The sequence below is a fragment of the Agromyces sp. NPDC056389 genome (assembly GCF_042262385.1).
Taxonomy (GTDB): domain Bacteria; phylum Actinomycetota; class Actinomycetes; order Actinomycetales; family Microbacteriaceae; genus Agromyces.
Genome location: NZ_JBHJPN010000002.1, coordinates 111,883 through 166,886, shown reverse-complemented (window position 1 = coordinate 166,886; position 55,004 = coordinate 111,883). Strand labels below are relative to the sequence as shown.

Annotated in this window: 55 protein-coding genes (2 of these 55 only partly in view); 34 read left to right on the top strand and 21 right to left on the bottom strand. The window is 70.4% G+C overall.

Going from position 1 to position 55,004, the window contains the following annotated elements; translation table 11 throughout:
• The 5 genes from ACFCVM_RS13745 to ACFCVM_RS13725 form a co-directional block, all read left to right on the top strand.
• On the top strand, nucleotides 1-852 hold the 3' portion of the coding sequence (locus tag ACFCVM_RS13745; RefSeq protein ID WP_375837014.1) for an aldehyde dehydrogenase family protein. It extends 9 nt beyond the left edge of the window; 852 of the gene's 861 nt are visible here — the last part of the coding sequence; the start codon falls outside the window, past its left edge; its stop codon occupies nucleotides 850-852.
• Nucleotides 853-859: 7 nt separating this feature from the next.
• Nucleotides 860-1,099 (top strand): hypothetical protein, encoded by a 240-nt coding sequence (locus ACFCVM_RS13740; protein ID WP_375837013.1) that lies wholly within the window; start codon nucleotides 860-862, stop codon nucleotides 1,097-1,099.
• 30 nt (nucleotides 1,100-1,129) lie between these two features.
• Nucleotides 1,130-2,611, top strand: coding sequence for an SDR family oxidoreductase (locus ACFCVM_RS13735; protein ID WP_375837012.1), 1,482 nt, complete (start codon nucleotides 1,130-1,132; stop codon nucleotides 2,609-2,611).
• A 148-nt stretch (nucleotides 2,612-2,759) separates the two neighbouring features.
• The gene (locus ACFCVM_RS13730; protein WP_375837011.1) at nucleotides 2,760-3,920 is read left to right on the top strand and encodes a N(5)-(carboxyethyl)ornithine synthase; all 1,161 of its coding nucleotides are present in this window, start codon (nucleotides 2,760-2,762) and stop codon (nucleotides 3,918-3,920) included.
• A 112-nt stretch (nucleotides 3,921-4,032) separates the two neighbouring features.
• A complete protein-coding gene (locus ACFCVM_RS13725) occupies nucleotides 4,033-5,025 on the top strand; it encodes a glycerophosphodiester phosphodiesterase (RefSeq protein ID WP_375837010.1) in 993 nt (330 codons plus the stop codon).
• Between the two features lie 10 nt (nucleotides 5,026-5,035).
• Here the strand turns inward: ACFCVM_RS13725 and ACFCVM_RS13720 are convergent, their stop codons facing one another.
• Both ACFCVM_RS13720 and ACFCVM_RS13715 read right to left on the bottom strand, forming a co-directional pair.
• Nucleotides 5,036-5,584: an O-acetyl-ADP-ribose deacetylase gene (locus ACFCVM_RS13720; RefSeq protein ID WP_375837009.1), complete on the bottom strand. Its 549-nt coding sequence runs from the start codon at nucleotides 5,582-5,584 to the stop codon at nucleotides 5,036-5,038.
• 8 nt (nucleotides 5,585-5,592) lie between these two features.
• Nucleotides 5,593-5,871 (bottom strand): metal-sensitive transcriptional regulator, encoded by a 279-nt coding sequence (locus ACFCVM_RS13715; RefSeq protein ID WP_179549725.1) that lies wholly within the window; start codon nucleotides 5,869-5,871, stop codon nucleotides 5,593-5,595.
• A gap of 78 nt (nucleotides 5,872-5,949) precedes the next feature.
• On the opposite strand from ACFCVM_RS13715, the gene ACFCVM_RS13710 reads away from it, so the two are divergent.
• On the top strand, nucleotides 5,950-8,259 hold the full coding sequence (locus ACFCVM_RS13710) for a heavy metal translocating P-type ATPase (protein WP_375837007.1): 2,310 nt from the start codon (nucleotides 5,950-5,952) through the stop codon (nucleotides 8,257-8,259).
• 66 nt (nucleotides 8,260-8,325) lie between these two features.
• On the top strand, nucleotides 8,326-10,269 hold the full coding sequence (locus ACFCVM_RS13705; protein ID WP_375837006.1) for a DUF2207 domain-containing protein: 1,944 nt from the start codon (nucleotides 8,326-8,328) through the stop codon (nucleotides 10,267-10,269).
• A gap of 32 nt (nucleotides 10,270-10,301) precedes the next feature.
• Here the strand turns inward: ACFCVM_RS13705 and ACFCVM_RS13700 are convergent, their stop codons facing one another.
• Nucleotides 10,302-10,508: a hypothetical protein gene (locus ACFCVM_RS13700; RefSeq protein ID WP_375837005.1), complete on the bottom strand. Its 207-nt coding sequence runs from the start codon at nucleotides 10,506-10,508 to the stop codon at nucleotides 10,302-10,304.
• A 243-nt stretch (nucleotides 10,509-10,751) separates the two neighbouring features.
• On the opposite strand from ACFCVM_RS13700, the gene ACFCVM_RS13695 reads away from it, so the two are divergent.
• The 6 genes from ACFCVM_RS13695 (at nucleotide 10,752) to ACFCVM_RS13670 (ending at nucleotide 17,730) form a co-directional block, all read left to right on the top strand.
• Nucleotides 10,752-12,875 (top strand): DEAD/DEAH box helicase, encoded by a 2,124-nt coding sequence (locus ACFCVM_RS13695; protein WP_375837004.1) that lies wholly within the window; start codon nucleotides 10,752-10,754, stop codon nucleotides 12,873-12,875.
• A 162-nt stretch (nucleotides 12,876-13,037) separates the two neighbouring features.
• The gene (locus tag ACFCVM_RS13690; protein WP_375837003.1) at nucleotides 13,038-14,069 is read left to right on the top strand and encodes a 6-phosphofructokinase; all 1,032 of its coding nucleotides are present in this window, start codon (nucleotides 13,038-13,040) and stop codon (nucleotides 14,067-14,069) included.
• Between the two features lie 2 nt (nucleotides 14,070-14,071).
• Nucleotides 14,072-14,554 (top strand): 8-oxo-dGTP diphosphatase, encoded by a 483-nt coding sequence (locus ACFCVM_RS13685; protein WP_375837002.1) that lies wholly within the window; start codon nucleotides 14,072-14,074, stop codon nucleotides 14,552-14,554.
• 122 nt (nucleotides 14,555-14,676) lie between these two features.
• Entirely contained in the window at nucleotides 14,677-15,855 is a 1,179-nt protein-coding gene (locus ACFCVM_RS13680; protein ID WP_375837001.1) for an anion permease, read from the top strand.
• A complete protein-coding gene (locus ACFCVM_RS13675; protein ID WP_375836999.1) occupies nucleotides 15,852-16,196 on the top strand; it encodes a peptidase in 345 nt (114 codons plus the stop codon). Before ACFCVM_RS13680 ends, ACFCVM_RS13675 begins: the two co-directional genes overlap by 4 nt.
• A gap of 58 nt (nucleotides 16,197-16,254) precedes the next feature.
• Nucleotides 16,255-17,730: an NCS2 family permease gene (locus ACFCVM_RS13670; protein WP_375836998.1), complete on the top strand. Its 1,476-nt coding sequence runs from the start codon at nucleotides 16,255-16,257 to the stop codon at nucleotides 17,728-17,730.
• An 84-nt stretch (nucleotides 17,731-17,814) separates the two neighbouring features.
• Here the strand turns inward: ACFCVM_RS13670 and ACFCVM_RS13665 are convergent, their stop codons facing one another.
• Nucleotides 17,815-19,101: a uracil-xanthine permease family protein gene (locus ACFCVM_RS13665; protein ID WP_375836997.1), complete on the bottom strand. Its 1,287-nt coding sequence runs from the start codon at nucleotides 19,099-19,101 to the stop codon at nucleotides 17,815-17,817.
• A 138-nt stretch (nucleotides 19,102-19,239) separates the two neighbouring features.
• Between ACFCVM_RS13665 and ACFCVM_RS13660 the strand changes: the two genes are divergently transcribed.
• The gene (locus ACFCVM_RS13660) at nucleotides 19,240-19,557 is read left to right on the top strand and encodes a DUF4190 domain-containing protein (RefSeq protein ID WP_375836995.1); all 318 of its coding nucleotides are present in this window, start codon (nucleotides 19,240-19,242) and stop codon (nucleotides 19,555-19,557) included.
• 70 nt (nucleotides 19,558-19,627) lie between these two features.
• On the opposite strand, the gene ACFCVM_RS13655 is transcribed toward ACFCVM_RS13660, so the two are convergent.
• From ACFCVM_RS13655 to ACFCVM_RS13635, 5 genes are read right to left on the bottom strand one after another with little or no spacing between them, the layout of a single operon-like run.
• Entirely contained in the window at nucleotides 19,628-20,419 is a 792-nt protein-coding gene (locus ACFCVM_RS13655) for a FadR/GntR family transcriptional regulator (protein ID WP_375836993.1), read from the bottom strand.
• 9 nt (nucleotides 20,420-20,428) lie between these two features.
• Nucleotides 20,429-21,220, bottom strand: coding sequence for a 3-oxoacyl-ACP reductase (locus ACFCVM_RS13650; protein ID WP_375836991.1), 792 nt, complete (start codon nucleotides 21,218-21,220; stop codon nucleotides 20,429-20,431).
• Between the two features lie 27 nt (nucleotides 21,221-21,247).
• Complete coding sequence (locus ACFCVM_RS13645) at nucleotides 21,248-22,603, bottom strand: aldehyde dehydrogenase family protein (protein WP_375836989.1); 1,356 nt, start codon at nucleotides 22,601-22,603, stop codon at nucleotides 21,248-21,250.
• Nucleotides 22,600-23,391, bottom strand: coding sequence for a gamma-glutamyl-gamma-aminobutyrate hydrolase family protein (locus ACFCVM_RS13640; RefSeq protein WP_375836987.1), 792 nt, complete (start codon nucleotides 23,389-23,391; stop codon nucleotides 22,600-22,602). The genes ACFCVM_RS13645 and ACFCVM_RS13640 overlap by 4 nt, the downstream gene beginning before the upstream one ends.
• Nucleotides 23,372-24,739 carry a glutamine synthetase family protein gene (locus ACFCVM_RS13635; RefSeq protein WP_375836986.1) on the bottom strand — a complete coding sequence of 456 codons (1,368 nt, stop codon included), beginning with the start codon at nucleotides 24,737-24,739 and terminating at the stop codon, nucleotides 23,372-23,374. The genes ACFCVM_RS13640 and ACFCVM_RS13635 overlap by 20 nt, the downstream gene beginning before the upstream one ends.
• 225 nt (nucleotides 24,740-24,964) lie before the next feature.
• Between ACFCVM_RS13635 and ACFCVM_RS13630 the strand changes: the two genes are divergently transcribed.
• Together ACFCVM_RS13630 and ACFCVM_RS13625 are read left to right on the top strand one after the other, a co-directional pair.
• Nucleotides 24,965-26,527, top strand: a complete 1,563-nt coding sequence (locus tag ACFCVM_RS13630) for an amino acid permease (RefSeq protein ID WP_375836984.1) — start codon at nucleotides 24,965-24,967, stop codon at nucleotides 26,525-26,527.
• 185 nt (nucleotides 26,528-26,712) lie between these two features.
• Complete coding sequence (locus ACFCVM_RS13625) at nucleotides 26,713-28,221, top strand: aspartate ammonia-lyase (RefSeq protein WP_375836982.1); 1,509 nt, start codon at nucleotides 26,713-26,715, stop codon at nucleotides 28,219-28,221.
• 48 nt (nucleotides 28,222-28,269) lie between these two features.
• On the opposite strand, the gene ACFCVM_RS13620 is transcribed toward ACFCVM_RS13625, so the two are convergent.
• The 3 genes from ACFCVM_RS13620 to ACFCVM_RS13610 all read right to left on the bottom strand — a co-directional run bounded on the left by ACFCVM_RS13620 (nucleotide 28,270) and on the right by ACFCVM_RS13610 (nucleotide 30,885).
• Nucleotides 28,270-29,145: a fumarylacetoacetate hydrolase family protein gene (locus ACFCVM_RS13620; RefSeq protein ID WP_375836980.1), complete on the bottom strand. Its 876-nt coding sequence runs from the start codon at nucleotides 29,143-29,145 to the stop codon at nucleotides 28,270-28,272.
• A gap of 100 nt (nucleotides 29,146-29,245) precedes the next feature.
• A complete protein-coding gene (locus ACFCVM_RS13615; RefSeq protein ID WP_375836978.1) occupies nucleotides 29,246-30,004 on the bottom strand; it encodes an SDR family NAD(P)-dependent oxidoreductase in 759 nt (252 codons plus the stop codon).
• 32 nt (nucleotides 30,005-30,036) lie between these two features.
• Nucleotides 30,037-30,885, bottom strand: coding sequence for a fumarylacetoacetate hydrolase family protein (locus ACFCVM_RS13610; RefSeq protein ID WP_375836976.1), 849 nt, complete (start codon nucleotides 30,883-30,885; stop codon nucleotides 30,037-30,039).
• A 145-nt stretch (nucleotides 30,886-31,030) separates the two neighbouring features.
• On the opposite strand from ACFCVM_RS13610, the gene ACFCVM_RS13605 reads away from it, so the two are divergent.
• The 7 genes from ACFCVM_RS13605 to ACFCVM_RS13575 all read left to right on the top strand — a co-directional run bounded on the left by ACFCVM_RS13605 (nucleotide 31,031) and on the right by ACFCVM_RS13575 (nucleotide 38,315).
• A complete protein-coding gene (locus ACFCVM_RS13605) occupies nucleotides 31,031-32,338 on the top strand; it encodes an L-fuconate dehydratase (protein WP_375836974.1) in 1,308 nt (435 codons plus the stop codon).
• Nucleotides 32,335-33,306 (top strand): aldo/keto reductase, encoded by a 972-nt coding sequence (locus ACFCVM_RS13600; protein WP_375836973.1) that lies wholly within the window; start codon nucleotides 32,335-32,337, stop codon nucleotides 33,304-33,306. Before ACFCVM_RS13605 ends, ACFCVM_RS13600 begins: the two co-directional genes overlap by 4 nt.
• Nucleotides 33,303-34,154: an amidohydrolase family protein gene (locus tag ACFCVM_RS13595; RefSeq protein WP_375836971.1), complete on the top strand. Its 852-nt coding sequence runs from the start codon at nucleotides 33,303-33,305 to the stop codon at nucleotides 34,152-34,154. The genes ACFCVM_RS13600 and ACFCVM_RS13595 overlap by 4 nt, the downstream gene beginning before the upstream one ends.
• Nucleotides 34,155-34,260: 106 nt before the next feature.
• Nucleotides 34,261-34,701 carry an RbsD/FucU family protein gene (locus ACFCVM_RS13590; RefSeq protein WP_375836969.1) on the top strand — a complete coding sequence of 147 codons (441 nt, stop codon included), beginning with the start codon at nucleotides 34,261-34,263 and terminating at the stop codon, nucleotides 34,699-34,701.
• Nucleotides 34,698-36,233: a sugar ABC transporter ATP-binding protein gene (locus tag ACFCVM_RS13585; protein ID WP_375836968.1), complete on the top strand. Its 1,536-nt coding sequence runs from the start codon at nucleotides 34,698-34,700 to the stop codon at nucleotides 36,231-36,233. The genes ACFCVM_RS13590 and ACFCVM_RS13585 overlap by 4 nt, the downstream gene beginning before the upstream one ends.
• Nucleotides 36,230-37,261, top strand: a complete 1,032-nt coding sequence (locus ACFCVM_RS13580; protein WP_375836966.1) for an ABC transporter permease — start codon at nucleotides 36,230-36,232, stop codon at nucleotides 37,259-37,261. Before ACFCVM_RS13585 ends, ACFCVM_RS13580 begins: the two co-directional genes overlap by 4 nt.
• A gap of 67 nt (nucleotides 37,262-37,328) precedes the next feature.
• Entirely contained in the window at nucleotides 37,329-38,315 is a 987-nt protein-coding gene (locus ACFCVM_RS13575) for an ABC transporter substrate-binding protein (protein ID WP_375836964.1), read from the top strand.
• Between the two features lie 118 nt (nucleotides 38,316-38,433).
• Here ACFCVM_RS13575 and ACFCVM_RS13570 read toward each other — a convergent pair whose 3' ends face one another.
• Both ACFCVM_RS13570 and ACFCVM_RS13565 read right to left on the bottom strand, forming a co-directional pair.
• The gene (locus ACFCVM_RS13570) at nucleotides 38,434-39,105 is read right to left on the bottom strand and encodes a FadR/GntR family transcriptional regulator (protein WP_375836962.1); all 672 of its coding nucleotides are present in this window, start codon (nucleotides 39,103-39,105) and stop codon (nucleotides 38,434-38,436) included.
• Between the two features lie 30 nt (nucleotides 39,106-39,135).
• Nucleotides 39,136-40,710 carry a DNA-3-methyladenine glycosylase 2 family protein gene (locus ACFCVM_RS13565; RefSeq protein WP_375836960.1) on the bottom strand — a complete coding sequence of 525 codons (1,575 nt, stop codon included), beginning with the start codon at nucleotides 40,708-40,710 and terminating at the stop codon, nucleotides 39,136-39,138.
• 76 nt (nucleotides 40,711-40,786) lie between these two features.
• Here ACFCVM_RS13565 and ACFCVM_RS13560 point away from each other — a divergent pair, with 76 nt between their 5' ends.
• The 3 genes from ACFCVM_RS13560 to ACFCVM_RS13550 all read left to right on the top strand — a co-directional run bounded on the left by ACFCVM_RS13560 (nucleotide 40,787) and on the right by ACFCVM_RS13550 (nucleotide 43,942).
• Nucleotides 40,787-42,211 carry an FAD-binding oxidoreductase gene (locus tag ACFCVM_RS13560; protein WP_375836958.1) on the top strand — a complete coding sequence of 475 codons (1,425 nt, stop codon included), beginning with the start codon at nucleotides 40,787-40,789 and terminating at the stop codon, nucleotides 42,209-42,211.
• 9 nt (nucleotides 42,212-42,220) lie between these two features.
• Nucleotides 42,221-43,390, top strand: coding sequence for a PrsW family intramembrane metalloprotease (locus ACFCVM_RS13555; protein WP_375836955.1), 1,170 nt, complete (start codon nucleotides 42,221-42,223; stop codon nucleotides 43,388-43,390).
• Between the two features lie 180 nt (nucleotides 43,391-43,570).
• Nucleotides 43,571-43,942 carry an FKBP-type peptidyl-prolyl cis-trans isomerase gene (locus ACFCVM_RS13550; protein ID WP_056658140.1) on the top strand — a complete coding sequence of 124 codons (372 nt, stop codon included), beginning with the start codon at nucleotides 43,571-43,573 and terminating at the stop codon, nucleotides 43,940-43,942.
• A 4-nt stretch (nucleotides 43,943-43,946) separates the two neighbouring features.
• Here the strand turns inward: ACFCVM_RS13550 and ACFCVM_RS13545 are convergent, their stop codons facing one another.
• A complete protein-coding gene (locus tag ACFCVM_RS13545) occupies nucleotides 43,947-44,972 on the bottom strand; it encodes a hypothetical protein (protein WP_375836952.1) in 1,026 nt (341 codons plus the stop codon).
• A gap of 55 nt (nucleotides 44,973-45,027) precedes the next feature.
• Here ACFCVM_RS13545 and ACFCVM_RS13540 point away from each other — a divergent pair, with 55 nt between their 5' ends.
• Complete coding sequence (locus tag ACFCVM_RS13540; RefSeq protein WP_375836949.1) at nucleotides 45,028-45,738, top strand: lysoplasmalogenase; 711 nt, start codon at nucleotides 45,028-45,030, stop codon at nucleotides 45,736-45,738.
• Here ACFCVM_RS13540 and ACFCVM_RS13535 read toward each other — a convergent pair.
• Nucleotides 45,638-45,949 carry a protealysin inhibitor emfourin gene (locus tag ACFCVM_RS13535; RefSeq protein WP_375836947.1) on the bottom strand — a complete coding sequence of 104 codons (312 nt, stop codon included), beginning with the start codon at nucleotides 45,947-45,949 and terminating at the stop codon, nucleotides 45,638-45,640. The two genes, ACFCVM_RS13540 and ACFCVM_RS13535, sit on opposite strands and share 101 nt — an antisense overlap.
• A 56-nt stretch (nucleotides 45,950-46,005) precedes the next feature.
• Nucleotides 46,006-47,052, bottom strand: a complete 1,047-nt coding sequence (locus tag ACFCVM_RS13530; RefSeq protein ID WP_375836944.1) for a M4 family metallopeptidase — start codon at nucleotides 47,050-47,052, stop codon at nucleotides 46,006-46,008.
• Between the two features lie 114 nt (nucleotides 47,053-47,166).
• Between ACFCVM_RS13530 and ACFCVM_RS13525 the strand changes: the two genes are divergently transcribed.
• Nucleotides 47,167-48,057 (top strand): hypothetical protein, encoded by an 891-nt coding sequence (locus ACFCVM_RS13525; RefSeq protein WP_375836941.1) that lies wholly within the window; start codon nucleotides 47,167-47,169, stop codon nucleotides 48,055-48,057.
• Between the two features lie 11 nt (nucleotides 48,058-48,068).
• A complete protein-coding gene (locus tag ACFCVM_RS13520) occupies nucleotides 48,069-48,920 on the top strand; it encodes a CPBP family intramembrane glutamic endopeptidase (RefSeq protein ID WP_375836939.1) in 852 nt (283 codons plus the stop codon).
• Nucleotides 48,921-48,961: 41 nt separating this feature from the next.
• On the opposite strand, the gene ACFCVM_RS13515 is transcribed toward ACFCVM_RS13520, so the two are convergent.
• Entirely contained in the window at nucleotides 48,962-49,327 is a 366-nt protein-coding gene (locus tag ACFCVM_RS13515; RefSeq protein ID WP_375836937.1) for a DUF488 domain-containing protein, read from the bottom strand.
• Nucleotides 49,328-49,399: 72 nt separating this feature from the next.
• Nucleotides 49,400-49,594: a hypothetical protein gene (locus tag ACFCVM_RS13510; protein ID WP_375836936.1), complete on the bottom strand. Its 195-nt coding sequence runs from the start codon at nucleotides 49,592-49,594 to the stop codon at nucleotides 49,400-49,402.
• A 107-nt stretch (nucleotides 49,595-49,701) separates the two neighbouring features.
• Between ACFCVM_RS13510 and ACFCVM_RS13505 the strand changes: the two genes are divergently transcribed.
• Nucleotides 49,702-50,712, top strand: coding sequence for an NAD(P)-dependent alcohol dehydrogenase (locus ACFCVM_RS13505; RefSeq protein WP_375836934.1), 1,011 nt, complete (start codon nucleotides 49,702-49,704; stop codon nucleotides 50,710-50,712).
• A 43-nt stretch (nucleotides 50,713-50,755) separates the two neighbouring features.
• Here ACFCVM_RS13505 and ACFCVM_RS13500 read toward each other — a convergent pair whose 3' ends face one another.
• Complete coding sequence (locus ACFCVM_RS13500) at nucleotides 50,756-51,010, bottom strand: SHOCT domain-containing protein (RefSeq protein ID WP_375836932.1); 255 nt, start codon at nucleotides 51,008-51,010, stop codon at nucleotides 50,756-50,758.
• A 221-nt stretch (nucleotides 51,011-51,231) separates the two neighbouring features.
• Here ACFCVM_RS13500 and rpsO point away from each other — a divergent pair, with 221 nt between their 5' ends.
• Entirely contained in the window at nucleotides 51,232-51,501 is a 270-nt protein-coding gene (rpsO, locus tag ACFCVM_RS13495; RefSeq protein ID WP_056658110.1) for a 30S ribosomal protein S15, read from the top strand.
• Nucleotides 51,502-51,625: 124 nt separating this feature from the next.
• On the opposite strand, the gene ACFCVM_RS13490 is transcribed toward rpsO, so the two are convergent.
• On the bottom strand, nucleotides 51,626-52,171 hold the full coding sequence (locus ACFCVM_RS13490; RefSeq protein WP_375836929.1) for a CGNR zinc finger domain-containing protein: 546 nt from the start codon (nucleotides 52,169-52,171) through the stop codon (nucleotides 51,626-51,628).
• A 127-nt stretch (nucleotides 52,172-52,298) separates the two neighbouring features.
• Here ACFCVM_RS13490 and ACFCVM_RS13485 point away from each other — a divergent pair, with 127 nt between their 5' ends.
• The 3 genes from ACFCVM_RS13485 to ACFCVM_RS13475 all read left to right on the top strand — a co-directional run.
• Nucleotides 52,299-53,264 carry a DMT family transporter gene (locus tag ACFCVM_RS13485; protein ID WP_375836927.1) on the top strand — a complete coding sequence of 322 codons (966 nt, stop codon included), beginning with the start codon at nucleotides 52,299-52,301 and terminating at the stop codon, nucleotides 53,262-53,264.
• 68 nt (nucleotides 53,265-53,332) lie between these two features.
• Nucleotides 53,333-54,535 carry a trans-sulfuration enzyme family protein gene (locus tag ACFCVM_RS13480; protein WP_375836925.1) on the top strand — a complete coding sequence of 401 codons (1,203 nt, stop codon included), beginning with the start codon at nucleotides 53,333-53,335 and terminating at the stop codon, nucleotides 54,533-54,535.
• A 30-nt stretch (nucleotides 54,536-54,565) separates the two neighbouring features.
• A protein-coding gene (locus tag ACFCVM_RS13475) for an LLM class flavin-dependent oxidoreductase (protein WP_375836923.1) crosses the window boundary here: on the top strand, nucleotides 54,566-55,004 show its beginning. Its footprint extends 449 nt past the window's final position; only the first 439 of its 888 coding nucleotides appear in the window; it begins with the start codon at nucleotides 54,566-54,568; the stop codon falls past the right edge of the window.

Below are 55,004 nucleotides of genomic sequence, written 5' to 3'. Positions count from 1 at the left end.
CTCGCCGTGCCGAAGACGTACAAGCTCTACATCGGCGGAGCCTTCCCCCGCAGCGAGTCGGGCCGCACCTACGAGGTGCTCGCCGCCGACGGCTCGTTCCTCGCGAACGCCGCGCTGGCCTCTCGCAAGGACGCCCGTGATGCGGTCGTCGCCGCGCGCGGCGCCGTCTCGGGCTGGTCGGGGGCGACCGCGTACAACCGCGGTCAGGTGCTCTACCGCATCGCCGAACTCCTCGAGGGACGCCGGGCGCAGTTCGTCGCCGAGATCGAGGAGGCCGAGGGGGTCACGCGCGCCGTGGCATCCGCTCAGGTCGACGAGGCGATCGACCGCTGGGTCTGGTACGCGGGCTGGGCCGACAAGTTCGCCCAGGTCGTCGGCAACGCGAACCCCGTCGCCGGGCCGTACTTCAACATCTCGGTGCCCGAGCCCACGGGCGTCGTGGCGATCGTCGTGCCGCAGGACTCGTCGCTCCTCGGCTTCGTCTCCGCCGTCGCGCCCGCGCTCGTGGCGGGCAACTCGGTCGTCGCGGTCGCGAGCGAGCGGTTCCCGCTCTCGGCGATCAGCCTCTCCGAGGTGCTCGCGACGAGCGACGTGCCGAAGGGCGTCGTCAACGTGCTCACCGGTTCGCCCGCCGAGATCGCGCCGTGGCTCGCGAGCCACGCCGACGTCAACGCGCTCGACCTCGTGGGCGCAGGTGCGCTCGACTGGGTCTCGCTCGAGATCGACGCGGCCGACACCCTGAAGCGGGTGCTGCGACCGGAGTCGGGCGCGGATGCCGCGGCGCCGGCGCTCGGCCGCATCGCCGCGTTCACCGAGACCAAGACGGTCTGGCACACGAAGAGCCTGCGATAGGAGCGAGATGTCCGGACGCAACGGCGCGTCAGACGAGCGGGGCCGGCTCGCGACCGACCCCTTCGAGTACCGCATCACGAAGCAGGGCGGGGTGATCGTCTCGCGGGGCGGCCAGGCGGTGATGACCGTCGGCGGGCGCGATGCCGCACGACTCGTGGCATCGTTGCAGCGCGCCGACGATGCGCACGCGCAGCACCTGCTCGCCCGGGCGAGCGGCAACTATCGTCGAGGCAACGAACGCTCGTAGTCCCGTTCGTCGGCCTGGGGGAGGTGGCGTGTGCGTGTGCTCGTGACCGGGGCGACCGGCTACATCGGCGGACGGCTCGTGCCGAGGCTCATGGCCGCAGGGCACGAGGTCCGCGTGCTCGCCCGCCGGCCCGAGCGTCTGCGCGACGTGCCGTGGCGAGCGGAGGTCGACGTCGTCGCGGGGGATCTCGTCGATCGGGAGTCCGTCGACGCCGCGATGGCGGGTGTCGACGTCGTCTACTACCTGGTGCACTCGATGGGCGGCCGGGACGACTTCGAGGCGACCGAGCAGCGCATCGCCGAGAACGTCGCGAGAGCTGCGCGCGAGCACGGCGTGTCCCGGCTCGTGTACCTCGGCGGCCTGCACCCCGACCGCGTGCGCCTGTCGCGGCACCTGCGCTCGCGCACGCAGGTCGGGGAGATCCTGCTCGCCTCCGGTGTGCCGACGATCGTGTTGCAGGCCGGGGTGATCATCGGGTCGGGGTCGACGTCGTTCGAGATGATCCGCCACCTCACCGAGGTGCTCCCGTACATGCCGGCACCGCGCTGGGTTCGCAGCTTCATCCAGCCCATCGCGGTGCGCGACGTGCTCTACTACCTGGTCGCCGCGGCCGAGGTGCCGCTCCCGGCGAGCCGTTCGCTCGACATCGGCGGCCCCGACATCCTCCGCTACGGGCAGCTCATGAACGGCTATGCGGTCGAGGCCGGGCTGCCGCAACGACCGATCGCAGCCCTCCCCGTGTTGACGCCGTGGCTCGCGGGGCAATGGGTCAATCTCGTGACACCGATCCCGCGTCGCATCGCCGTGCCGATCATCGAGTCGCTCCAGTTCGACTGCGTGATGGGCGATCACGACATCGACCACGTGATTCCGCCCCCTGCAGAGGGGCTGCTGCCCTATCGGGTCGCGGTGCGGTTGGCGCTCGAGCGCGAGCGAGCCGGCGAGGTCGAGACGAGCTGGCGCAACGCCGAGGTCGCCGGCGCGCCGAGCGATCCGTTGCCGAGCGATCCCGACTGGGCGGGGCACACGGTCTACCTGGATGAACGGGAGCGTCGCACCTCGGCGCCCGCGAGCGAGCTCTGGCGCGTCGTCGAAGGCGTCGGCGGCGAGAACGGCTGGTACTCCTTCCCGCTCGCCTGGGCCGCACGCGGGTGGGTCGACAAGCTCACCGGCGGCGTCGGCCTTCGACGAGGGCGGCGCGACCCCGAGACGCTGCACGTGGGCGACGCCGTCGACTTCTGGCGAGTGGAGGCGATCGACCGCGGGAGCTTCCTTCGTCTCCGCGCCGAGATGCGGGTGCCGGGGCGGGCCTGGTTGGAGCTCGCGGTGCGGCCGGCGGAGGGCGGTGCCGAGTACCGCCAGCGAGCGGTCTTCTTCCCCAAGGGACTCTCGGGCCGTCTCTACTGGTGGGCGATCCTCCCGTTCCACGGCATCATCTTCGCCGGCATGGCGAACCGGATCACTGCCGAGGCCGAGGCGCTGCGCGGCGATGAGCCTGACGCCGCACACTGACAGTGCCGGTGGCGGCAGCGACGGCATGGCGTAGCCTCAGGACAGGCCGTCGATCGCGCGGCCGGTGATTCGACGGCGACCAGTTCCTCGCGGATTCCTCTGAGAGAATCCGTCGCGCACGCACCGGCGGGAGACAGGACGTCCCGAAATGGCCAGCACGACCGCTCAACTCCTCGTTCTCGGGGTGCTCGCGCATTCGCGCAAGCCCGACGAGAAGCGACTGCCGCTGCATCCGTCGCATCTGGAGCGCATCGATCCCGATCTTCGGGAGCGCATGATCCTCGAGCGCGGCTACGGTGAGCGCTTCGGGATCTCCGATGACCAACTCCAGCCGTTCGTCGGTGCGCTCGGCACCCGCGAGGAGGTCGTCGCGCAGAGCGATGTGGTGCTCCTGCCCAAGCCGCAGGCCGCCGACCTCGAAGAGCTCCGCGACGGCCAGGTGCTGTGGGGCTGGCCGCACTGCGTGCAGGACCGCGAGCTGACCCAGCTCGCCATCGACAAGCGACTCACGCTCATCGCCTGGGAGGCGATGAACCACTGGACCGCCGGCGGGGGCTTCGGCCTGCACGTGTTCCACAAGAACAACGAACTCGCCGGGTACTGCTCGGTGCTGCACGCGTTGCAGTTGTGCGGATCGACGGGCGACTACGGGCGACGCCTGAGCGCGGTCGTGATCGGCTTCGGGGCGACCGCGCGGGGCGCAGTGACGGCGTTGAACGCACACGGCATCCACGATGTCCGAGTGCTCACCAACCGCGATACCGCCGCGGTGAGCTCGCCGATCCCGTCGGTCGACATCATCCAGTTCGAGCACAACCCCGAGGCTCCCTACGAGAGCACGGTGAACACCGACGATGGGCCGGTCGCGCTGGCGCCGTTCCTCGCCGAGCGGGACATCGTGGTGAACTGCACCCTCCAGGATCCGAATTCGCCGCTGACCTACCTGCGTACCGAGGACCTCGGGCACTTCCGGCCGGGCAGCCTCATCGTCGACGTGTCGGTCGACACCGGAATGGGTTTCGGCTGGGCCCGCCCGACCTCGTTCGAGGACCCGATGTTCACCGTCGGGGAGTCGACGAACTACTACGCCGTCGATCACAGTCCGTCCTACCTCTGGAACTCCGCCACGTGGGAGATCAGCGAGGCCCTGATGCCGTTCCTGCGTTCGGTCATGGAAGGACCTGAGGCGTGGGCGGCGTCTGAGACGATCGATCGCGCCACCGAGATCGCCGGCGGCCGCATCCGCAACCCGGCCATCCTCGAGTTCCAGCGTCGATCGGCCGAGTACCCGCACACCTCGCTCGGATGAGAGGATCGCTGCGGATGCCCCACGAATGGGAGATAACGAAACGGTAACGGTGTTGCTAGAGTGACCTGCACCGATCGCGCAACGGCGCGCGACGGTGGAAAGGCCCGAACCCGTGTTCCACCCCCTCGACACGGTCGCCTCGGCGACCCGGCGTCGTCGGCCCACCCGAGCCGACCGTGCCACCCGAACGCCCGAACCCGCCGGCACCGCCCGCCACCCGCACCCGCTGACCCCGCCGCCACGCGGGGTGCGGATCACCCTCGCGACCCTCGCCGCCGCGGTGCTCGCCGGCGTGCTGCTCTTCGCGCAGGTACCCCCGACCGTCTACGCGATCGACGTCTTCGGCGCGCTCCGCGAACCGGGGGAGCCGGCCTTCACCGTCGGCCATCGCGGTGACCGTGCCGCGGCGCCCGAGAACACGATGCCCTCGCTCGAGCGCGCGATGGACGAACTCGCGTTCGTCGAAACCGACGTGCAGCTGACGAGCGACGGGGTGCCCGTGCTGTTCCACGACTCGACGCTCGAGCGGATCACGGGCGACACCCGGTCGATCGGCGAGCTCGATGCTGCCGCCGTCGGCCGACTCGATGCCGGTGCCTGGTACGGCGAGGAGTTCGCCGGAACGCGCATCCCGACGCTCGACGCCTTTCTCGAGGCGCTCGCGGATCGCGGCGATGCGCGGGCGCTCATCGAGCTGAAGGCCGACTGGCGCGCCGAGGGCATTCGCACCGTGACCGGGCTCATCGAACGGCACGGGCTTCGCGGACGCGTCGTGCTGCAGAGCTTCAGCCTCGAGACGCTCTTCGCCCTGCAGCGCGTCGCGCCGACGATTCCCCGCATCATGCTCGCCCGGGAGCTCCCTGCGAACCCCGTGCCCATGGCCGAGCGGCTCGGGGTCATCGGGATCGGCACCACCGCGGCATCCGTCACCGCCCAGCCGGGCGCTCTCGTCGCCCTGCACGACGCCGGCATCGCCGTGCTCTGCTACACGCTGAACAGCCATGAGCACTGGGAAGAGGTGAGCGCCCTCGGCGTCGACGGCATCATCACCGACGAACCGAGCGAGCTCGACGACTGGCTGGCGGTCACCGCACCGGGCACCTGAGCGACGGGATTCAGCCGGCGGACTCCACTGCGATGCCGAGCGCGGTCGCCGCATCGGCGAAGACGTCGTGCATGGCGGGGGAGAAGAGCACGAACCGGATGAGCTCGGGCGAGGCTGCTTCGGCCGCAGTCGAGAGGGCCACGCGCGCGGCATCGGGAGCCGGCCAGCCGTACACTCCGGCCGAGACGGCGGGGAGGGCGACGGATGCCGCTCCGAGCGACTCGGCGAGGCCGAGCGAGTTGCGGTAGGCGGCGGCGAGCAACCGGCGCCTGGTGTCGGCCTCGGGTCCTTCGCCCGGCCACACCGGCCCCACGGTGTGGATGACCCAGCGTGCGGGAAGACGGCCCGCGGTCGTCGCGACGGCCTCGCCCGCCGGCAGCCCGTCGGGCAGGGCGGTCGCGCGAAGACGACGGCACTCCGCGAGGATCTCGGGCCCCCCGGCCGCGTGGATCGCGCCGTCGACGCCCCCGCCGCCGAGCAGCGAGGAGTTGGCCGCGTTCACGATGGCATCGACGTGCTGCACGGTGATATCGCCCGTGACCAGCTCGATGCGCGGCATCCGCTCGCCTACCCCCGGTTGTTGGAGAGCTCGAAGATGCGCACGAGCTCGGCCACGGCGGCCTCGCGCTGCTCGCCGCCCGCGTCGTACATCTCGGTCACGTGCGTACGCAGGTGATTCTCGACGAGGAGCTTGTTGAGGGAGCCGAGCGACTTCTGCACGGCGAGCGAGAGCGTGATGATGTCGACGCAGTAGTCGTCGTTGTCGATCATCTTCTCGATGCCGCGCAATTGGCCCTCGATGATCTTCGTGCGGTGCAGTGCGCGCTTCTTGATGTCCTCGATCACCTGAACAGGATACCCCGTTTGCGCCAGATACCCCTGGGGGGTACTGTTGGGACTCCGCAATCAACCAAGGAGAGACGGATGACACTGCAGCGCGAGACCCGCACGATCGACCTCGGCATCGAGGGCATGACGTGTGCGAGCTGCGTCTCGAGGGTCGAGAAACGCCTCGGAAAGCTGGAGGGCGTCGAGGCCGAGGTGAACCTCGCGACCGAGAAGGCTCGCGTGTCGTTCCCGTCGACCACGTCGATCGACGAGCTCGTCGAGGCGGTGCGGGCCGCCGGCTACACGGCACACGTGCCCGAGGCGCCGGCCGAGCACGGACTCGGAGACGCGGGCGCGCACGCCGAGACCGCCTCCACCGCACACGTCGCACCCGACCGAGCACCCGACGTCCTCTCCGCAACGGCATCCGACCCGCTCATGACCCGGCTCGTGATCTCGGCCGCCCTCACCGTGCCGGTCGTCGTGATCGCCATGGTGCCGGCGCTGCAGTTCACCTACTGGCAGTGGTTCTCGCTCGTACTCGCGGCACCGGTCGTGGTCTGGGGCGGCTGGCCGTTCCACCGCGCAGCGGCGGTGAACCTGCGTCATGGCTCGCTCACGATGGACACGCTGGTCTCCCTCGGAACGCTCACCGCGTTCGCCTGGTCGCTCTGGGCGCTCTTCTTCGGGCACGCGGGCATGCCGGGCATGACCCACGAGTGGACCTTCGGCGTGCGGGGCACGCCCGGCGGGGACATCTACCTCGAGGTCGCCGCAGGGGTCATCACGATCCTGCTGCTCGGGCGAGTGCTCGAGCAGCGTTCGAAGCGCCGAGCAGGCCAGTCGTTGCGCACGCTGCTCGAACTCGCGCCGCGCGAGGTCTCGGTGCTTCGCGGCGACGGCGAAGAGGAGCGCGAGGAGCGGGTGCGCATCGAGGCACTGCGCCCCGGCGACCGGTTCGTCGTGCGCCCCGGTGAGCGCGTCGCGGCCGACGGGATCGTCGTGCGCGGCGAGGCCGGAGTCGACGAGAGCATGCTGACCGGCGAACCGGCACCCGTCGACGTGGCGCCCGGAACCGCGGTGACCGCGGCGACCATCGTGCACGGCGGCAGCCTCGTGGTCGCGGCAGAGCGGGTCGGGGCCGACACCCGACTCGCGCAGATCGCACGTCTCGTGGAGGATGCGCAGCTCGGCAAGTCGCGAGCGCAACGCCTCGCCGACCGCATCTCGGCGGTGTTCGTGCCGATCGTCATCGCGCTCGCCGCGGCGACCGCGATCGTCTGGGTCGCCACGGGCAGCCCCGTCGAGCAGGCCATCACCGCTGCGGTCGCCGTGCTCGTCATCGCCTGCCCCTGTGCGCTCGGCCTCGCGACGCCGATGGCGATCCTCGTCGGCACCGGCCGGGGTGCCGAACGCGGCATCCTCATCACCGGGCCCGACGCGCTCGACCGCGCCGGCGACGTCGACACCATCCTCCTCGACAAGACGGGCACGCTGACCACCGGTCGGATGAGTCTCACCGGCGTCACGACCGCCGACGGTTCCGGTGCCGACAGCGTCGGCGGTGGTGCGGCGCTCGACATCGCAGCGGCGCTCGAGCGCGGGTCCGAGCACCCGGTCGCGCGGGCGATCGTCGACGGGGCGGATGCCTCGGCGTCTACGTGGCGCGGCGTGCACGTCAGCGGATTCCGCGCCCACGCGGGCCTCGGCGTGACGGGCGTCGTCGACGGCGTGCCCGCCGCGGCCGGACGACCGGCCTTCCTCGTCGAGCTCGGCTACCGCATGCCGGCGACCCTCGAAGCACGCGCCGCCGCCTCCGACCACACCCTCGTCGCCGTCGGAACAGCCGGGGAGGTCGAGGCGCTCATCGAGGTCGGCGACCGGGTACGGGACGGCGCTCGCGAGGCGGTCGACCGGCTCCGCGGTCTCGGCCTCCGCCCGGCGCTCGTGACCGGCGACGCCGAGCGCCCGGCGGCGCGCGTGGCCGCCGCACTCGGCATCGACGAGGTGCACGCGGGGGTGAGCCCCGAGGGCAAGCTCGAGATCGTGCGCCGCGAGCAGGCCGAGGGGCGCAGGGTCGCGATGGTCGGCGACGGCGTGAACGACGCCGCAGCACTCGCGGCGGCCGACCTCGGCATCGCGATGGGCGGGGGCACGGATGCCGCGGCCTCGGCGAGCGACCTCGCACTCACGCGCGACGAGCCGGGGGCGATCGCCGACGCGATCTCACTCGCGCGGGCGACGCTCCGCACGATCAAGGGCAACCTGTTCTGGGCCTTCGCCTACAACGTCGCGGCGATCCCGCTCGCGGCGGCGGGCTTCCTGAACCCGATGATCGCGGGCGCCGCGATGGCGTTCTCGAGCGTCTTCGTCGTGCTGAACAGCCTCCGGCTGCGCCGGGCATGAGGTGCTCGCGCGGGCCCCGATCGGTGATCGCCGACCGGGGCCCGCGCCCGCGCTAGCGTAGGGGGCATGCGCCGCTCCCGAACCGCACTCATCGGCACCGCTGCTGCGATCGTCGGCCTCGTCGCCGCGCTGACCGCGGCGCTGCCGGCTGCGGCGGCGGTGACCGTCGGACCGAGTGCTGCGGCCACGTCGTCGCCGGCACTCGCCGTGCCCGCGGCATCCGTCATCGGGGCGGCGAGCGGCACCGATGACTTCACCTTCGATTCGTTCGACGCCGTCTACGAACTCTCGCGCGATGACGGCGGACGCTCGGTGCTCGACGCGACCGAGACGCTCGTCGCCCGGTTCCCCGAGTTCGACCAGAACCACGGTATCCGGCGCGCGCTCCCACGGTCGTATCGCGGGCACCCCACCGACATCGAGCACATCACGGTGACCGACGGCACCGGCGCGCCCCGCTCGTTCGAGGTCGAGGAGGACGAGGACGACGACGGCTTCGTCCTCGTCACGATCCGCGGCGACGACTTCGTTCACGGCGAGCAGACCTACGTCATCAGCTACCGGCAGCACAATGTCACCCTGCAACCCCGCGATGCCGACGTCGACGAGTTCTACTGGGATGTGAACGGCACCGGGTGGGCCCAGCCCTTCGGGCGGGTCAGCGCCGAGCTGCGATTGAGCGACGACGTCGCCGCGGCGGCGACCGGCGCCGTCGCCTGCTATCGCGGTTCCGAGAACTCGGGCACGCCGTGCGAGTCGCTGGAGCAGGAGCCCGAACCGCCCGTCATCACGGCCGAGGCCCTCGACCTGCAGCCGTTCGAGACCCTTTCCATCGCTGCGGCATTCACCGAGGGCACCTTCGTTCCGCGCGACGAGTCGTTCGGCTCCTCGCCCGCGGCCATCGGCGGTGCCATCGCGGCCGTGATCGCCGTGCTCGTCGCCGCGGCGGCGCTGATCCTGCGCATCTCGCGCTGGCGCAGCCATCCCGGGCGCGGCACGATCATCGCCCAGTACGAGCCGCCCGCCGGTGTCTCGACGCTGCTCGCGGCCGATCTCGTCGGTGCATCGGCCAAGGGCGTGACGGCGACGATCCTCGAACGAGCGGTCGCCGGTCAGTTGCGCATCGTCGAGTCCGGCAAGAAGAAGTACGCCGTCGAGTACGTGGGGGCGGGCGAACCAGCCGACCCCGACGCCGACGCGGTCGTCTCTGCGCTCTTCGGAGACCGCCGCGCGGGAGAGCGGCGAGAGCTTGCGAACGACACGGCGCTCGGCAAGCGCCTGTACGAGATCAACCAGGCGGTCGGCAAGAACGCGGTCTCGGCCGGGCTGCGGCGGCGGCCCGCCGTCGGGCTCCGGGTCCTGCTCCTCGTGGTCGCCGCCGTCGCCGCGACCCTCTCGTTCGTGCTCGGCGTCATCGCGCTCGACAACCAGATGGGCGGGTTCTGGCCGGCGATCTGCTTCGTCGTCGCGATCCTCGCGGCGGTCGCGACGCTCTTCACGATCGCCGGGGTGCGCCCGTTCACCGAGCAGGGCCGCGCACTGCACGATCACCTCGAGGGCCTGCGCCTCTACATCCGCCTCGCCGAGGCCGATCGGCTCCGCGTGCTGCAGAGTCCGAGCGGGGCGCTGCGGGTGGAGCGGTCGGCGGCATCCGACGCCGGTGCGACCCCGACGGATGCCGCGGGCGCGCCGGTCGCGACCGTCGAGCTCGACCCCGTCGCCATGCTGAAGCTCAACGAGCGACTGCTGCCCTACGCCGTGCTGTTCGGCCTCGAGCGCGAATGGGCCGAGGTGCTCTCCGCGCTGCACGAACAGGTCGGCACGGAACCCACGTGGTACGCCGGGTCGAGCGGCTTCAACGCCGGGCTGCTCGCGTCGGGCATCTCGTCGTTCTCATCGGCCTCGAGCTCGTCGTGGTCGGGGTCGGGGTCGAGCTCCGGGTCGAGCGGCTCGGGCGGCGGCGGCTCCGCGGGCGGCGGCGGCGGCGGCGGCGGCGGCGGCGGGGTCTGACCAAACCGCCCGCGGCCGTGGGGGCCCGGCGACTACTCCTCTGCGGCGGGGCCGCGGTCGTCGGCGAGATCGACGCGGCGCTCGGCGTCCACGCCGGGCACCTCGTCGTCGAGGCTGTCGTCGATCGGGCGCTCGTCGTCGTCGGCGACATCGTCGGGTTCGTCGAACTCCGTATCCTGCGACACCGTGAAATCGTCATCGGGCGTGACGCCGTCGCCCGCCCCTGCGAGACCGTCCATGAGGCAAGGGTAGGCCTGTCGCGCCGATCCTGCACGGGGTTGACGCTAGACTGGTCCTGCGCACGACGAATCCGTTCTTCGTCCGACCGCGCGAGCTGGGTGTGAATGAACCTGAGCTCGCGCGCTGCTCGGTTCGGGATTCGCGCACCGCGGGCCACCGACCAGTTCGGTGCCGCCGAGCGGTCTCGAACATCTCACGATGTCGAGGGGGGTGCCGGATTCGGCCCAGACACTGGAGGACCATTGGCCCAGACGAGGCAGCGGCAGCGAACGCGTTCGCGCGACGATGACGCACCGATCATCCCGATCCTCGCGCGCAAGGTGCGCGAGGTGGAGCAGAAGGCGCAGAAGGGCAAGCTCGGCCCGACGAATCGCACGAAGTTCCAGGTGATCGCACTCCTCATGCGCGAAGAGCGCGCGCGGGTCAAGGCCGACACCGAGATCACGGATGCCGCGCGCTCCGAGCTCCTCAAGCGACTCGACGGCATCGCGCAGATCCTCGCGAAGACCGCCGCCCGCGACACGAGCCTCATCGCCCTGCTCGAGCCCGACGCCTCGATCTCCACGGTCGCGCAGCGGTTCCGTCGCGACTGGCTGCTCGAGTCGGGAGCGGAGCTCTCGCCCGACGAGCTCATCATCACCCGTGAAGCCGAGGTGAAGCCCGCGCTCAGCGAGAACCAGGTGATCCCGGCATCCGTTCGCTCGCGACAGCTCGCGAACCCGTTCCTCCCGCCCGACTTCTCGAAGCAGGCCGCTCCGGTGGTGCCGGTGCGCCGGCTCGCCAACTGGGAGCTCCTCGGCCCGCTGTTCAAGTCCTTCGAGGTCGGCTCCGGGGGTCAGGCCGCCACGATGGAGCTGCCCGAAGCGCCGAAGGTCGACCGGCTCGCGCCGCGCGGCCTCGAGCTCATGAAGCACCAGGCGCGCTTCATCGAGAGCGCCCGCCTCGGGCACCGCACGTTCCTGCTCGCCGACGAGCCGGGTCTCGGCAAGACGGCGCAGTCGGTGCTCGCGGCATCCGTCGCCGGCGCCTACCCGTTGCTCGCCGTCGTGCCGAACGTCGTGAAGATGAACTGGGCGCGCGAGGTCGAGCGGTGGACCCCGCATCGCCGTGCGACCGTCATCCACGGCGACGGCGACACGCTCGACGCCTTCGCCGACGTCGTGGTCGTCAACTACGACGTGCTCGACCGGCACATGGCGTGGCTGTCGACCCTCGGCTTCAAGGGCATGGTCGTCGACGAGGCGCACTTCATCAAGAACCTGCAGTCGCAGCGCTCGAAGAACGTGCTCGCCCTCGCCGACCGCATCCGTCGTACCGCGCCGGGCGGTGACCCCCTGCTGCTCGCCCTCACCGGCACGCCGCTCATCAACGACGTCGACGACTTCCGTGCGATCTGGAAGTTCCTCGGCTGGATCGAGGGCGACAAGCCCTCGCCCGAACTGCTCGGCAAGCTCGAGGAGACAGGTCTCACGCCGGCGGAGCCCGGCTTCTACAGCGCGGCCCGCCGTGCCGTGATCGACCTCGGCATCGTGCGCCGGCGCAAGGTCGACGTCGCCGCCGACCTGCCCGCCAAGCGCATCGCCGACCTGCCCGTCGAACTCGATGACGAACTCGGCCGCTCCGTTCGTGCCGCCGAGCGAGAGCTCGGCAACCGTCTCGCAGGGCGCTTCCGGGCGCTCGTCGAGGCGCGGCACCTGCGCGTCGGCGACCTCGACGACGATCAGCGCGACCAGTTCATCCGTGCCGTCGCGAGCGCGGAGCTCGAGGAGTCGAAGGCGACGAAGTCGGGCGAGAACGTCTTCACGATGGTGCGCCGCATCGGTCAGGCCAAGGCCGGTCTCGCCGCCGACTACGCCGCCCAGCTCGCCCGCTCGGTCGGCAAGGTCGTGTTCTTCGCCAAGCACATCGATGTCATGGACCAGGCCGAGGCGGCGTTCGCCGCACGGGAGCTGCGCACCGTGTCGCTTCGCGGCGACCAGACCGCCCTGCAGCGCCAGGCCGCGATCGACGCGTTCAACAACGACCCCGAGGTCGCCGTCGCCGTCTGCTCGCTCACGGCCGCAGGCGTCGGAGTGAACCTGCAGGCCGCATCGAACGTCGTGCTCGCCGAGCTCAGCTGGACCGCGGCCGAGCAGACGCAGGCGATCGACCGCGTGCACCGCATCGGCCAGGACGAGCCCGTCACCGCATGGCGCATCATCGCCGCGCACACGATCGACGCGCGCATCGCCGAACTCATCGACTCGAAGCAGGGGCTCGCAGCGCGTGCGCTCGACGGCAGCGACGTCGAGCCGGGCTCGGCGGACTCGGTGCAGCTGGACGCCCTGCAGCACCTGCTGCGGCAGGCGCTCGACGGCGCCCTGTAGGCGGGGGACCGCCGGGCGGTCGGCCCGGCCGGCGACCACCGCGCGGGGGCGCCTCGTCGGCGTCGTTCGGGGAAGTCGAGGTTCGCTAGACTTCCCGGAGTCGTGCCCCGATGAAGCGGCTCCGGCGACGCATCCCCCTGAGCAACAAGGAGTCCCACGAGCATGAAGATCGGCATCCTCACATCGGGCGGCGACTGCCCCGGCCTCAACGCGGTCATCCGCGGATCCGTGCTGAAGGGCGTCATCTCGTACGACACCGAGTTCGTCGGCTTCCGCAACGGCTGGCGCGGCGTCGTCGAAGAGGACATCATGCCCATCGTGCGCCACGACGTGCGCGGCCTCGCCAAGCAGGGCGGCACGATCCTCGGCTCGAGCCGAACCAACCCGTTCGAAGGCGAGGGCGGCGGCCCCGAGAACATCCAGCGCATGCTCGACCGCAACGGCATCGACGCGATCGTCGCGATCGGCGGCGAGGGCACGCTCACCGCAGCCCGCCGCCTCTACGACGAGGGCGGCATCAAGGTCATCGGCGTGCCGAAGACGATCGACAACGACCTCGCGGCGACCGACTACTCGTTCGGCTTCGACACGGCCGTGCAGATCGCGACCGAGGCCATCGATCGCCTGCGCACCACGGCCGACTCGCACGGGCGCTGCATGGTGCTCGAGGTCATGGGCCGCCACGTCGGCTGGATCGCCCTGCACTCCGGCATGGCCGGCGGCGCGCACGCGATCCTCATCCCCGAGCAGCCGCAGTCGATCGAGCAGATCGCCGAGTGGGTCGAGTCGGTGCGCGACCGCGGCCGTGCGCCGCTCGTCGTCGTGGCCGAGGGCTTCAAGTTCGACGACATGGCCGAGGCGCACTCGCACAAGGGCCTCGACGCGTTCAACCGGCCGCGCCTCGGCGGCATCGCCGAGCTCATCGCGCCCATGATCGAGGAGCGCACGGGCATCGAGTCCCGCGCCACGGTGCTCGGCCACATCCAGCGCGGCGGCGAGCCGACCGCATTCGACCGCGTGCTCGCGACGCGCCTCGGCATGGCCGTGGTCGACGCGGTCTACGACGGCGCATGGGGCTCGATGGTCACGCTTCGCGGCACCGACATCGAAACCGTCTCGATCGCCGACGCGGTCGGCACCCTCAACCGGGTGCCGCAGTCGCGGTACGACGAGGCGAAGATCCTCTTCGGCTGAGCGTGTCAGTGCCCCAGGTGTGCGTCTGCTACCTCCTGCGTGAGCACGGAGGGCGCGTCGAGGTGCTCCTGGGGCGCAAGAAGCACGGGCTCGGCATGGGCAATTTCGTGGCTCCCGGCGGCAAGCTCGAACCGGGCGAGTCGGCGACGGATGCCGCGGTGCGCGAGATCTTCGAGGAGTCGGGTCTCGTCGTGGCCGCCGACGACCTCGAGCCGCGCGGCATCCTGAGCTACGTGTTCCCGCACAAGGAGGCCTGGAGCCAGGAATCCAACGTCTTCGTGTGCCGTAACTGGACGGGGGAGCCCGTGCCCTCCGACGAACTCGATCCCGAGTGGTTCGACGTGCGCGAGATCCCGCTCGACGAGATGTGGGACGACGCGCGCCGGTGGTTGCCCGACGTGCTCGCCGGCGGCACCGTGCAGCGCACCTTCGTGTTCGGTGCCGACCTCGCTACGGTGGTGGAGGAGCCTGGTTCCGTCACGTAGTATCTATGGGTGCACGGCGGACTTTGCTTCTGCAAGGCACATCCCCTGAACATCTGGTGAAATCCCTCCCAGGGCGCGGGCTTCACCGATCCCAGAGGCTGTATTAGCTACGAAAGGCGCCGGTGGATCTCACCCTCATCGTCGTGCTGGTCATCGCACTGGCGCTCTTCTTCGACTTCACCAACGGGTTCCATGACACGGCCAACGCGATGGCCACCCCCATCGCCACGGGCGCGCTGAAGCCCAAGGTCGCGGTCGGCCTCGCCGCCATCCTGAACCTCGTCGGCGCCTTCCTCTCGACCGAGGTGGCCAAGACCATCTCCGGCGGCATCATCAAAGAGGGTGACGGCGGTGTGCTCATCACACCCGAGCTCATCTTCGCGGGCCTCATCGGCGCGATCGTGTGGAACATGATCACCTGGCTGCTCGGCCTGCCGTCGTCGTCGAGCCATGCGCTGTTCGGCGGCCTGATCGGCGCGGCCCTCGTCGGGTTCGGCGTCGGCGCGATCGATTTCGCGGTCGTGCTGTCGAAGGTCATCCTGCCCGCGCTGCTCGCTCCGCTCACTGCGGGGCTCATCGCCTACACCGCGACGAAGCTCGCCTACGCCATCACGCGTCGCTACGACGGCAAGCCCGACGGGCGCGACCGGTTCCGCCACGCGCAGATCTTCTCCTCCTCGCTCGTCGCCCTGGCGCACGGCACCAACGACGCCCAGAAGACGATGGGCGTCATCACCCTGACGCTCGTCGCCGCGGGCCTGCAGCCCGCGGGCGCCGAGGTGCAGCTCTGGGTCATCGTCACGTGCGCCATCGCGATCGCCCTCGGCACGTACATGGGCGGCTGGCGCATCATCAAGACGCTCGGCACCGGCCTCACCGACGTGAAGCCGGCGCAGGGCTTCGCCGCCGAGACGGCCACCGCGGCGACGATCCTCGCCTCGAGCCACGTCGGCTTCGCGCTGTCGACCACGCAGGTCGCCTCGGGCTCGGTCATCGGCTCCGGCCTCGGTCGCCGCGGGTCGAAGGTGCGCTGGCGCACCGCCGGCCGCATCGGCGTCGGCTGGCTCCTGACGCTGCCCGCCGCGGGTGGCGTGGGCGCTCTCGCCGCGGTCGTCGCCCACCTCGGCGTCGTCGGCATCGTCATCGACACGATCGTCGGCGTCTCCGTGATCGTCGGCATCTTCCTCTGGTCGCGCCGCAACGAGGTCTCCCACCACAACGTGGTGAGCGAGGTCGCCCACTCGGGCCGTGCGGTGAAGATCAAGCGCAACCCCAAGCCGAAGAAGAAGGTGACGTCGTGATCGACTGGTTCGCGTTCCTCCTCGTCTTCGTCACCGCGATGATCGGCACCGTCGTCGTCGTCTCCGCATACTCGCTCGGCGTCCGGCTCCTCACGATCTCGGGGCGAACGCCCATCGTGACGCCCGCCGAGTTCACCGACGCGATCACCGTGGTGACGCCCGCCGAGATCCGTCAGGCTGAGAAGCGGGCGGCCAAGGCGGCGAAGAAGAGCCCGCTGAGCGAGGGGCAGAAACGCGCCGCGCTCGTCGGCGCCTGGACCTGCTTCATCGTGAGCGGTCTCGCGGTGATCTTCGGTCTCTACCTGATCGTGGGCGAGCACATCATCAAGCTGTTCAGCTGAGCAGCTCCAGTCCACCCGTCGCGCCGCTCCCGGCGCGTCCCTCATCGAAGGTTCCCGGATGACCACTGAGACGACCCCCGAAACGACCCCAGACACGGCGGAGCAGAGCGCGAAGCCGTCGCATCCCGTCGATCGATTCTTCGAGATCACCAAGCGCGGCTCCACCGTCGGCACCGAGGTGCGCGGCGGCATCGTCACCTTCGTGACGATGGCGTACATCGTGATCCTCAACCCGATCATCCTGTCGGCCGGCGTCGACGTCGACGGCAACCAGCTCGGGTTCGCCCAGGTCTCCGCCGTCACCGGCCTGACGGCCGGTGTCATGACGATCCTGTTCGGCCTCGTCGCCCGCCTGCCCTTCGGCTTCGCCGCGGGCCTCGGCATCAACTCGTTCCTCGCGGTCTCCGTCGTCGGCCAGGTGACCTGGCCCGAGGCGATGGGCCTCGTGGTCATCAACGGCCTCATCATCGTGCTGCTCGCGGCGACCGGCCTCCGCCGTCTCATCTTCGACGCGGTGCCGATCCAGCTGAAGCTCGCGATCACGGTCGGCATCGGCCTCTTCATCGCCTTCATCGGATTCGTGAACGCCGGGTTCGTCACCGCGACCGGCGCCTCGTCGCCGCCCGTCGGCCTCGGCATCGCCGGTTCCGTCGCAACCGTGCCGACCCTCGTCTTCATCTTCACCCTCCTGCTCACGGGCATCCTCGTGGCTCGCAAGGTCAAGGGCGGCATCCTCATCGGCCTCGTCTCGGGCACCGTGCTCGCGGTCGTCGTCGAGGCGATCTGGAACCTCGGCCCGATGTTCGCCGGCGACGAGTTCAACGCGGGCGGCTGGAGCCTCTCGGTGCCCGAGCTCACGGGCTCGATCGTCGGCCTGCCCGACCTCTCGCTCGTCGGACAGGTCTCGTTCGGCAGCTTCGAGCGCATCGGCGTGCTCGCCGCCGTCATGCTCGTCTTCACGCTCGTCTTCACGAACTTCTTCGACGCCATGGGCACGATGACGGGTCTGTCCAAGGAAGCGCAGCTCGCCGACGCGAAGGGCGACTTCCCGCGCCTGAAGTCCGCGCTGATCGTCGAGGGCGTCGGCGCCGTCGCGGGCGGCTACGCCTCCGCGTCGTCGAACACGGTCTTCATCGAGTCGGGCGCCGGCATCGGCGAGGGCGCGCGCACGGGCCTCGCGAACATCGTGACGGGCCTGCTCTTCCTCGCGGCGATGTTCTTCAGCCCGCTCGTCTCGATCGTTCCGACCGAGGTCGCCTCGGCGGCGCTCGTCATCGTGGGTGCGCTCATGATGGCGCAGATCAAGCACATCGACTTCTCGGAGTTCTCGGTGCTGCTGCCGGTGTTCCTCGCCGTCACGGTCATGCCGCTCACCTACTCGATCGCCAACGGCATCGGCGCGGGCTTCATCGCCTGGGTCGTCGTGCGTTCGCTGTCGGGCAAGGCCCGCGAGATCAGCCCGCTGCTCTGGATCGTCGCGGCCGGCTTCCTCGTCTACTTCGCCCGTGGTCCGGTCGAGGCGCTCTTCGCCTGACCTTCCGCTCCGACGACGGATGCCCCGGGGCCGATCGGCCCCGGGGCATCCGTGTTCGTGCTTCCGCTCGGTGCGAGCCGGGCCTCAGTTCGTGCCGCGCGCCTTGGCGATGCCGTTCATGAGGTGGTAGATCACGATGGCGGCGATCGTGCCGAGCGCGATGCCGTTGAACGAGACGCCGCCGACCGCGAAGGTGAAGTCCGCGATGCCGATGATGAGGGCCGTCGCCGCGGTGAACTGGTTCACGGGCTTCGAGAAGTCGACCTTGTTGTCGAGCCAGATCTTCACGCCGATGATGCCGATGAGGCCGTACAGGGCCGTGGTGACGCCGCCGAGCACGCCCGCCGGGATCGTGTTGATGACCTCGCCGAACTTGGGGGAGAGGCCGAGCAGCACCGCCACGATGCCGGCGATCCAGTAGGCGGCGGTCGAGTAGATGCGGGTCGCGGCCATGACGCCGATGTTCTCGCCGTAGGTCGTGGTGCCCGAGCCGCCGAAGAAGCCGGCGATGGTGGTCGCGAGGCCGTCGGCGAAGAGCGCGCGACCGGTGGACCTGTTGACCGACGGGTCGGTCATCTGCGCGACCCCCTTGATGTGGCCGACGTTCTCGGCGATGAGCACGAGCACGACGGGCAGGAAAGCGGGGAGGAAGCCCCATACGGCGGCGTCGGCGAAGGGGTTCGCGGGCAGGTGGAAGGTCGGCAGGCCGATCCACGCGGCGTCCTCGATGCGCGCGAAGTCGATCTCGCCCTGGATCGCCGCGGCGATGTAGCCGATCACGACGCCGACGAGGATCGACATGCGGCCGAGGATGCCGCGGAAGGCGACGCTCGCGATGATGACGGCCGCGAGCGTGATGAGCGCGGTCAGCGGGGCCAGCATGAAGTTGTTCTTCGCAGCGGGCGCGAGGTTGAAGCCGATGAGCGCGACGATCGCACCCGCCACGACGGGCGGCATGAGCGCGTCGATCCAGCGCGTGCCGACCCACTGCACGAGGAGGCCGACGAGCGCGAGCAGCACGCCGACGACGACGATGCCGAAGAGCGCGGCGCCCATCGGGTCGCCGATGCCGTTCGCGCCCATCGCGGCGCTGATCGGGGCGATGAACGCGAACGAGGAGCCGAGGTAGCTCGGCACCCGGTTCTTCGTGATGACGAGGAAGAGGATCGTGCCGAGGCCCGAGAAGAACAGCGTCGTCGCGGGCGGGAAGCCCGTGAGGATCGGCACGAGGAAGGTCGCACCGAACATGGCCACGACGTGCTGGGCGCCGAGGCCGATCGTGCGGGGCCAGCTGAGGCGCTCGCCGGGGGCGACGACCTCGCCGGGGTTGACGTTCTTGCCGTCGCCGTGGATGGTCCAGGGCAGAGTCATGCTGCTCCGTTTCATGGGAGTCGAAGGGTGGGGATCCATCCGATGGTATCGGGGGGATAGCCCCATACCCCGCGATTCCGCGGGTCCGTAGCGTGGAAGCACGCCCACAACGGGCATCCACGAACAGGAGAGCACAACATGACCACCGTCACCGACACCGCAACCCAGGCGCCGTTCGCGGAGCCGAACCCGTACACCGCGCCGGCCGCGGAGACGAACGGGTTCAGCATCGCGAGCCTCGTGCTCGGACTCGTCTCGATCGTGGCGAGCTCCACCTTCTTCGTGCCGGTGATCGGGCTCGTGCTCGGCATCCTGGCACTGAAGCGCGAGCCCGCGGCGCGCACCATGGCCATCTGGGGCATCGTGCTGAACGGCGTGATGCTCGCGGGCACCGTGCTCGTCGCGTTCGGCGCCCTCGTCTTCGGACTCGCGATGCTGCCCTTCGCGTTCCTCTGAGTTCGCAGGCGACCCGCATCGGGTCCGCGGAACGGGTCGTCTCCTTCGGGAGGCGGCCCGTTCTCGCGTCTCAGGCGTAGAAGCCGCGCAGCAGCGCCTCGGTGCCCTCGAGGTGCTCGGCCATGGCGCTCGCGGCATCGTCGGGGCTGCCGCGGAGGATGGCACCCACGATCGCGCGGTGCTGCTCGTTCGAGTGCGCGATGTTCGGCGCGAGCAGCGGAATGCCGTCGAGCAGTTCGTTGACGCGCATGCGCACGTCTGCGACGAGCGGGATGACGCTCGGCGCGCCGAGCACCTCGGCGATCAGCAGGTGCAGGCGGGAATCCGCCATGCGGTACTGGTCGCCGGCGGCGGTGCGGCACTCCTCGTAGGCCTGCCAGAGCCGTTCGCGGTCGTTCGCGGTCAGCTCGCTCTCGGCGGCGCGCCGCGCCGCGCCGACCTCGATGACCGAGCGGAGCGCGAGCGTGTCCTCGAGGCGGGCGGACGTCACGAACGGATCATCGGCCGTGCCCGGCGTCGCGGGGAGCGCGACGGGCAGCTCGTCGGAGACGAACGTGCCGCCGTAGCGCCCGCGCCGGGCCACCACCCATCCGGCTTCGGCGAGGGAGGCGATCGCCTCGCGAAGCGTGTCGCGGCTGACCTCGAGCATCGTCGCGAGTTCGCGCTCGGCGGGCAGGCGCTCACCCGGGCCGATGAGCCCGAGCCGGATCGACTGCAGCAGGCGCTGCACGGTCTCCTCGAACGCGTTGGCCGGCCGCGCCGGCGTCAGCAGCAGCCCGGCGCTCAGCACCTCGGCATTCGTCGCCTCGATGCCCGGCACCTCGGCGGGCTCCGCCTGCTCGTTCTCCTCCGCGACCGCCATGCTTCGAGCCTAGAGCGGAGTGACGTAGGCCGAGCTGATGCCGCCGTCGACGAGGAACGTCGAGCCGGTGATGAACGAGGCGTCGTCGCTCGCGAGGAACGCGACCGCCGCGGCGAGTTCCTCGGGTTCGGCGAAGCGGCCCACGGGGATGTGCACGAGGCGGCGCTGGGCGCGCTCCTGGTCCTTCGCGAACAGCTCCTGGAGCAGGGGCGTGTTCACGGGGCCCGGGCAGAGGGCGTTCACGCGGATGCCCTGCCGGGCGAACTGCACGCCGAGTTCCCGGCTCATCGCGAGCACGCCGCCCTTCGAGGCGGTGTACGAGATCTGCGAGGTCGCCGACCCCAGCACCGCGACGAACGACGCCGTGTTGATGATCGAGCCGCGCCCCTGCGCGACCATGTGCCGCAGCGCCGCTCGCGAGCAGAGGTAGACCGACTTGAGGTTGACGTCCTGCACCTTCTGCCAGGCGGGCAGCTCGGTCGTCTCGATCGAGTCGTCGTCGGGCGGGGAGATGCCCGCGTTGTTGAACGCGATGTCGACCGAGCCGTAGACGCGGGCGGCCTCGTCGAAGAGGTGGTCGACCTGGGCCTGATCGGTGACGTCGACCTGCACGAACAGCCCGCCGACGAGTTCGGCTGCGGCCGGCCCGGTCGAGGCATCCATGTCGCCGATGACGACGCGGGCGCCCTCTGCGGCGAGGCGCTTGGCGGTCGCGAGGCCGATGCCCGAGGCGCCGCCGGTGATCACGGCCACGCGGCCGGCGAGGCGCTGGGTGAGGTCGATGCGTGGAAGGTCGGTCATGGTGCTCCTGTCGTAGGGTCGTGCTCGTCAGTCGACGGCGAGGAAGACGTTCTTGGTCTCGGTGAAGGCGAGTGGCGCATCGGGACCGAGCTCGCGGCCGAGCCCCGACTGCTTGAAGCCGCCGAACGGCGTCGAGTAGCGCACCGACGAGTGCGAGTTCACCGAGAGGTTGCCCGAGTCGATCGCCCGGGCGACGCGGATGCCGCGGCTCAGGTCACGGGTCCAGATCGATCCCGAGAGTCCGTACTCGCTCGCGTTCGCGAAGCGCACCGCGTCGTCTTCGTCGTCGAACGGGAACACCGAGACGACGGGACCGAAGATCTCCTCGCGCGCGGTGCGCGAGTCGCGCGCCGGCGTGAGCACGGTGGGCGGGAACCAGAAGCCGGGACCGGTCGGGGCGGAGGCGCGGAACGCGAGCTCCGAGTCATCCGGAACGAAGGAGCGCACCCGGTCGAGGTGGGCGGCCGCGACGAGCGGGCCCATCTCGGTCGACTCGTCGGCGGGATCGCCGACGCGGACCCCGGCCACCGCGGGTTCGAGCAGCTCCATGAACCGCTCGTAGACGCTGCGCTCGACGAGGATGCGGCTGCGGGCGCAGCAGTCCTGCCCGGCGTTCTCGAAGACGCCGTAGGGCGCGGTCGCGGCGGCCCGTTCGAGATCGGAGTCGGCGAAGACGATGTTGGCGCTCTTGCCGCCGAGCTCGAGCGTCACGCGCTTCACCTGGTCGGCGCAGCCCGACATGATCTGCTTGCCGATCTCGGTCGAGCCGGTGAAGACGATCTTGCGAACGATCTCGTTCGTGACGAAGCGCTGGCCGACGACCGATCCCTTGCCGGGGATGACCTGGAAGAGCCCGTCGGGCAGGCCCGCCTCGAGTCCGAGTTCTGCGAGGCGCATGCTCGTGAGGGGGGTCCACTCGGCGGGCTTCAGCACGACCGCATTGCCGGCCGCGAGCGCGGGTGCGAATCCCCAGGCCGCGATCGTCATGGGGAAGTTCCACGGCGTGATCACGCCGACGACGCCGAGCGGCTCCTGGAAGGTGACGTCGAGGCCGCCGGCGACGGGGATCTGCCGGCCGAAGAGCCGTTCGGGCGCAGCGGAGTAGTACTCGAGCACGTCGCGCACATGCCCCGCTTCCCACCGGGCCTGCCCGATCGGATGCCCCGAGTTGCGCATCTCGATCGCCGCGAGCTCTTCGACCGCACCGTCGACGGCATCTGCGAAGCGGCGGAGGAGCCGGGCGCGGTCGAGAGGGGCAAGTCGCGCCCAGTCGCGCTGGGCCGCGGCGGCCCGGGCGATCGCGACATCCGTGTCGTCGATCGAGGCGGCGGCGACCGTGGTCACGACGCTCTCGTCGGCGGGGTTGACGATCGTGTGGGTCACTGGTCGGTCCTCTCGGAATGGGCGGTCGCGGGGCGGGCTGCCCGGTGCTCGCGGGCGGCATCGACGAGGCCGGCGAAGAGTCGGCGGTCGGCGGCGTTCTCTTCGGGGTGCCACTGCACGCCGATGCCGAACGGCACCGTCTCGAGCTCGACGGCCTCGATGACCCCGTCGTCGGTGCGTGCGGTGACCCGCAGGCCGTCGGCGACCTCATCGAGCGCCTGGTGGTGGTAGACGTGGATCGGCAGCGGCGAGGGGGCATCGCCGAGCACCGCCGAGAGACGGGAGCCCGGCTCGACGATCGCCGAGGTTTCGCCGAACTGCGCCGGGCCGGGTTGGTACGCGTCGCTGCCGACGACGTCGGGCAGGTGCTGCACGAGCGTGCCGCCGAGCGCAACGTTCAGCATCTGCGCACCGCGACAGATGCCGAGGAAGGGCAGCTCGAGCCCGATCGCGGTCGTCAGCAGCAGGTCCTCCCAGTCGTCGCGATCGGTGCGCGGCGCGCCGGTGCGATCGTGCCGCGCCTGGCCGTATCGCGCGGGGTCGACGTCGGCGCCGCCCGAGACGATGAGCCCGTCGAGCGCGCCGAGCACCGAATGGGCGGTCGCGGCGTCGGCCGGTTGGGGCGGAAGCAGCACGGCGATGCCGCCGGCGTCGGTCACGGCGTCGATGTAGACCTTCGGGAGGAAGGAGGCGCGCACGTCCCAGACCCCGGTCTGCGCCTGCTCGAGGTAGGTCGTGATGCCGATCACCGGGGCGGGGATGCTCCGTTCAGAGTCGTTCGAAACCACGCACCCGCTCCCAGTCCGTCACGGCCGCGTCGTAGGCGGCGAGCTCGATGCGCGCGTTGTTCAGGTAGTGATCGACGACCTCGTCGCCGAACGCCTCGCGGGCGACCGCGGATCCTGCGAAGAGCTCGGCCGACTCGCGGAGCGTCGCGGGCACCCGCGCCACGTCGCTCTCGTAGGCGTTGCCCTCGAAGAGGTCGTCGAGCTCGAGTTCGCCGTCGATGCCGGCGAGGCCCGCGGCGATGAGCGCCGCGACGGCGAGGTACTGGTTCACGTCGCCGCCCGGCACCCGATTCTCGACGCGCATGCCGAGCCCGCGACCCACGACGCGCAGCGCGCACGTGCGGTTGTCGAGGCCCCAGGCGATGGCCGTGGGGGCGAAGCTGCCGGCGACGTAGCGCTTGTAGGAGTTGATGTTCGGGGCGGAGAAGAGCGTGAGCTCGCGCATCGCGGCCACCTGACCCGCGAGGAACCGGCGGAAGAGGGTGGACATGCCGTGCGGGGCATCCGGATCGCTGAAGACGGCCTCGCCGTTCTCTCCTCGCAGCGAGATGTGGATGTGGCAGCTGTTGCCCTCGCGCTCGTTGAACTTCGCCATGAACGTCAGCGACTTGCCGTGCCGGTCGGCGATCTCCTTCGCACCGTTCTTGTAGACCGAATGGTTGTCGCACGTGCCGAGCGCATCGGTGTAGCGGAAGGCGATCTCCTGCTGGCCGAGGTTGCACTCGCCCTTCACGCCCTCGCAGTACATGCCCGCGCCGTCCATCGAATTCCGGATGTCGCGGAGCAGCGGCTCCATGCGGGTCGAGGCGAGCAGCGCGTAGTCGATGTTGTAGTCGCTCGCGGGGGTGAGGTCGCGGTAGCCCTTCTGCCAGGCGGTGCGGAACGAATCGTCGAAGACGATGAACTCGAGCTCGGTGCCGACGAAGGCCGTGAGCCCGCGCTCGGCGAGGCGTTCGAGCTGCCGCTGCAGGATGCGCCGGGGCGATGCCTCGACCGGGGTGCCGTCGAGCCACTGCAGGTCGGCCGTGACGAGCGCCGTCGCCTCGAGCCAGGGCGCCATGCGCAGCGTCGAGAAGTCGGGGATCATCGCCATGTCGCCGTAGCCGCGCTCCCAGCTCGACATCGCGTAGCCGTCGACGGTGTTCATCTCGACGTCGACGGCGAGCAGGTAGTTGCAGCACTCGGCGCCGTGGGCTGCGACGTCGTCGAGGAAGAGCCGCGCCGAGACGCGCTTGCCGATCAAGCGCCCCTGCATGTCGGTGAACGCGACGATCACGGTGTCGACGTGGCCGTCGGCGACCGCGCCATGCAGTGCGTCGAGGGTGAGGTATCCGGTGGGTGCCGTCATCCGCTTTGCCTCTTCCAGAAAGATGAATGGTCGGTGCTGCCGACCATTACACCACAGGCTTGTCGGAACGTGTGGGGCGGAATCCGCACGATTCCCGCGAGATTCGTTCGCATGCATTTCAAAAAGGTCTGTACGAGCAACCATTGGGCGCTCTATAGTTCAGGCCAACGCATCCCACCCCCGCGCTGCTGCGGCTGCGCGCTTCGAGAGAGCAAGGGAACCGCCATGACCAAGGACACGCTCAAGGTCTCGGGAGTGAAGTACACGACCGCCGACTCCGGGTACTTCGAGAAACGCAAGCTCACCCGCACCGCCGGGGTGTGGGGCCTCTGGGGCCTCGCCGTCGCCGCCGTCATCTCGGGCGACTTCTCGGGGTGGAACTTCGGCATCGACTTCGCGGGCTTCGGCGGCATGCTCATCGCCTTCGCGGTGCTCGTCGTCATGTACTACGGGCTCATCTTCTCGATCGGGGAGATGTCGTCGGCGATGCCGCACACGGGTGGGGCGTACTCCTTCTCGCGTGCCGCGATGGGGCCGTGGGGCGGGTTCGTCACCGGCCTCGCCGAGACCATCGAGTACGTCGCGACGACCGCGGTGATCGTGTTCTTCTCGGGCTCGTACGCCGACGCGATCACGAGCGAGCTGCTCGGCTTCTCGATGCCCCAGTGGATCTGGTGGGTGATCCTCTACCTCGTCTTCATCGGCATCAACGCGGCCGGCGCGAGCATCTCGTTCAAGTTCGCGATCGTGGTCTCGATCATCTCGATCGCGATCCTGCTCGTCTTCAGCGCGATGGCGATCTTCTCCGGCCAGTTCTCGTGGGACAAGCTCTTCGACATCGTCCCCGATGCCGGGCAGACGGCGTTCCTGCCGCACGGCGTGCTGCCGATCCTCTTCGCATTGCCGTTCGCGATGTGGTTCTTCCTCGGCATCGAGGAGCTGCCGCTCGCGGCCGAGGAGTCGAAGGACCCGGTCCGCGACATCCCGAAGGCCGGCCTCATCGCGCGCGCCACCCTCATCGTGACCGGCCTGCTCGTGCTGTTCCTGAACACCGGCGTCGTCGGTGCGGAGGCCACGGGCACCGCGGGGGAGCCCCTGCTCGACGGGTTCCGGGCCATCGTCGGCGACGAACTCGCCGCCGTGCTCGCGCTCTTCGCGCTCATCGGCCTGCTCGCGTCGCTCCAGGGCATCATGTTCGCCTACGGGCGCAACATGTACTCGCTTTCGCGCGCCGGGTACTACCCGAAGTTCCTCTCGCTCACGGGCAAGCGCCAGACGCCGTGGGTCGCCCTCGTGGCCGGCGCGATCATCGGCTTCGTCGCGCTCATCGTGCTCGACGTGCTCGCCCAGGTCGACGCCGAGGGAGCGGGCGCGGTCGCCGGCGCGATCGTGCTGAACATCGCGGTGTGGGGCGCGGTGCTCGCCTACCTGCTGCAGATGGTCGCGTTCGTGATCCTCCGCCGCAAGTACCCGAACGCGAAGCGCCCCTACCGCAGCCCGTGGGGCGTGCCGGGCGCCGTCGTCGCCGCGATCATCGCCGCGCTCATCTTCCTCGGGTTCCTGCTCAACCCGACGTTCGTGCCGGCGATCATCGCGATCGGCGTCGTCTACGCGGTCATGCTCGCGAGCTTCGCGCTCTGGGGCCGGCACCGGCTCATCCTGTCGCCCGAGGAGGAGTACGCCGTGTCGGGCGGCCTCCACGGAGACCCGCAGGCCGAGGGGTACGGCGGCACCGTCGAGAGCGAGCTGCTCGCGACCGACGGCGTCGACGAGACCGACAAGGTCTGACCTGCGGGCGGAGGCGGTCGGGGCGTGGGGGCGCCCCGCCGCATTCGTCTCGGCGGGGACCGCGACGATAGGCTCGTTGTCGAGTACGAGCGCGGCGATCCCGCGCAGACCCCAGGCGATGGAGCCGGCAGCGGGGACGTCGGCACCCACGACGTCCACTCGCGCACGACTCCGTGGAGGAAGAGATGCACGAGCCCGAGTCCACCGACGACACGTATACCGATCCGACGCTCGTCGGCAGCGGTGCGAAGCCGCCGACCCGCACGGAGACCGATTCCCTCGGCTCGGTCGAGGTCCCCGCAGACGCCTACTGGGGCGTTCACACGATGCGAGCGCTCGAGAACTTCCCGATCTCGAAGCGGCCGATCTCGGTCTACCCCGATCTCATCGTCGCCCTCGCCTCGGTCAAGCAGGCCGCCGCCCGAGCCAACCGCGAAGTCGGCGTGCTCACCGACCAGAAGGCCGCGTGGATCGACGAAGCGTGCCAGCGCATCATCGACGGTGAGCATCACGAGCAGTTCGTCGTCGGGGTCATCCAGGGCGGTGCCGGTACCTCGACGAACATGAACGCCAACGAGGTCATCGCCAACGTCGCGCTCGAGATCGCCGGCTACCCCAAGGGTCGCTACGACGTGCTGCACCCGATCGACGACGTCAACCGCAGCCAGTCGACGAACGACACGTACCCGACCGCCGTCAAGCTCGCGATGACGTTCTCGCTCACGACGATGCTCCGCGAGCTCGACCTGCTCCGCGTCTCGTTCGGACGCAAGGGGCACGAGTTCCACGAGGTGCTGAAAGTCGGTCGCACGCAGCTGCAGGACGCCGTGCCGATGACGCTCGGGCAGGAGTTCCACAGCTTCTCGACGACGCTCGGCGAAGACCACGAGCGCCTGAGCGAGACGATCAAGCTGCTGTCCGAGGTGAACCTCGGCGCGACCGCGATCGGCACCGGCATCACGGCCGACCCCGGCTATGCGGCGGCCGCGGTGCGGCACCTGAGCGCGATCACGGGGCTCCGCCTCGTGTCCGCCCCCGACCTCATCGAGGCGACGAGCGACACCGGCGTCTTCATGACCTTCTCGAGCGCCCTCAAGCGCAGCGCGATCAAGCTCTCGAAGATCTGCAACGACCTGCGCCTGCTCTCGTCGGGCCCGCAGGCCGGGTTCGGCGAGATCAACCTGCCGCCGCGGCAGGCAGGTTCGAGCATCATGCCCGGCAAGGTGAACCCGGTCATCCCCGAGGCGGTCAGCCAAGTCGCCTACGCCGTCGCCGGCGCCGACGTCACGGTCATGATGGCCGCCGAGAACGGCCAGCTGCAGTTGAACGCGTTCGAGCCGGTCATCGCGCACTCGCTGCTGCAGTCGATCACCTGGATGCGTCAGGCGTGCTGGACCCTCCGCGTCAATTGCATCGACGGCATCACCGCGAACGTCGAACGGCTCGAGGCGATGGTGGCATCGAGCGTCGGTGTCATCACGGCGCTCATCCCGTTCATCGGCTACACCGAGGCATCCACCCTCGCCAAGCTCGCATTGAAGACCGGTCGGCCCGTCGCCGACCTGGTCGTCGAGACCGGGCTCATGAGCCGCGAGGCCGTCATGGCGCAGCTGCAGCCGTCGAAGCTGTCGGGCATCCGCCCGATCACGATGGCGATCCCGCTGATCGACCTGCAGGGCGAGCCCTCGGAGTGAGGCCGGGGTTCGGTGCCGCGGTCGGTGTGCGACCGCGGCACCGGACGGTCAGACCACCCGGCAGTGCGTCGTGAGGGAGCCGATGCCCTCGACGGTGACCGTGACGGTCGAGCCGTCGCGCAGGAAGACCGGCGGCTTGCGCGAATAGCCGGCGCCGCCAGGGCTGCCGGTGGAGATGAGCGTGCCCGGCGGGATCGTGGCCGACCGCGAGAGCAGCGAGATGATCTCCGCGACGCTGCGCACCATCTCGTTCGTCGACGCGTCCTGCATGATGCTGCCGTCGAGGTTCGTGGTGAGCCAGAGATCCTGCGGGTCGGGGATCTCGTCGGCCGTGACGACGACCGGCCCGGTGGGGGTGAAGCCGTCGAACGACTTGCACCGGGACCACTGTGCTTCGCTGAACTGGATGTCGCGTGCCGTGATGTCGTTGACGACGGTGTATCCCCACACGTAGTCGAGTGCATCGCGCACGTGCACGCCGCGGGCGGGCCGGCCGATGATGACGCCGAGCTCGGCCTCGTAGTCGACCTGCGTCGTCAGGTCTTCTGGCCAGGTCGTCGTGGCGCCGTGCGCCGTGAGCGAGTTCGGCCAGAGCGAGAAGATCGTCATCGCCGTCTCGGAGCGCAGCTTCAGCTCGGAGGCGTGCGCGGCGTAGTTGGCGCCGATCGCGATGACCTGTGCAGGGCGGAGCACCGCAGAGGAGTGTCGCAGCGCCGCCACGGGGGTCAGCTCGGCGCCGAGGCTCGTGGCGGTGTCGACGACCTCGCGCACCTCGGCCAGCCCCTCGGGGCCGCGTTCGATCAGATCTTGCAGGTCGCGCGGCGGTCGTTCCATGAACTCGTCGAGGAAGAGCGCCGACTCCGCGATCACCGCCGCGAGTCGAGGTGTCGTCTGGCCTTCGACTCTCAGGTGCGCGAACTTCACCTCTTCAGGCTATCGGGCGGCAGTGCGATCCGACTGTGCGCGATGTACAACGAACACCGCCGGATGCACCGCCGCGTCGACAAATCGAGCGGATGCCGCCTCAGCTCGCCGCCGGTCGCAGGCGCAGCTCCTGCATGCCGCCGTCGACGGCGAGTTCGACACCGGTCGTCGAGCCCGACGCCGGGCTCGCGAGGTACGCGACGGCGCCGGCGACCTCGTCGGCCGTGACGAGCCGGCCGTGCGGCTGGCGGGCTTCGAGGGCCGCGCGTTCGGCCACCGGATCGGCGGCGGAGGCCATGAGGCGCCCGATCCACGGAGTGTCGGCGGTGCCCGGGTTCACGGCGTTCACCCGGATCCCCTCGCGCAGGTGATCGGCCGCCATCGCGCGGGTGAGTGCGGCGACCGCACCCTTGCTCGCACTGTAGAGCGCGCGTTGGGGCAGCCCTGCCGTCGCCGCGATCGACGCCGTGTTGACGATCGACGCGGACGGCGAGTCGCGCAGGTGGGGGAGCGCGGCGCGAGCGACCCGCATCATGCCGAGCACGTTGATGTCGAGGACCCGGTGCCACTCGTCATCGGAGTTCGCCTCGATCGTGCCCTGGGCGCCGATGCCGGCGTTGTTCACGACGATGTCGATGCGGCCCAGCTCGGCGGCGACCCGCTCGACGCCCGCACGCACGCTCGCGTCGTCGGCCACGTCGACGGCGATGGCCAGGTCGGCGTGCGCCGCGGCATCCGGCTGCAGGTCGAAGACGGCGACGCGTGCACCGCCCTGCTGCAGGCGGGCGGAGATCGCGGCGCCGATGCCGGATGCGCCGCCGGTGACGATCGCGACGAGGCCGCTGAATTCATTGCTCATGAGAAGGTCCTTCCGGGTCGTGCTGATCGGGTTCAGGCGGAGACGTACTGCTGGCGCTGGCGGCCGAGGCCCTCGATGTCGAGTTCCACCACGTCGCCGGCGGCGAGGTAGGGGAAGCGGCCGGAGAGGGCGACGCCCTCCGGCGTGCCGGTCAGCACGAGGTCGCCGGGCTCGAGGGTGAGGTACTGACTGAGCGTCCAGACGATCGTGTCGATGTCGAAGATGAGGTCGCTCGTGCGCGAGTCCTGACGCGGCTCGCCGTTGACGAAGCTGCGCAGGCGCAGGTCGTCGGCACGCAGTTCGTCGTTCGTCGCGAGCCAGGGTCCCGTCGGGCAGAAGCCGGGGGCGCTCTTGCCCTTGGACCACTGGCCTCCCGACACGGCGATCTGCCAGTCGCGCTCGGAGAGGTCGTTCGCCATCACGAAGCCGGCGATGTGCGCGCGGGCGTCGGCGGGGGTGTCGAGGTAGCTCGCGCGGCGACCGATGACGATGCCGAGCTCGACCTCCCAGTCGGTCTTCTCGCTGCCGCGCGGGATGGCGACGTCGTCGAAGGGGCCGACGACGGTGTTCGGGGACTTCATGAACATGACGATCTGCGAGGGCGGCTCCGACCCCGACTCGGCGGCGTGGGCGGCGTAGTTCATGCCGATGCAGTAGACCGCCGACGGGCGGGCGATCGGAGCCCCGATGCGGAGGTTCGCGGCGTCGGGCAGCTCGGGGAGTTCGCCGGCGGCGAGTGCGGCGCGAGCACGCTCGATGCCGTCGCCGCTCAGGAACGCGCCGTCGACGTCAGCGGTGATCGCGCGCAGGTCGAGCGTGCGCTCGCCGTCGATGACGACAGGGATCTCGGTGTCGACGTTGCCGAGCCGGGCGAATCTCATGCTGGTCCTCTCCATCGTGGCACTGCGTGAACATCAGAACTCTGACTGAAGTGCAGGCCGGTTCTGGGAGATTCTTGCACATCAGACTGCGGTTGACAGGAGAGACATCCGATGTTTATGCTCGGGGTCGCCACGAAAGGACGTCATGAGCACCATCGTCAGTGTTGATACACGGGACATCCGCTTCCCCACCTCCCTCGAGCTCGACGGGTCGGACGCGATGAACCCCGATCCCGATTACTCGGCGGCCTACCTGATCATCCGGACGGATGCGGCCGATGGGCTCGAAGGGCACGCCTTCGTCTTCACGATCGGACGCGGCAACGACGTCGAGGTCGCGGCGCTCGAGACGCTTCGCGGACACCTGCTCGGCCAAGACGTGGAGGCGCTGCTCGACGACATGGGCGCCGCGTGGCGACTGCTCACCCACGACTCGCAGCTGCGCTGGCTCGGCCCCGAGAAGGGCGTCATGCACATGGCGATCGGGGCCGCGATCAACGCACTCTGGGACCTCAAGGCGAAGCGCGCCGGCCTGCCGTTGTGGCGTCTGCTCGCCGAGCTCACGCCCGAGCAGCTCGTCGAGCTCGTCGACTTCCGCTACCTCAGCGATGCGATCACGCCCGAAGAGGCGCTCGAGCTCTTCCGCGCCGCCGAGCCTGGACGGGCCGAGCGCGCAGCGCACCTCCTCGAGGTCGGCTACCCGGCGTACACGACCACGCCGGGCTGGCTCGGGTACTCCGACGAGAAGCTCGACCGCCTGTGCCGTGAAGCCGTCGCCGACGGCTACCCGCAGATCAAGCTCAAGGTCGGCGCCGACCTCGCCGACGACATCCGTCGTCTCGGCATCGCCCGCGCCGCCGTCGGCGATGGATTCCCGATCGCGATCGACGCGAACCAGCGGTGGGACGTCGACGCTGCCATCGAATGGGTGCGCGCGCTCGCCGAGTTCGACGTCGAGTGGATCGAGGAGCCCACGAGCCCCGACGACATCCTCGGTCACGCCGCCATCGCTCGCGGCGTCGCACCGATCAAGGTCGCGACAGGCGAACACGTGCAGAACCGGATCGTCTTCAAGCAACTGCTCCAGGCCGGCGGCATGGACGTCATGCAGATCGACGCCACCCGTGTCGGCGGCGTCAACGAGAACATCGCGAACCTCCTGCTCGCCGCCAAGTTCGGGGTGCCGGTCTGCCCGCACGCCGGCGGCGTGGGTCTCTGCGAAGCGGTGCAGCACCTGTCGATGTTCGACTACGTGGCGCTCTCGGGCACGATGGAGGGACGCATGATCGAATTCGTCGACCACCTCCACGAGCACTTCGTGACGCCCGCCGTCGTGCGCCGGGGTCGATACGTCACGCCGACAGCGCCGGGTGCGGGCACCGAGATGCACGCGGCATCCGTCGACGAGTACACCTGGCGCGGCGCCCACGTCGTGAGCGAAGCACGCGCATGACCGGCGGCGCCGTCACCTCAGCCGAACGGCTCGGCCCGCTCGGCTACGGCGCCGCGCCCATCGGCAACCTCTACCGCGAGGTGAGCGACGACGCGGCGCGATCCGCCCTCGAGGCAGCATGGGACGGCGGGATCCGCTACTTCGACACGGCACCGCATTACGGGCTCGGCCTCAGCGAGCGTCGGCTCGGCGCGTTCCTGGCCACGAAGCCGCGGGGCGACTTCGTGGTCTCGACGAAGGTCGGTCGCGTGCTCGAGCCGAATCCCGCCTTCGCGGGCGGACGCGACCTCGCGGACGGGTTCGACGTGCCCGACACGCTCGTGCGCCGCTTCGACCCGAGCGAGGCCGGGGTGCGACGGAGCCTCGAGGACTCCCTCGAGCGACTCGGCCTCGATCGCGTCGACATCGCGCTCCTTCACGATCCCGACGTGTACGACCTCGACCGCGGTCTCGCCGAGGGGCTTCCGGCTCTGGCGAAGTTGCGCGACGAGGGCGTCGTCGGCGCCATCGGCATCGGCACGAACAGTGCGGAGGCCGCGACGCGCGCCGTGCGCGAGGGCGATCTGGACGTCGTGATGATCGCCGGACGATACACGCTGCTCGAGCAGCCGGCGCTCGAAGACCTGCTCCCGCTCTGTGAGGAGCGGGGGGTCGGGGTCATCGCGGCCGCCGTGTTCAACTCGGGGCTGCTCGCGACCGACGAGCCCGCTGCGAACGCCCGCTACAACTACGGCGCGGTTCCGCCCGAGGTCATGGCGCACGCCCTGCGGCTCCTCGAGGCCTGCCGCTCCGAGGGCGTTGCCCTGCCCGCCGCCGCGTTGCAGTACCCGCTGCAGCATCCCGCGGTTCGGGCCGTGGTCGTCGGTTCCTCCCGCGAACGCGACATGGCGGAGAACCTCGCCCGTGCTCGGGTCGCGATCCCCGAGTCCCTGTGGCGGCGGCTGCGCGACGAGGAGCTGATCCCGTGACCGTTCCCGCCCGCACGATCGACGCGCACCTGCACCTGTGGGATCGCAGCGTGAGCGACTACGCGTGGATCACGCCCGAGCTCGGACCGCTCCACGCGGACTTCGGTCCTGCGCAGGCGCGGGCGGAGCTCGACGCGGCCGGCATCGACGCCGCGATCCTCGTGCAGGCGGAGGACTCGTTCGCCGACACCCGCTTCATGCTCGACGTCGCCGCTGCGAACGACTGGATCGCCGGCGTCGTCGGCTGGGTCCCGCTCGACGACCGCGCTGCGGCGTTCGCAGCGCTCGATGCGCTCGACGGGGAGACGGCGCTCCGCGGCATCCGTCATCTCGTGCACGGCGATCCGCGCGACGACTTCCTCGACCTGCCGGAGGTCCGCGCCTCGCTCGCCGAGCTCGCGCGACGCGGGCTCGCCTTCGACGTTCCCGACGCGTGGCCGCGCCACCTCGGCGCCGTCCGGCGACTGGCCGGCGACCTGCCGGAGCTCACCGTCGTGGTCGACCACCTCGGCAAGCCGCCCCTCGGCCGCGACGACTTCGACGCCTGGCGCCGTGAGTTCGACGCCGTCGCCGCGCTGCCGAACACGGTGACCAAGTTCTCGGGCCTGCACCTGGCGGGCGTCGCGTTCGGCGCCGCGACGGTGCAGCCGCTCTGGGAGATCGCACTCGAGGCGTTCGGCCCGGATCGCGTGATGTACGGCGGCGACTGGCCCATGTCGGTGCCGCACGGCGGCTACCGGCCCACCTGGGCGGTCATGAGCGGATGCCTCGACGCGCTCGCCCCCGACGAGCGCGACGCGGTGCTCGGAGGGACGGCGGAACGCGTCTATTCCGCTCGAGTAATCTGATGTCTTTCGCGGAATAGCAACAGAAATACAACAAATCGGACTCAAAGCCGATGAAACATCGGATGAGTAGTACACTCATCCCACATCTCAAGGAAGAGAGGCGCACGTGCTGAGTGGTATCCACCCGATCCTCGGAGGCGAGTTGCTCGCCGCACTCGATCGGCTCGGTCACGGCGACGAACTCGTCGTCGCCGACGCGAACTTCCCCGCGCATCGCGTCGGGGCGAGCGTCGTCGAAGCGCCTGCGCTCGCGGCCGCCGACGTCGTCGGCGCCATCCGCACCGTCGTGCCGCTCGACACCTACGAGGGCGCCTCGGTGCTGCTCATGGCCGCCGAGGGCGGTCGGCGGCTGCCCGTGCAGCACGAACTCGTCGCGGCGGCGGTGACCACGGCCGACCGCGTCGAAGAGCTCGAACGGTTCGCGTTCTACGACCGCGCGATCGCCGCGCAGCTGATCGTGCGCACCGGGGAGCTCCGGCCGTACGGCAACGTCGTGCTCCGCAAGGGCGTCGTGAACGAGTACACGCCGACGGGGGCCGCGGAGTGAACGCGTCGGCAGGCGCGACTGCTCCGCTCCTCGACGTCGAGGGCGTCAGCAAGGGCTTCCCCGGCGTCCAGGCGCTCGACGACGTGCGACTTGACCTCCGGCACGGGGAGGTGCTCGCGCTCGTCGGCGAGAACGGCGCGGGCAAGTCGACGCTCATGAAGCTGCTCGCCGGCATCTACACGCCCGACGCCGGCACCTTCCGTCTCAATGGCCGCGAGCTCACGATCGATGGTCCGCGCCATGCGCAGGAGCTCGGCATCTCGATCATCCACCAGGAGTTCAACCTGATGCCCGACCTGACGGTCGCGCAGAACATCTTCATCGGCCGGGAGCACCGGTCGGGCGGGCTGTTCCTCGACGAGCGCGCGCTGAACCGCCGGGCCCAGGATCTCTTCGACCGGCTCGGGCTCGCACTCGACCCCGCGGAGCCCGTCGAGCGGCTCACCGTGGCGCGCCAGCAGATGGTCGAGATCGCGAAGGCGCTCTCGTTCGACGCCAAGGTGCTCATCATGGACGAGCCGACCGCCGCGCTGAACGACACCGAGGTCGACGTGCTCTTCGAGCTGATCGAGCGGTTCCGCACCCCCGAGACCGGCGTCATCTACATCTCGCACCGCATGGAGGAGCTCGCGCGCATCTCCGACCGCATCAGCGTGCTGCGCGACGGGCGCTACATCGGCACCAGGGTGACCGCCGAGACGGAGCCGAAGGAGATCATCTCCCTCATGGTCGGTCGCGAGATCGTCGGCGAGCAACGGCCGCAGGCGCTGGCCGCGACGGGCGAGCCCGTGCTCTCGGTGAGCGGCCTCACCACCAAGCACCTGCTGCGCGACGTCAGCTTCGACGTGCACGCCGGCGAGATCCTCGGTTTCGCCGGGCTGATGGGCGCTGGTCGCACAGAGGTGGCCCGCGCCATCGTCGGCGCCGATCGCACCGAAGCCGGGGAGATCCGCCTGCATGGGCGCCCGGTGAGGATCGCGAACCCCGCAGAGGCGGCGCGCCACGGAATCGGCTACCTCTCGGAGGACCGCAAGCAACTCGGCGTGCTGCTCGAACGCAGCGTTCGTGAGAACATCGTGCTCGCCTCGCTCCGCGACTACGTCTCGGGGCTCGGTTTCGTGAGCGGTTCGCGCATCGAGGCGACCGGCCGCGAGTACGTCGACAAGCTCCGCATCAAGACCCCGTCGACCGCGCAGCTCGTGAAGAACCTCTCGGGCGGCAACCAGCAGAAGGTCGTCATCGCGAAGTGGCTCGCGAAGGACTGCGAGGTGCTGATCTTCGACGAGCCGACGCGCGGCATCGACGTCGGCGCGAAGGAGGAGATCTACACGCTCCTGCGCCAGCTCGCCGATCAGGGCAAGGCGATCATCATGATCTCCTCCGAACTGCCCGAGGTGCTCCGGCTCTCCGACCGGATCGCCGTCATGGCCGAGGGTCGCCTCACGGCGGTGCTCGACAACGCCGAAGCCACACAGGAGAACCTCATGGACTACGCCACCCGATTCACCAGCGAAGGAACGATCGCACGATGAGCCCGACGACGACGCAACCGTCTGCACCGACCCCGTCGACGACGGCCTTCGCCGCGGTCGAGGCTGGCGCCCCCCGATTCGCATGGCTGCGCGGCTCGCTGCAGCAGCTCCTCGCCTTCGCGAGCCTCATCGTGATCGTCGCGGTCTTCTCGTTCGCGAGTCCCCACTTCTTCACGGCCAACAACCTCGTCTCGATCCTCACGGCCGCCACGGTCACGGGAATCCTGGCGCTCGGCACCACGTTCGTCATCATCACGGGCGGCATCGACCTCTCGATCGGCACCGGCATGGTGCTCTGCGGCGTCATGGCGGGCGTCTTCCTCACCTATCTCGGCTGGCCGCTCTGGGCGGGCGTCGCCGCGACGATCCTGTTCGGCGGCCTCATCGGCCTGATCAACGGCGTGAACGTCTCCGTGCTCGGCATCCCGCCGTTCATCGCGACGCTCGGCATGATGCTGATCGCCGCCGGCCTCTCGCTCGTGATCTCGGGCACGAAGCCGATCTACTTCAACGAGACGCCCGAGTTCCAGTCGATCATGAACCTGTCGATCATCCCGGGCATCCGATTCCCGCTCGGTGTCGCGATCTTCATCGTCATGATCGTGGTCGCGGCCGTGCTGCTCTCGAAGACGATCGTCGGCCGCTACACCTTCTCGATCGGCTCGAATGAGGCGGCGACGGCGCTCTCCGGCGTGAACGTGCGCCGCTGGAAGATCATCATCTACACGCTCGCGGGCCTCTTCGTCGGACTCGCCGGCGTCTTGAGCGCCTCGCGCCTCTCGTCGGCGCAGCCGACCGGCGGCATGGGCCTCGAGCTCGAGGCCATCGCGGCCGTGGTGATCGGCGGCACCTCGCTGCAGGGCGGCAAGGGCTCGATCATCGGCACCGTGATCGGCGCCCTGATCATGGCCGTGCTCACGAACGGCCTGCGCATCATCTCCGTTCCGCAGGAATGGCAGTCGGTCGCGGTCGGCATCGTCATCCTCGTCGCGGTGTACCTCGACATGCTGCGGCGTCGACGGTCCTGACCCGCCGGCATCCCGGCAAGCCCGCACCATCTGCACCATCACGAATACCCACACATCAAGGAGTGACATGTTCAAGAAGCGAACGATGGGCGTCATCGTCGGCGCCGTTGCCGCAGCCCTCGTCTTCTCGGGTTGCGCGAGCGACGGCGGCGATTCGGCCTCCGGCGGAACCGACGGAGAGAAGCCGTACATCGCGCTCGTCTCCAAGGGCTTCCAGCACCAGTTCTGGCAGGCCGTGAAGTCCGGCGCCGAGCAGGCCGCCGAGGAGTTCGACGTCGAGATCACCTTCGAGGGTCCCGACACCGAAGCCGACGTCGACCAGCAGATCCAGCAGCTGCAGACCGCCCTCGACAAGAGCCCGGCCGCGATCGGCTTCGCCGCCCTCGACAGCCAGGCGGCCGGACCGCTCCTGCAGCAGGCGAAGGACTCGAACATCCCGGTCATCGCGTTCGACTCGGGCGTCGACAGCGACATCCCGCTGACGACCGCGGCGACCGACAACCTCGCCGCTGCCGGCGAGGCCGCCAAGCACATGGCCGACGCGATCGGCCACGAGGGCAAGGTCGCCCTCGTCGTGCACGACCAGACCTCGGTCACCGGCCAGGAGCGTCGTGACGGCTTCGTCGAATACATGGAGGAGAACGAGCCGAACATCGAGATCGTCGACATCCAGTACGGCGGCGGCGACCAGGCGAAATCCGCCGACCTCGCCAAGGCGATCCTCGCTGCGAACCCCGACCTCAAGGGCATCTACGGCTCGAACGAGGGTTCGGCCATCGGCGTCGTGCAGGCCGTCAAGGAGCTCGGCCTCGACTCGACGACGCTGACCGTCATCGGCTTCGACTCGGGCAAGGCGCAGATGGACGCGATCCGCGAGGGCCTCATGGCCGGCGCGATCACGCAGAACCCGGTCGGCATCGGTTACGAGACGGTGAAGGCTGCGGTCGAGGCACTCGACGGCAAGACCCTCCCGAAGACGATCGACACCGGCTTCTACTGGTACGACGCCACGAACATCGACGACGAGGAGATCCAGGCCGTCCTCTACGAGTAGGCCACGGATGTCGCGGGGGCGTCGGCTTCGGCCGGCGCCCCCGTTGTCGTGCCCGCCGACTGCTGTGCTGCCCGACGCGCCGCCCGCCCGGCCCCGCGACGGGCCGAGCTGTCGGGTCTCAGAGTGCGGAGCGAAGCCACTGCTCGACGCCGCTCACGTGCACCACGGTGAGCGCGGCAGCGAGCTCGGCGTCGCCGGCCTCGATCGCGTCGAGGATCGCGTGGTGTTCGGAGAGGGTGCGCTCGACGGCGTTCTCCTGCGTGATGCCGCGCCAGATGCGCGCCCGCACCGTGTGGCTCGACAGCGAGTCGATGAGGCTCGCGAGGTAGGAGTTGCCGGCGGCCTCCGCGATGCCGCGGTGGAACTCGAGGTCGTGTTCGACGAGGGCCTCGACCCCTGCGGCGTGATCGACGGTCTCGACGATCTCGCGCAGGTGCGCGAGGTCGTCGTCGTCGGCGTTGCGCGCTGCGAGCGAGGTGGCCGCCGGCTCGAGGATGCGCCGGACTGCGAAGATCTCGAGCACCGACTGGTCGTCGTGCAGGTCGACGACGAAGGACATGGCTTCGAGGAGGAGGCGCGGTTCGAGGCTCGTCACGTAGGTGCCGTCGCCGCGGCGCACGTCGAGCACGCGGATCACCTCGAGGGCCTTGACGGCTTCGCGGAGTGACGAGCGGGAGAGACCGAGTCGGTCGCTCAGCTCCTTCTCGGGCGGAAGCCGATCTCCGGGGGCGAGTTCACCCGAGATGATCATCTCTTTGATGTGCAGGATTGCTTCGTCGGTGACGGCCATGCCGTGATCGTACCGTGCGACGTGGAGACATCAGATCTTTGCAGCCGCGGCGCGCCACAGGTGCATCGACGCGTAGCTGCGCCAGGGAGCCCACCGTGTGCCGAGGGCGGCGAGCTCCCCGGCGGTCGAGGGCAGCCCCAGCTGCTCGGCGCCGTTGCGCAGTGCCAGATCGCCCGTGAGCAGCACGTCGGGTGCGCGCGTCACCCGCATCGCGACGTAGCCGGCCGTCCACGGCCCGATGCCCGGTACGGCGAGGAGGTCGGCCTGCAGTTCGATGCGCTCGCACTCGGCAGCCACCACGAGCGATCCCGACTCGAGCCGGTTCGCGACGTCGATGATGGTGCGCACCCGCGCAGCCGGGCCCCTGAGCACTGCATGGCCGTGCTCGGCGATCGCAGCGGCCGTCGGGAAGAGTGTCGACGGGGCGCCATCGGCGTGAGGCGTCAGCTGCTCGCCGAGCTCGGCGGCGAGCCGGGCGAGGGCGGTGCGGGCGGCCTTCACCGAGACCTGCTGCCCGACGAGCGCGCGGAAGACGAGTTCGTGGGGATCGAGGCATCCGGGCACGCGAATGCCGGGCGTCGCGGCGACGGAGGCCGCGAGCGCGGGATCGCGGGAGAGCGCGGCGTCGATCGCCACGGCGTCGGCGTCGAGGTCGAAGAGCCGTCGTACCCTGGCGACGAGCGGCGGCAGGTCGGCGAGGGTCGCGAGGCGCGCCTCGACGTCGATCGCGGGTGCTGCGGCATCGCCCGAAGCGGCGAACGCGACGACGGCCGGACCACCCGGCAGTCGGAGGGTGCGTTCGTATCGGTCGTCGCCGGCCAGCTCGACGCCGTCGAGGGCCCGGGCAGCGAGCCAGTCGAAGACGCCGGCGGCGTCGAACGGCGGCCGAGCGGGCAACCGCAGTCGCACCACGCCGCCGTCGAGTGCCGCGTCGGACGAGGTGCCCGACGTCGCAGCGCGACCGGTGACCGCCGCACCCGGCCGCCGCTCGCGCACGCGTGCCGCTGCACGCAGCTCGAGCGGGCTGCGTTCGTAGACCTCTCGAATGGTGTCGTTGAACTGGCGGATGCTGCCGAAGCCCGAGGCGAAGGCGACGTCGGCCGCGGGCAGCGCCGTCGAGGTGAGCAGTGCACGCGCGGTCTGCGCCCGATGGGCCCGCGCGAGGGCGAGCGGCCCGGCGCCGAGCTCGCCCGTGAGCACGCGCGTCAGGTGCCGCGGTGTGTAGCCGAGCCGGGCGGCGAGCCCCGGCACGCCCTCGCGTTCGACGACGCCGTCGGCGATGAGGCGCATGGCGCGCGCGGCGAGGTCGTCGCGCAGATCCCACTGGGGCGAGCCCGGTACGGCGTCGGGCAGGCACCGCTTGCAGGCCCGGAGCCCGGCTTCGTGGGCGGCCGCCGCGGTGAGGTAGAAGCTCACATTCGACGCCTTCGGCGCGACCGCCGGGCAGCTCGGCCGGCAGTAGATGCCCGTCGAGTGCACGCCGGTGATGAACTGCCCGTCGAACCGGGCGTCTCGGGCCTGCATGGCGCGGTACCGCTCCGCGAACTCGGGGTCGTCGAGCGGGTCGCCGTGCAGCCGGCGGCGGGGAGTGGCGGTACTGGTCATGGGTCCAAGCCTCGCACGCCCCGGCGACACCGACCAGCGGAAATCGGACATGAGCGACGCGCCGTATGGTGGAGGGATGCCGCACGCCGTCGTGACCCTCCTGCAAGACGCCCTCGGGGCTTCCGTGTCCACCGCACCGGCCGATCTCGAGGCCACTCGCGAAGACCGCTCGGGCTGGCGCAGCGCGACTCCGCCGATCGCGGTCGTGCACGCGGCATCCGTCGCCGAGGTGCAGGCCGTCATGCGCATCGCCGGCGAGACGTCGACTCCCGTCGTGCCGCGCGGCGCCGGCACGGGCCTCGCAGGCGGGGCCATCGCGAGCCCCGGTTCGATCGTGCTCGACCTCTCGCGCATGAACCGGGTGCTCGAGATCTCCGAAGCCGACGAACTCGCGGTCGTCGAATCCGGCGTGCTGAACGGCGACCTGAACGACGCGCTCGCCCCGCTCGGGCTGTGGTTCGCCCCCGACCCCGCGAGCCGCGCCATCTCGTCGATCGGCGGCAATATCGCCACGAACGCCGGGGGGCTCCTCTGCGCGAAGTACGGCGTGACCCGCGAGGCGGTGCTCGGCCTCGCGGTGGTGCTCGCCGACGGCCGCCTGCTGCGCACCGGCCACCGCACGGTGAAGGGCGTGACGGGCTACGACCTCACGGCGCTCTTCACGGGCTCCGAGGGCACGCTCGGCGTCATCGTCGAGGCGACGGTGCGCCTGCGCCCGATCACGCCGGGCGAGGCCGTCACGGTCGCCGCGGTGCTGCCCGACGTCGAGGCGGCCGCCGCGGCATCCGCCGCAGTGACCGCCGCCCGCCTGAGGCCCGCGGTGCTCGAACTCATCGATGCCGCCGGCCTCGCACGCGTCGCCGCGTACCTCGGCGCCGACGGCATCGCCGGCACACCGCTCGAGTCGCTCGCCCCGTCGGAGACCTTCCTGCTCGCGCAGTGCGACGGCGCAGGAGCCGCCGACGAGGCCGCGGAGATCGCCGCGCTCTTCGCGGCGGCCGGCGGCAGAGTCAGCCGCTCGGCGGATGCCGCGACGGGCGACCGGCTGCTCGCCATCCGCCGCGCGATGCACCCGGCGCTCGCGGCCTCGGGCCAGGTGCTCATCGAAGACGTGGCCGTGCCGCGTTCGCGCCTGCCCGAGATGTTCCGCGCGATCGAGGAGATCGGCCGGCGTCACGGCATCGAGATCCCGACGATCGCGCACGCGGGCGACGGAAACCTGCACCCGAACTTCGTGTTCACGGGCGACGAGGTGCCCGAGCACGTCTGGGCCGCGGCCGACGACATGTTCCGCACCGCCGTCGCCCTCGGCGGAACGCTGACGGGCGAGCACGGGGTGGGCGTGCTGAAGCGGCGCTGGCTCGCCGACGAACTCGGCGACGACTCGTTCGAGCTGCAGCGGGGCATCAAGGCGCTCTTCGACCCGCACGGCATCCTGAACCCCGGGGTCATGTTCGAAGCGTCCGCGTCGCCTGCGGCGCCGGAGGCGCCTGCTCGATAGGCTGCCCGGGTGACCTCCGTGGCCCCGCAGTCAGCCCCAGACCCCGCCCTGAACCCGTCGCCCGCGCCGCCCATCTGGACCGCGCCGCCGAAGGCGCGGAGCGGCGGGCTGCTCTTCGCGATCATCGGCATCGTCGTCGCCGGGTTCGTCGGGCTCCTGGTGCTCGCCTACCTCGCGGTCGGACTCGGGGTGTCGACCCTCCTCATCGGCTCGCTCCTCGCCGTCGTGCCGCTGACCATGGTGCTGCTCGCCGTGCGCTGGGTCGACCGGTGGGAGCCCGAGCCGCGCTGGGCGCTGTGGTTCGCGTTCCTGTGGGGCGCCGCCGTGTCGGTCGCGATCGCGCTCATCGTCGACCTCGGGGTGCAGCTCGCGATGGCGTTCGCCGAGCCCGGTGGCGCACCCGACGAAGCACTGCAGGCCGTCGTGCAGGCGCCCGTCGTCGAGGAGGTCGCGAAGGGCATCGGCGTGCTGCTGATCTTCGTGTTCTCGCGGTCGCACTTCGATGGACCCGTCGACGGGCTCGTCTACGCGGCGACCGTCGCGGCCGGCTTCGCCTTCACCGAGAACGTGCTCTACTTCGGCGCCGCGCTCGCCGAGGGCGGCGCGGAGACGCTCGGCGCGACCTTCGTCGTGCGGGGGCTGTTCTCGCCCTTCGCCCACGTGCTCTTCACGGCGTGCACCGGACTCGCGATCGGCATCGGCGCTCGCCGCGGCGGGGGAGCAGGCGTCGTCGGATGGTTCCTGCTCGGCCTCCTCGGCGCGATCGCGCTGCACGCCCTCTGGAACGGATCGCTCGCATTCGCCGACGATGCGATCGGCCTCTACGTGACGGTGCAGGTGCCGATCTTCATCGCGGCGATCGTGCTCACGGTGCTCCTGCGACGGCAGGAGGTGCGGATCACCCGGCACCGGCTCGCCGAGTACGGAGCCGCCGGATGGTTCAGCCCGGCGGAGGTCGAGATGCTCGCCACGCCCGCCGGCCGACGTCAGGCGAAGGCCTGGGCGAAGGCGCAGACTCCGCCGCGCACGGGCGTCATGAGACGACTCGTCATGGATGCCACGCACCTCGCGTTCACCCGTCAGCGCATCGCCACCGGGCTCGCGAGCGAGCGAACGTTCGCCGAGGAGCAGGGCCTCCTGGCCGCCGTCGTCGAGGACCGACGGGTGCTGCTGAGCTGAGGCATCCGCTCGCCGCTTCGGCGCAAAAAACTCGCCGCCCTGTGGTGTGGCACTGCCGACATCTCTACCAGGCGACGAGTTCTAGAGCTCCAGACTGCAACGTGTTCGCAGTCAGCGCAAGAGGGGGGTGGACGGTTGTCCGCGATTGCGACGACGCCGCGAACCTGTTTGGGTTGACGTATGACCGATACGAACAGCAAGCCCGAGATCGACGCTCCCGAGGGGCCGGCTCCCGTCGAGCTGGTGATCGAAGACATCGTCGTCGGCGACGGCGCCGAGGCGCAGCCCGGCTCGACCGTCGACGTGCACTACCTCGGCGTCGAGTACGACAGCGGCGAGGAGTTCGACTCCTCATGGGGTCGTGGCCAGTCCATCAACTTCCCCCTCCAGGCGCTCATCAGCGGCTGGCAGGAAGGCATCCCCGGCATGAAGGTCGGCGGTCGCCGCAAGCTCACCGTGCCCCCGCAGCAGGCCTACGGCCCCGCCGGCGGCGGACACCAGCTGTCGGGCAAGACGCTCATCTTCGTGATCGACCTGCTCGGCGTGAGCTGAGCCCTCACCGCTCGAGTCGACGGCCGGCAGGGGCCACGGTGCGCAGCACCGTCTCCCTGCCGGCCGTCGGCGTCTCGCCCCTGGTGCGCTCGTCGCGATAGCGGCCGCCGCGCTCGACGATTCCGGATGCCGCGCGGTTCGCGATGCGCTCGATCGCCGCCCACGTCGACGGAGCGGCGAAGTCGGCACGGCCGTTGCTGCTGAAGATCACCCAGTCGTCGACGATCTCGATGTGCATCCCGGGTGCTTCGTCGATCATCGCCGCCATCAGGTCGGGCGTGAAGACGTAGAGCGCGTCGCGCTCGTACTGCTTCGGCACGAACACGTGGAAGTACCGATCGAAGTCGCCTTCGAGCGAGAGGTGCTGATCCGCGTCGAAGTCGACGGGGAACGCGCGTCCACCGGTCGTTCGGCCCTGCGGTTCGAGCACCATGTGCGGCAGCGGGCCGTCGAGCCGCACCGCGACGTACCGCCAGTACGACCTGCGGTCGCCGGAGGCGATCGTCGATCCACCGGGGCCGATCGAGACGCTGACGGAGGTGCCCGCCCGCGGCTGGACGACGAGCAGGTTGCCGATCTCGACGGCGCGCCCCGACCTCGTCGAGAACCGCGAGTTGCGCGGCTTGCCCCGGAGCTGCTCGAAGAGGTGGCCCGGCAGTCGCGGTGCGGCGTTCGGCTCGTACTCGAGGCCGTTCAGCGCCGCGAGGCGATGCAGCCGAGCCTCGGCCTTCGCCGGCATGCCGGTGACCAGCCGCCAGATCGCGACGACGCCCGCCGCGATCGCCGCGAGGACGGCGCCTGCGGCCGCGATCGCGAGCGCAGCGAACCAGTTCCAGCCGAACACCGCGACGAGCCCGACCGCGAACAGGGCGAGGCAGCCGATGCCGATCGCGCCGAGGAGCACCGCGAGCGCGATCGCCGGCCCTCGACGGGTGCGTCCGGCCGCGAGGTCGCGCTGCCGTTGCTCCGCGAGTTCCGCGCTCGAGATCGGGCGGGTGAGGGACGCGGTGTCGATCGCCGGAAGCAGCACTTCGGTAGTCTGTCATGCGGCCGGTCGACGGCCCGGTTCCCGAAAGGTGCGACGTGTGACCCGCTTCCGATCGCCGCTCATCGCGTTCGCCCCCTACCTCGCGGTGTCGGCACTGCACCTCGTGCTGCTGTACCTCGGCCCGGCCTGGAGCGTGACGGCCACGAAGGCGACGCTGATGCCGCTGCTCGCCCTCGCGGTGGTGCTCCTCGTGCGTCCGTTCCGGCCACCTGTGCCGCTGCTGCTGGCGGGCATCGCCTTCTCGTGGGGCGGCGATGTGCTGCTCTCGTTCCCGGGCGACGGATGGTTCGTGGCGGGCCTCTGCTCGTTCCTCCTCGCGCACGTGGCCTACATCGCGCTCTTCCTGCGGATGCCCCGTGCCCGCCGCCGCCCGCCGGCCTGGTCGTACGTGTACTGGGCGTGGATGATCGTCATGCTCGGTCTGCTCCTGCCGAACGCCGGCGTGCTCGCGGCCCCGATCGTGCTCTACGCGGCGGCCATCGGCATGATGGCGATGTGCGCGTCGATGCACGGCCGGTGGGTCGTGCTCGGCGGCGCGTTCTTCATCGTCTCCGACTCGGTGCTCGCCCTCGGGAGGTTCCTTCCGGGGTACGAGTTCACCGCACACGACTTCGTCGTCATGTCGACGTACCTCGCGGCGCAGGGACTCATCGCCTGGGGCGTGGTGGCGGCGACTCGCGCGAGCCGAGCCGCTGCGGATCCGTCGTCTCCTGCACTCGATCGACGAGCTGGCGCCACGGCCCCGTGAGCTGGCGCTCGGCGAGCGTCGCCTCGTGCGGTTCGCATCGGATGCGGTAGACGAAGCGGTCGGGTTCAGGCGGGAGCGGGGGCGTCTCGCCCCACGGGATCTCATCGATGAGGATGTACCACTCGTCGGGGTCGGGCTGCTCGTCGACGCGAACCTCCCAGGTGAGCCTCAAACCTGCGAGGCCACCGCTCCGGGACACGATGACGTCCATGCGCCGATCGTACTCCGCGGTCGGCGGGCGCGGTCGGGCGCCCGCCCGGATGGGCGCTACCCGGTGGGCGCCACGTCGACGCCGACCGTCGACCAGCCGCGGGCGACGGCGCGCTCTTCGGGGCTCTCGGCGCCGAAGCGCTCGCGCGCCGCTCGCACGGTCTCGGCGGCGAAGGCCGCGAAGTCGGCGTCGGCGGAGAGGCGACCCGAGGTGAGCACGTCGTACCAGATGCGCCCCACGTGCTCCCACGCGAAACCGCCGAGCTCGATCGCGGCGAGGGCGAACGCCCGGTTCGGGATGCCCGAGTTCAGGTGCACCCCGCCGTTGTCGTCGTCGGTCTCGATGTAGTCGCGCATGTGCGCGGGCTGCGGGTCGCGGCCGAGCACGTCGTCGTCGTAGGCGGTGCCGGGCTCGAGCATCGAGCGCAGGGCCCGCCCCTGCACCTCGTCGGTGAAGATGCCCTCGCCGATGAGCCAGCTCGCCGCTTCGGCATCCTGGCCGAGCGCGTACTGCTCGACGAGCGCGCCGAACGCGTCGGAGACGTGCTCGTTGAGCGCCCCGGACTGCCCCTGGTAGCGCAGCTTCGCCGTGTGCTCGGTGACACCGTGCGCGAGCTCGTGGCCGATGACGCTCAGCGAATCGGTGAAGCCGCTGAAGACCTCGCCGTCGCCGTCGCCGAACACCATGCGCTCGCCGTCCCAGAAGGCGTTGTCGTACTTGTCGCCGAAGTGCACGGTCGCCTCGAGCGGCATGCCGGCGCCGTCGATCGAGTCCCGGCCGAAGACACGGTCGAACATGCGGTGCGTGTCGCCGAGGCCGTCGTAGGCGTCGTCGACGGCCTCATCGCCGGTGGCGCGCTCGCCCTCGCGCCGCACGAGCCGGCCCGGCAGCTTCTCGCGACCCTCGGCGTCGGAGATGCGCCGATCGGGCGCCGACGGGGCGTCGGGCAGCACGCTCGGCAGTTCGGGCAGGGCCTCGACGCCGAGTCGTGCAGGCGGCTCGCGCAGCAGCGCGCGCCTCGCGGCCTCGGCCGCGATCGGGAATCGCGGGCCGGCCGCGTGGGCGATGCGGTCGAGCAGGTAGGGAGGCACGATCTGCTGCATGCCTCGATGCTGCCACCTGCCGAGGACATCGGCGCGGCGCCGCGCTCACGAGTCGTCGCGCGGCCGATGGCATCGGCCGCACCGCATCGAGCACCGCGCCCATAGGCTGGATGCGTGACCACCACCCCGCTCCTCGGCCTCCTGCTCGACGTCGACGGCCCCATCGCGAGCCCCGTGACGCGCTCGATCGCGATCCCGTCGATCGCCCGCGACCTCGCGGCCCTCGCGAACGCCGGCAATCCCGTGGTCTTCAACACGGGCCGCTCCGACGCGTTCATCGCCGATCAGGTCGTGCCGCCGCTCCTCGCCGCGGGCCTCGAGCCGGGCGCGCCGGTCTGGGCGATCTGCGAGAAGGGCGCGGTCTGGGCCGCGATCGACACCGACGGCCTCGGCGAGGTCTTCGTCGACCTCGAGCTCGCGATGCCCGCCGACTTCGCCGCCGACATGCGCGCCTACGTCGAGGAGCACTTCGACGAGTTCGCCTTCTTCGACGACACGAAGCGGGCGATGGTCTCGGTCGAGCAGCACGTGCACGTGGCATCCGTCGACTACCTCGAGGCCCAGCCGCGCTTCGACGCCCACGCGCACGACGGGCTCGCCGCACGCGGCTTCGGCACCGTGCGAGAGGGCGACGAGCGACCGGATGCCGCGGGGCGCGTGCACTGGCGCATTGACCCGACGATCATCTCGACCGACGTCGAGTCGGTGCGGCTCGGCAAGGATCTGGGGGCGGCGCGAGCCGTCGAGCTGCTCGAGGAGCGCGGTATCCGCCCGCAGCACTGGCGCACGATGGGCGACTCGCGCGGCGACTACCGCATGGCCGACTGGCTCGCCGAACGCGGCGAGCGGGTGCGGCACGTCGACGTGCGCCCGGCCGATGGCATCCCCGCGACCGCGTACCCCGTGCTCATTGCCGGCGACCTCATACACGACGAGGCGGGTGCCGTGTTCCTCGCACGATGGGCCGAGGCGTCGCGTCGCGGCGACCTCGGCGACGACGAGTAGCGAGCCCGCCGATGCCGAGCACGAACATCGCCGACACCGCCGACGTCGCCGCGCTGCGGACGCATCCGATCGCCCTCGTGCCCGCCGTGCTCGTGTGCGGCGCCGCGGTGCTGCTCTTCGGGTTCATGGTGCCGATCGCGGGCTACGCGATGCTCGCTGCCGGCCTGCTCGCGGCGTGGCTCTGCGATCGCTCGGGCCGCACAGAGCGGCTCGCCGCCGACCTCGCACTCATCGCCGTCGGCCAGGTCATCATCTCGACGGTGTCGCTGAAGGCCGACCTCAGCGACGAGGGCATCGTTCGCTTCGCGGTCGTGCTGAGCCTCGCGGTGCTCGTGCCCTACGTCATCTCGCGGTTCGTGTACCGCGAGCACGTCATCCGCTTCCCGTGGCGCACCGGGCGGCGCTGGAACCGCACGCAGTGGCTCTACCTGATCTTCGTGACGCTCGCGGGCTGGCTGATCCTGCCGTTCTACTTCATCACTTCGGGCTCCTACCAGAACTGGCCGACGGTGACCGAGCCCGACACGATCGCGCGCCTCTTCGTCGGCGTCGCCGCCGTCGGCACGTGGGACGAGCTCTTCTTCATCTGCACGGTCTTCGTGCTGCTGCGCCGGCACTTCCCGTCGTGGCAGGCGAACCTGCTGCAGACGATCGTCTTCGTCTCATTCCTGTGGGAGCTCGGCTACCAATCGTGGGGGCCGCTGCTCACGATCCCGTTCGCGCTCATCCAGGGCTACACGTTCAAGCTCACGAAGTCGCTCACCTACGTGTTCGTCGTGCACATGCTCTTCGACGCCGTGGTGTTCGCCGTCATCGTCTACGCCCACACGGGGTGGCCGGCGATCTTCCTGCTGGCGCCGTAGGGCCCCGCAGACTGCGGCGCTGCGGCTGCGGCGCCGTGCGATCACGCGTCGACGGATGCCCCGTGCGCGCCGAGCCACTCGAGCAGCACCGCCGCATGGTTCACCTGCTCGTCGCGTGCGCCGAACAGCAGCGTCACCCGGTCGTGCTCGGCGCCGAGCGCGATGAGCGCCTGCGCGGCGTCGTTCGCGTCGAGCTCGCCGCGGTACCGCTCGGCGAACTCGTCGAACCGCTCACGGTTGTGGTGCCATTCGGTGCGGAGCTCGGGGGAGGGCGCGACCTCCTTGTCCCAGAGGTCGAGCTCGGCGCGCTCCTTGCTCACGCCGCGCGGCCAGAGCCGGTCGACCAGCACGCGATAGCCGTCGGATGCCTCGGCCGGGTCGTAGACCCGCTTGATGACGAACCCCATGGGGCCAGTCTGCCCCGGGGGCATCCGTCGTGCCAAGCGACCGTGCCGTGCCGTGCCGCCGTGTCGACGCCGTCAGCTCTTCGGCCGGCTCCGCAACCCGAGGATGATGAGCGCGACGCCGCCGAGGGCGATGATCGGCCCGAGGATCGCCCAGAGCGGGGACCCGGTCATGGCGCTGCCGCCGATGAGGCCGATGCCCTGGAGCATGAAGACGATGCCCATGATGGCGACGAGCGCACCGATCGCGACGAGGACTGGCTTTCGCATGCGGGCAGCATCCCGCACCGACGGCCGCGCCGCAAGCATCGGCTGCCGCCCGGCCGCATGCTCGGTATCCTCGGACCACCCAGAGGCTCGATGAGAGGATGCCGCGCATGCGCGCGATCGTGCTCGACCGATACGGCCCGCCCGAGCGGGTCATGCGCCTCGCCGACCTGCCCGATCCCGTGCCGGGCGACGGCGAGGTCGTCGTGCGGGTGGCCGCGGTCTCGCTCAACTCCTGGGACGTCGACCTCGCCACGGGGGCGGCCCTCGTGCGCCTGGAGGCGCCGTTCCGCCCGAAGCGCAGGCGCCGCGTGATCGGCTCGGATGTCTCGGGCACGGTCGTCGCCGTCGGTTCGGGCGCGACCCGCCATCGCGTCGGGGATGCCGTCTTCGGGGAGCTCTCGGCGGCGGGCTGGGGCGGGTTCGCCGAGCGGGTCGCCGCGCGCGAGGACGCGTTCGTCGCGCGACCGCCCGGGGTCGACGACCTCACGGCCGCCGCGCTGCCGCAGGCCGCGAGCATGGCGTGGCAGGCACTCGGCGGCGCCGAGGCGGTGGCGCCGAACGGCTCGCTGAGCGGCAGGCGCGTGCTCGTCGTCGGTGCGGGCGGGGGAGTCGGCACCTTCGCGATCCAGCTCGCGAAGCGCGGGGGCGCCCACGTGACCGCCGTCGAGCGCGCGATGTGGAAGCTCGACGCGCTGGCCGGGATCGGCGCCGATGTCGTCGACGCGGGCATCGGCGACGACGCCGGATCGCGTCATGCCTTCGATCTCGTGCTCGACGTGGTCGGCGCGTTGCCGGCGCCGCGGTCCGGCGAGTTGCTCGCCGAGGGCGGGCGCGCCGCGTACATCGGCGGGAGCCCGCGCCGCATCGCCCAGGTGCTCGTCGCCGGTGCTCGCGCCGGCCGCCAGGCAGAGGCCGGGGCGGACGCGGGGACCGCACGGCGCATCGGGCTGCTCGCCGCCGTGCCGAACCGCGACCTCCCCGAGATCGCCGCGCTCGCCGAAGCGGGGGAGCTGCTGGCGGTCATCGACGGCCCGCACCCGCTCGAGCAGGTGCCGCAGCAGCTCGCCCGCCTGCGATCGGGTGCCGTGCTCGGCAAGGCCGTGGTCGGGCTCGGCTGAGTCCAGACGCCGGCGACGTCGTCGCTGCCGGGGTCAGGCGCCGTCAGAGCCCGCCCAGGATCTCAGCGCGTTTCGCGGTGTACTCGGCTTCGGTGATCCTCGCCTCGGAGCGGAGCCGTTCGAGCTGGTCGAGTCGTTCGCCCGCGCCCGGCGGCGGCCCGGCGCTCTCGAGCGCCGCCGTCGTACCCGACTTCGCGGCGTACCTGATGAGCAGCAGCACACCGACTGCGATCGCCGCGAAGAAGACGAACACGCCAAGGATGATCAGCGCGTGCCAGCCGGTGAAGCCCGTGAACATACTCGACGCCCTTCGTCAGCCCGACGCCCCGATGGCGGCGACAACGCCGACGACTCTAGCGACCCGGCCGCCCCGGCACCAGAGCTGCGAGGCTCGGAGGTCGGCCGCGAGGCATCCGCTCTGGTAGAGTATTGAGGTTGCCGTCATGACGGCCGCGCACAAAGAGAGCCCGGGCATTCTGCCACGGGCAGCGCGCAACAAGAAGAAAGGGGATCCCATCTATGGCACTCGAAGCAGACGTCAAGAAGGCGATCATCGAAGAGTACGCGACGCACCCCGGTGACACTGGATCCCCCGAGGTCCAGATCGCGCTCCTCACGAAGCGAATCAAGGACCTCACCGAGCACCTGAAGGAGCACAAGCACGACCACCACTCGCGTCGTGGCCTGCTGCTCCTCGTCGGTCAGCGCCGTCGTCTGCTCGGCTACCTCGCCGACGTGGACATCAACCGCTACCGCAAGCTCATCGAGCGTCTCGGCCTGCGCCGCTAAGCAGCTTCATCGCTGCGGCTCTCGTTGATACCGCGAGCTTCTTGCGAAAGCCCCCGCCCGCTCTTCGGAGCCGGCCGGGGGCTTTCGTCATTCCCGGGTGGTGTCGGGCCGCTCGAGTGCGGCGCTACTCGACGCGCGCGCGGTGCGCCCGCGCGGCCACCCGGTTGCCGCACCGCGTGCTGCAGTAGCGGCGCGAGGCGTTCTTCGACAGGTCGGCGTAGATTCCCGCGCAGTCGTCGGCCTGGCACGCCCGCAGTCGATCCATGCCGTCGGCACGGATGACGTCGACGAACGCCATCGCCGCCTCGACGAGGATGCGGGAGGCGAGCGGCGCATCCTGGCTGGTCGCGTGCACGTGCCAGTCGAGGTCGTCGTGCCGCACGAGGCGGGGCAGGGCGTTCGCCTCATCGAGGATCGCGTTCACCTCGGTCACGGCGTCGTCGCGATCGAGGCGCCAGAGCGCCCGGAGCCGGTCGCGCGCTGCGGCGACCTCTGCGACCTCGGCCGCGGTGCCGTCGCGCCGACCCGAGTACCACCAGGCGTCGAGGATCGTTCCGAGCTGTTCGGGTGTCGTGAGTTCGTCGGCACCCGATTCGGACGCCGCGGGCACGGTGTCGGCCAGCGCTGCGACGAAGCCCAGCGCCGCGATCGTGTCATCGGTGAAAATCATTTGACTCCTGACATCCGTTGCCGGTACTGTCACGAGCATAACGTCGTTCGGTCATGACGCGGCAAGCCCTCGGCAGCGGCGCGGTCACGAATCGGGCGAGCGGCCCCACTACGAGAAGGAGATGCCGATGCGCGGTTCGAAGGGCGCCATCGGCATCGTGCTCGGCCTCGCCGCCGGGCTCGCCTTCGGCGCAGGCGGAGTGGTCGTCAAGCCGCTCCTCGAGTCGGGCTGGTCACCCGGTGCCGCGGTGTTCGCCCGCATCGGCGTCGCCGCGATCGCGCTGCTCGTGCCGGGCCTCATCGCCCTGAAGTTCGACCTGCGGCCCCTCTGGCGCGCCCGCTGGACCGTGCTCGCGTACGCGCTCATCGCCGTCGTCGGCACGCAGGTCGCCTTCTACGCCTCGATCGCGCTCATCCCGGTCAGCACGACCCTGCTCATCGAGTACCTCGCTCCGGTCGCGCTCGTGCTCGTCGCGTGGGTTCGGCAGCGACGGGCGCCGCAGTTCGTCGTCATCTCGGGATCCGTGCTCGCGATCGCGGGCCTCTACCTCGTGATCGGTCCGGGCGGCGGCGGGCTCGACGTCGTGGGCCTGCTGCTCGCGGGCGTCGCGATGGTCGGCGTCTGCGTCTACTACGTGCTCGGCGAGCGAGCGGATGTCTCGGTGCCCCCGATCGCGCTCGCCGCGAGCGGCTTCGTCGTGGGTGCCGTGGTGCTCGGGGCCCTCGGCATCGTCGGCGTCGTGCCGTTCTCGGCCGAGTTCGTCGAGGTGCCGTACTTCGGCACGATCGCGTCGTGGTGGGTGCCGGTGCTGACGGTCGGCCTCGTGTCGACGGCCTTCGCCTACGTCGCGGGCATCAGTGCGATCCGCATGCTCGGCACGCGCCTGTCGTCGTTCCTCGGACTCTCCGAGGTGATCTTCGCCGCGATCGTCGCGTGGTTCGTGCTCGGCGAGGCGATCGGCCCGCTGCAGGCGGCGGGCGGGCTCCTCATCCTGGGCGGCATCGTGCTCGTGCGCTTCGAACGGCCGCGCGACGCTGCGGCGGTCGCGCTCGACATCGACCTCGTGCCGGTGGCCATCGACGTTCGCGAGTAGCGCCCGACAGGCTCGTGGCCCCTCGCAACCGGCCGTAACACTCGATCGATCGGGCGTAGCGTCGAGGCATGACCCGCGCCGACTGGACCGAACTCGCCGACACGACCCAGGCGGTGCACGCCGGAAACGCCGTCGACGGCGGATCGGGGGCGATCCGCACGCCGATCGTGATGGCGAACTCCTACGCGTTGCCCGACGATCCGTCGACGATGAGCTGGTCGGGCACCGAGAGCCCGCTGTACACGCGCAACTCGGGCGCGAACCAGATCGGGTTGCAGAAGAAGCTCGCGATACTCGACCACGGCGAGGACTCCGTCGTGCTCGCGAGCGGCGTCGCCGCCCTGCACGCCGTCTTCTTCACGTTCCTGAGGTCGGGCGACCACGTGATCGTCTCGGATGTCTCGTACGAGGCGACGTACCGGCTCTTCACCGAGCTCCTGCCCGGAAAGTACGGCATCGAGGCCGACTTCGTCGACACGAGCAACCTCGACGCCGTGCGCGCGGCGCTCCGTCCGAACACGAGGCTCGTGCACATCGAGGCGATCGCGAACCCGACGACGAAGGTGACGGATGTCGCGGGCGTCGCCGCGATCGCACACGACGCCGGTGCCCTGCTCAGCGTCGACTCGACGTTCACCCCGCCGCCGTTCTTCCGACCGCTCGATCACGGCGCCGACCTCTCGGTGCACTCGCTGACGAAGTACATCAACGGCCACGGCGACGCCATGGGCGGGGCCGTCACGGGCCGGCGCGAGCTCATCGCACAGCTGAAGGCCGATGCGATGGTCGACGTGGGCGGCGTCATCAGCCCGTTCAACGCGTGGCTCATCATGCGCGGCTCGGTGACGCTGCCACTCCGCCTTCGCCAGACCTTCGCGACGGCACTGCGTGTCGCCGAGGCGCTCGACGCCGACCCGCGCATCGCCTTCGTCGCCTACCCGGGGCTTGCGAACCACCCGCAGCACGAACTCGCGAGCGCACAGTTCGGCGGGGCGTACGGCGGAGTGATGTCGTTCGCCGTCGACGGCGGCCCCGACGTGCAGAACGCGTTCGTCGCGGCGCTGCGCATCGTGACCTCCGCGGTCTCGCTCGGACACGACGAGTCGCTCATCGTGCACGTCGGAACGACCGGGCCGCGTGTGGCGTTCTACCCCGACGGCTTCACGACGCTCGGGCACCTGCGGTTCTCGCTCGGCCTCGAGGACGCCGACGATCTCATCGCCGACCTGCGACAGGCGCTCGACCTCGCGGTGGGCCCGCTCGCCGGCTGAGCGGCCGGTCGTACTGCCTAGACTCTGATCATGCGATTCGGCGTCATCATCCTTCCGCAGTACGAGTGGCCCGAGGCGGTGCACTACTGGCGCGGCGCCGAGGAACTCGGGTTCGATCACGCGTGGACCTACGACCACCTCTCGTGGCGGGGGCTCGCGGGCGAACGCTGGCACGCCACGGTGCCCACGCTCACGGCGGCCGCGATGGTCACCGAGCGCATCGGACTCGGCACCTTCGTCGCGAGCCCGAACTTCCGGCATCCCGTGCCGTTCGCGAAGGATGTCGCGACCCTCGACCAGATCTCGGGCGGCCGCCTGCTGCTCGGTGTCGGCTCGGGCGGCACCGGATTCGACGCGTTCGTGCTCGGGCAGCCCGAGTACACACCGCGGCAGCGGCTCGCACGATTCGTCGAGTTCGCCGAGGCGCTCGACGTGCTGCTGCGATTCGAGGAGCCGGGGTCCGACGGGA

What these genes read in the sequence shown, in the direction of transcription:
- ACFCVM_RS13740 (WP_375837013.1), top strand. Translation starts at nt 860, where the DNA reads ATGTCCGGACGCAACGGCGCGTCAGACGAGCGGGGCCGGCTCGCGACC.
- ACFCVM_RS13730 (WP_375837011.1), top strand. Translation starts at nt 2,760, where the DNA reads ATGGCCAGCACGACCGCTCAACTCCTCGTTCTCGGGGTGCTCGCGCAT.
- ACFCVM_RS13720 (WP_375837009.1), bottom strand. Translation starts at nt 5,584, where the DNA reads ATGCCGCGCATCGAGCTGGTCACGGGCGATATCACCGTGCAGCACGTC.
- ACFCVM_RS13710 (WP_375837007.1), top strand. Translation starts at nt 5,950, where the DNA reads ATGACACTGCAGCGCGAGACCCGCACGATCGACCTCGGCATCGAGGGC.
- ACFCVM_RS13705 (WP_375837006.1), top strand. Translation starts at nt 8,326, where the DNA reads ATGCGCCGCTCCCGAACCGCACTCATCGGCACCGCTGCTGCGATCGTC.
- ACFCVM_RS13700 (WP_375837005.1), bottom strand. Translation starts at nt 10,508, where the DNA reads ATGGACGGTCTCGCAGGGGCGGGCGACGGCGTCACGCCCGATGACGAT.
- ACFCVM_RS13690 (WP_375837003.1), top strand. Translation starts at nt 13,038, where the DNA reads ATGAAGATCGGCATCCTCACATCGGGCGGCGACTGCCCCGGCCTCAAC.
- ACFCVM_RS13670 (WP_375836998.1), top strand. Translation starts at nt 16,255, where the DNA reads ATGACCACTGAGACGACCCCCGAAACGACCCCAGACACGGCGGAGCAG.
- ACFCVM_RS13665 (WP_375836997.1), bottom strand. Translation starts at nt 19,101, where the DNA reads ATGACTCTGCCCTGGACCATCCACGGCGACGGCAAGAACGTCAACCCC.
- ACFCVM_RS13660 (WP_375836995.1), top strand. Translation starts at nt 19,240, where the DNA reads ATGACCACCGTCACCGACACCGCAACCCAGGCGCCGTTCGCGGAGCCG.
- ACFCVM_RS13655 (WP_375836993.1), bottom strand. Translation starts at nt 20,419, where the DNA reads ATGGCGGTCGCGGAGGAGAACGAGCAGGCGGAGCCCGCCGAGGTGCCG.
- ACFCVM_RS13650 (WP_375836991.1), bottom strand. Translation starts at nt 21,220, where the DNA reads ATGACCGACCTTCCACGCATCGACCTCACCCAGCGCCTCGCCGGCCGC.
- ACFCVM_RS13635 (WP_375836986.1), bottom strand. Translation starts at nt 24,739, where the DNA reads ATGACGGCACCCACCGGATACCTCACCCTCGACGCACTGCATGGCGCG.
- ACFCVM_RS13630 (WP_375836984.1), top strand. Translation starts at nt 24,965, where the DNA reads ATGACCAAGGACACGCTCAAGGTCTCGGGAGTGAAGTACACGACCGCC.
- ACFCVM_RS13625 (WP_375836982.1), top strand. Translation starts at nt 26,713, where the DNA reads ATGCACGAGCCCGAGTCCACCGACGACACGTATACCGATCCGACGCTC.
- ACFCVM_RS13615 (WP_375836978.1), bottom strand. Translation starts at nt 30,004, where the DNA reads ATGAGCAATGAATTCAGCGGCCTCGTCGCGATCGTCACCGGCGGCGCA.
- ACFCVM_RS13610 (WP_375836976.1), bottom strand. Translation starts at nt 30,885, where the DNA reads ATGAGATTCGCCCGGCTCGGCAACGTCGACACCGAGATCCCTGTCGTC.
- ACFCVM_RS13605 (WP_375836974.1), top strand. Translation starts at nt 31,031, where the DNA reads ATGAGCACCATCGTCAGTGTTGATACACGGGACATCCGCTTCCCCACC.
- ACFCVM_RS13600 (WP_375836973.1), top strand. Translation starts at nt 32,335, where the DNA reads ATGACCGGCGGCGCCGTCACCTCAGCCGAACGGCTCGGCCCGCTCGGC.
- ACFCVM_RS13580 (WP_375836966.1), top strand. Translation starts at nt 36,230, where the DNA reads ATGAGCCCGACGACGACGCAACCGTCTGCACCGACCCCGTCGACGACG.
- ACFCVM_RS13575 (WP_375836964.1), top strand. Translation starts at nt 37,329, where the DNA reads ATGTTCAAGAAGCGAACGATGGGCGTCATCGTCGGCGCCGTTGCCGCA.
- ACFCVM_RS13570 (WP_375836962.1), bottom strand. Translation starts at nt 39,105, where the DNA reads ATGGCCGTCACCGACGAAGCAATCCTGCACATCAAAGAGATGATCATC.
- ACFCVM_RS13565 (WP_375836960.1), bottom strand. Translation starts at nt 40,710, where the DNA reads ATGACCAGTACCGCCACTCCCCGCCGCCGGCTGCACGGCGACCCGCTC.
- ACFCVM_RS13560 (WP_375836958.1), top strand. Translation starts at nt 40,787, where the DNA reads ATGCCGCACGCCGTCGTGACCCTCCTGCAAGACGCCCTCGGGGCTTCC.
- ACFCVM_RS13550 (WP_056658140.1), top strand. Translation starts at nt 43,571, where the DNA reads ATGACCGATACGAACAGCAAGCCCGAGATCGACGCTCCCGAGGGGCCG.
- ACFCVM_RS13535 (WP_375836947.1), bottom strand. Translation starts at nt 45,949, where the DNA reads ATGGACGTCATCGTGTCCCGGAGCGGTGGCCTCGCAGGTTTGAGGCTC.
- ACFCVM_RS13530 (WP_375836944.1), bottom strand. Translation starts at nt 47,052, where the DNA reads ATGCAGCAGATCGTGCCTCCCTACCTGCTCGACCGCATCGCCCACGCG.
- ACFCVM_RS13520 (WP_375836939.1), top strand. Translation starts at nt 48,069, where the DNA reads ATGCCGAGCACGAACATCGCCGACACCGCCGACGTCGCCGCGCTGCGG.
- ACFCVM_RS13515 (WP_375836937.1), bottom strand. Translation starts at nt 49,327, where the DNA reads ATGGGGTTCGTCATCAAGCGGGTCTACGACCCGGCCGAGGCATCCGAC.
- ACFCVM_RS13510 (WP_375836936.1), bottom strand. Translation starts at nt 49,594, where the DNA reads ATGCGAAAGCCAGTCCTCGTCGCGATCGGTGCGCTCGTCGCCATCATG.
- ACFCVM_RS13505 (WP_375836934.1), top strand. Translation starts at nt 49,702, where the DNA reads ATGCGCGCGATCGTGCTCGACCGATACGGCCCGCCCGAGCGGGTCATG.
- ACFCVM_RS13500 (WP_375836932.1), bottom strand. Translation starts at nt 51,010, where the DNA reads ATGTTCACGGGCTTCACCGGCTGGCACGCGCTGATCATCCTTGGCGTG.
- rpsO (WP_056658110.1), top strand. Translation starts at nt 51,232, where the DNA reads ATGGCACTCGAAGCAGACGTCAAGAAGGCGATCATCGAAGAGTACGCG.
- ACFCVM_RS13490 (WP_375836929.1), bottom strand. Translation starts at nt 52,171, where the DNA reads ATGATTTTCACCGATGACACGATCGCGGCGCTGGGCTTCGTCGCAGCG.
- ACFCVM_RS13485 (WP_375836927.1), top strand. Translation starts at nt 52,299, where the DNA reads ATGCGCGGTTCGAAGGGCGCCATCGGCATCGTGCTCGGCCTCGCCGCC.
- ACFCVM_RS13480 (WP_375836925.1), top strand. Translation starts at nt 53,333, where the DNA reads ATGACCCGCGCCGACTGGACCGAACTCGCCGACACGACCCAGGCGGTG.